Below are 57671 nucleotides of genomic sequence, written 5' to 3'. Positions count from 1 at the left end.
TGTCAATATGGGCAACATGCGCCAGCTAATACTGCGCATGTCAAAGGCATTGCCCTCCTTGTCGTCGATATTGTTTGTCGACGACAAGACTTTCAGGATCACCGATCCGTCCCGCATCGATGTGTGCCGCTTCCTCGAGTTCGACGCGCTTGCTGGCGAGAATTCGCTGCGGCAACTCATGGAAACCTACAGGGGCGACCTGCTGCAGGGCATCGAGGTGCCGACAAACGACGACCCCTTCGCCGTGTCGCGCAGCTATCTGCGTGAGCGCTATTTCGGCTTCGCCCATAGCGCGCTGAAAGAGCTGACGCGATATGGCCGCGCGGACGTGGCTCTGATCCATTCCCTCGAGCGTCATGTGCTGGGCATCGACAGCAGCCGCGAGGAAACCTACAAATCCCTCATTGCGGCGTACGGCGCGCTTGGCAGGGCCGATGATTCCCGGCGCGTCTTTGCTTTGCTCACCGACGTGCTTCGCCTGGACGGGACCAGTGGGCCGAGACCGGACACCCGCGCCCTGCTTACCCGTGCTACGACACGATCGATCGATCTTGGGCCGGTGCCTTCCGATCGTGGCACCCTTGCGGCTCCGCATCGGCCGCGCGTCGCCCTGCTTGCACCGAATTGGGTCTCGCCGTCCCGCGAGGAGAACCTCCAGCGCGCCTTCGTCGAGGACGCGGCGAACGAGCTCGCCCGGCACAGGAGCCTCGTGACGCTGGCTTCGCACAGCTCGTTCCAAGCAAACAGCGACGGCGGGGTCCTCGACGCGAACTCCGCCCTGCGCGCCGACTACGCTGTGAGCACGTTCGTGCGGCCGGGGCAACGGGGAAACGAACTCACGGTGCGCCTGGTGCAGAGCAGCTCGGGCGCAATCATCTGGGCGGGCGACTATCCACTATCGCCGGAGCTGATCGTCAGCTCGAACCGGGCGCTTGTCGGCCGCGTGGCATCCGAGCTGTCGAGCGCCATCGAGCGGCACAGCCTGGCCTCGCCGGATCGAACCAGCGATCCCTCCGCCTATTTCTCCTTCCTCAAGGGACAGGATACGCTGAAGACATGCGACCTGCGTAGCGTGAGGCGCGCCCGGCGCTGCTATGCGCAGGCCATTTCCCAAGACGGCCGGTTTGCCGACGCCTACTCCGGCGCCTCCAGCTCGCTTTACATGGAATGGGTACTGCTCGGCGGCAACGATCCGGCGCTGCTGGCGGAAGCTCGCGACCTTGCCGAGCAGGCCATCGTCTCCGATCCATCCAATTCGGCCGGTTACTGGCGCCGCGCCATGGTCGCCCTTTACCAGCACGACTTCGACGAGTGCCATGAAAGCTTCATGTTGGCCCGCGAGCGCCACCCGAACTCCGCCGACATCCTGCTCGACTATGCCGACGCCCTGGGCTTCGTTGGCGACCCGGACGAGGCGTGGGGCACCTTCGAGCAGGCCATCGACCTCAATCCGACACCGCCCGACCAGTACTGGTGGGTAGGGGCAAGCGTTGCATTCTCGCAGGCAGACTATCGCAAGGCGATCGAGCTGTGCGGCCGTCTTCGCAACGAAGAGCCGGCGCTACGTGTGCTGGCGGCAAGCCACGGCCAACTCGGCAATAGGTGGGAGGCGAACGGCTATGCACACCGCCTCCAGGAAATCTACCCCGGAGAGACGGCCGAAAGTATGACACGGCTGCAGCCACACCGCTCGCCGGTCGACCGACAACGTTTCATCGACGGACTGCGAATTGCTGGAATCAAATAGGAGGTAAGAATGACCGAGAAGAAATCACGTGCATTCATCATCGGAGACAAGGATCACGGACTGACCATCGTGATCACCGATCCGGTCATGGTGGTTCACTATTCGATGGAAGATCTGGCGAATCCAGCCATCAACCAGATGGCGGGCAAGGAACCGATCGTTGCGATGAGCGCCGTGGTGCAGGAACTCCTGCCCTTCCTGCGCGGGGTCAACCTCGATTTGCTGGAACAGCGCGAGCGCGAGTTGCAGCAACAGGGGACCCATCGCAAATTCGATCTCGACTACGAGCGCAAGCTGTTCGAGGAGCTCCATAATGCGGCTGCCGTCGGCCGCGTTATCCGCAACAATGGGACCGTCTGCGACGTCGACTTCTGCGTGGCGCTGGATATCGAGCCCGGGGAAATAGTCTCAAAGCCGAGGAGCGCGGGCCCCGCCGTTGACATCAGGGACTATCTCAAGACGCATCAGGGTGTGAATACAGTGCCTGCCAAAATCGAGCCCTTTGTCATCAGCAACCTGCGTTCCGACAATCTGACAACTCTCGACCCGTGGGAAGAGAAGGCGTGAGGAGATGCGCTCGGCGCATAGCGATATCGAGCAGGCCTTTCACCGGCTCCAGGCATTCCGCACCGGCATGACCGCGGGCGTGGAGCCGGAGCCGCGACGGCTCACGCGCAGCGAACTGGAGCCAGTCCTTGGCAACTTCGGCATCACCCGGGTCGCCGACATTACCGACCTCGACGTAATCGGCATTCCCGTCTGCTCAGGGGTGCGGCCGGCATCACGCTCGCTTTCGGTTTCTTCCGGCAAGGGCATGACGTTCGAGGCCGCCTGGGTCTCGACTGTGATGGAGAGTTGCGAGCAGGCGCTGGCCGAGGATGCGCCTGCGCTGACCGCCATCGTTGACAGTCCGCAGGGTCTCGCGCGCCGCGGCCTTCGCAGTGTACCGCTCGACCGTCAGTCGCGCTGCGCGACCAGGTACCTGCCGCCGGACAAGGAGCTCGCCTGGGTCAGGGGTATGTCCTGGCTGACCGGCGAAGCGGTCTACGCCCCTTACGAACTCGTTGGCATGGACATGGTCACGCTCGCGCCGTGGAACACGCTGGGATTCCGGATGAGTTCGGTTGGCCTAGCGTCCGGCGGCGATATCGCCACGGCATTCGCTCACGCGCTGGGCGAACTCATCGAGGACGATGCCCTGTTCGGCACGGTACTCGCCCCCACGGGACGGCGAGCCGGCTGCGTTGAATTCACCGCCAGCGAGGACGATGAGTTGGTGCGGGCAATGTCACGCCTCGCCTCGGCAGGCATCGAGGCGCGTTTCAGCATAGCGGGCGACGATAGCGCCATGCCGGTGGTGACGGCTGTCCTGCTGCCGCAGGAAGACGGAACGCGCGAGCGCTTGTACTTCAGCGGCTCCGGCTGCCGGCCGCGGCTGGAGGACGCGGCGTTGGCCGGCCTGCTTGAAGCCGTTCAATGCCGGGCCCTGTTCATCTCGGGCGCCAGGGACGACCTCTTCGAGGGAGAATATCGCGGCGTGGCGGGCACAGGCACCGAAAGGCTGTTCGGCGCCTGCCGGTTCCTCCCGCCAGGCGACCAGGCCGACCATCGAATGCCGGCCTTGAACGACGCTGTAGGGGTCGTCGCTGAGGGCGGCCGTGACATCTACGTATTCCCGCTCGGCGGCGGCGGCTTCGGGTTTGAAGCGGTGCGCGTGCTGGCCGACGACCTCGTCAGCATGACCCGACCCGCATCCTACGTGCCTTCCGGACGAGCGGCTCGTAAGCTGCTCCGACAGTGGAGCTTGCCATGAAGGCGCTCGTTTTTGCCGGGCCGAGCTTGCATGGTACCGGTGTTCAGAGCGGGGCCGCTTTTGACATGGTGGCGCCCGCGCGCTGCGGTGACCTCATGCGTGCTGTGCTCGATGGCCGCAAGGTCATCGGCCTGGTCGACGGTGTGTTCGAATCCGGCCCTGCAGTCTGGCACAAGGAGATTCTGTTTGCCCTGGACTCTGGCTGCCAGGTGCTTGGCGCGGCGAGCATGGGTGCGCTGCGGGCCGCCGAATGCTGGCAGTTCGGCATGGTTGGCATCGGCCGCATCTTCGAGGATTACCGCACCGCTCGCCGCAATGCCGATGCCGATGTGGCCATGGTCCATGGGCCGGCCGAAATCGGACATCTGCCGCTGACCGTGCCGCTCGTCGACGTAGCCGACATCGTCGAGCGTATGCTCGCGGCCGGCGTGCTGGACGAGCTCGGAGCCGGCGCTGTCACTGCCGTGGCGAGCAGGACTCATTTCAAGTCGCGCACCTGGAAGCAGGTGCTGGCCGGCGCCGGCTTGCCAGGTGAATTTCAGCAGGCTGCGCTGCACTGGATTGCTGCAAGCGGGCCGGCGCTGAAGGCGCGCGACGCCATGCTGCTACTCAACAGCCTTGGGATGCCATCTCCCCGCCCCCGCGAGCCCGGCATTTTTCTGCACACGCCGTTCTCAGCCAGATTGCTCGAACAGGTGAGGACCTGAAATGGCGCGGCGCTGGAGGATAATTGCAGCCTTGGGGGCTTTACCAGTCGTCGCTGGCATCGCGGGTTTGTTGCTCACGGGCGGCGCATCGGGAGGACCGCCTTCGAATGAACCGTGTAACCTGATCGCCGCCTATGGCGGAATTTTCGAGGTGCCGTCAGGCGTAGAGGTCGAGGTCAGCGACGACAATCGACCCGGGTTGCTGGATCGCGTCCACGCTTGTGTCGAAAGCGAACTGTCCGACGGCGCATCCACCCGATACCGACAGATGGCTGGCACGCTGACGGGACCAGACAGGTCGTCGACCCAGCAGGCGGAAAGGAACTTCGTCGAGATCGAGCTGGCGGCAGCCATTGCCGGGACCGACGCGGCCGAGCAGCAGCGCCAGGTCGCCCGCCGGCTCGCCCGCGGACAGCTGGAGTTTGACGAAATTGTCAAGCGGCAGGGCGCCGGCTCGGTCCTGAAGGACAGTAGCTTGGACCAGGACCGGGTGAAGTACCGCAACAGCGTCGCGGCATACCAGAAGTCATGTGTTGACGCGGGGGTCCCGGTGCCCGGTCCATTGGCAACCGACCCTGCCTGGAATTATGGCGGGGAACTTGATGCCGAAGCCGATCGCTATTTTTTCCGTGCCGACTGGAACGACGCCGAAGTCTGGACATACAGGGGTGCCGCTTCCGGCGGGTTCTGCGTTATGCTCGTCCGGCGCAAAGCCAACAAGGAGGAGCAATATGCCGGCACGATCTGCACCGACAGGCTTCAGACAAATGCCTGCTTCTTCGACAACGTCGTCTACGACGGCTCCGGCACGAAACGCATCGGCTGGGAAGACTTCAAGAAGCGGGATTTCGGCGAATTGGTGCATCCCAAGGATGGTCAAGACTTCTGCAACATGTGCCACCTGGGCAACAATCCGTTCATCGTGCATCCAGGGACGACGCTCGGGAAAGTCGTCAAATCGATGTACGCGGCGGATGTGCCGAATTCGCAGAAGTTCAAATTCGTCGGCCTTGGCGACGAACCTTCGCCCTGGTTCAACTTCGACCCGATCGTTCCCTCTAGCCCCGGTGGATGTTTCACATGCCATGGCCTTCCCAAGATCACGTCTGGCCGCTTCTGCGCCGGCATCGTCGAGATTGCCGCCAACAGGACCATGCCGCCCGGCCACTGGCCTCCCGAACCCCAGATAGGCGCGCCCTGGTTCTGGCCCGACTCCAACGGCTGCTTTTCAGAAGATCTTGCCCCGTTGGCAGACTATTTTCCAAGTCTGGTAAAACTGCAATCGGTCTGTTCGGGCAAGGTTGAGAAAATCTGCCAAGCCCAATAGCTGGGCGTGACAATCTGTTCTTCCAACTCGTCAACGTACGCTACGAGCGCGGCTCAAATGATCCTCACCTCCAACCGGGGATTTGCTGAATGGGGTAACGTTTTCGCGACTCAGTTGTCGCGACGGCGTCGCTCGGCAGGCTACTACATCACGCCGTCGTCGTGCAGACCGAGGGGTCAAGCTACCAACTGAGTCAACATACCGAACTTATGCCGGAGTATGTTCGCGCGAAAGCTCTGATAACACCTCCCTGGATCAATGACGACATCGTCGGCGAAGGACGGTCTTGGAAGATCTTGGATGGGCAGGCAAAGAATGAACGAAAGGCGCCGCCATGTTTGGCGTTCGGGGTGATCAGGCGAGTTTCCGAAAGCAGAAGCTTCGGTGCAGCTTGGCCTTGGGGAACTTCATTCAGGATCTTGGCGGAAAGAAATACCGATTCCGCCGGGCATGGGGAGGCATCACTTCAGTTTCGTAAGGATCGAACAGCTGCCCCACCGTCAACCGAAAAGGAGCTCCATGTCCAAGTGGTTTAGATTTTCGGCTCTTGCTGCAGCACAGGTAGGCAATCGGATCACGGGAACGTTTTGCTCGCGCAAGCGCCGGTTGGACCGTCACCCGATCCGGTAGAGCTCCTTGGTGATGCAGTGGACGCTGCCCAATCCGTATGCCAGTTCTTCAAGCCCATCCATCCGGAGTACGGTGAAACCGAGGCTTTCATATACGGAGGCCGCAGCGTCCTCGAGATCCTGCCGCAATGCGCGATCCGTTCCGAACAAGGCTGCATCTTCCGAGTAAGTGGTCATATAGACGCGCTTGTCGCCCGCCCCGTGCTCTTCGTGTATGACGTTGTTGAAGGTCAGCCAGTAATAGTCCTGCGCGGCGTGCCCACCAAGATCGCCCTGCGTAAGGCAGATCGGCAGGTGGCGGACCTCATAGTGCGCGGAAAGGAGTTGTTCGGTTGGCTCGAAATATCTGTCGATCCGCGCACCATCGACTCCGCTCACTTCGCAATATCGGCCAAGCACCTCCTGCGTCGCGGATGGGCGACCCATGAGCACGATTTCCTTGCCCGAGTCGCCACGAATGCCGGTTGGTGTCACGAACATGTCGATATGGAAGAGCGGCTGGTTGCCATATCCTGAGAAGATGCCCTGGCGGAATAGATCGTAGGCATAGGTGTCTGAGCTCATGTCGGAGCCAAGGGAGAGGACCGATCGTCCAAACACCGCCTCGAACTCGTGCTCGACATCCTGCTGGGTCGCAAGACCAAAGCGGGTGATGTTCTTCCACACATAATCGAGGCCGATAAGGACCTGGTCGCAGCTGGTCAACACATTGCCGCCCTGGAAATAAAGGTAGGACTGAATGAGCGAGATCGCCGTCTGTGCCGAGAGATCGTCGGCGATCGTCATGTCGTCAAAGCGGGGAAAGCAGACCCCCTCGATGAGCAAGCTTTGCCCGGCTTTGCCGCTCAAGGCGACATAGGCATCTTGAGCCCAAATCGAGTAGTCGAAACGGGGTGAATAGGCGAAATTAAGCTGGACATCGGCAATGCTTGCGAACCACGTCCGGATCGCCCCGATATGGCTGGGGCGACAGAGAATCGTGTAGGTTCGGTTGCCGCCCATCAACGAAATCAGGCGGCGATAATGGCGTTCGTTGCGCGCGCTGATCGTTCCCCGCTCGGTCGAGGGTACTGTGATCAAGATGTTGGCGATCCGGCCCTCGCACGAGGACACGGTCTCGAACTGGCTTGTGCGCAACAACTCGTGGGCAAATGCCCGCATATTGAATGTCTTTTGAGCCTTGTTCAACGTGGCCGGATCCGCAGCCTCCCTCAGTGCCTTGATCGAAGCCTTGACATCGCCCGACAGCATCGCATCGGACATAGCCACCACATCGCCGTGGGCGCGTTTGAAGCTTTCCTGGGTCGGAAATAGCTTCGTGAAATCTGGCGCGCGCTTGATAATGTCCATGAAGCGTCCTCTACCGATTTGGTGGTGCGATGATGCCATACGCGATGATGTTCTGCCATCCCGAAAGTCGCCCGCAAATGACGTCGAGATGATACCCACCGCGCATCAAACTCATTAACATCCCGGTCGACCAAGATCCGGGAAGTCATCGGCACGGGCGGCAAGGTCATCCGCGAAATCGTCGAAAAGACCGGCGCCAAGATCCACATCGAAGACGACGGCACGATCAAGATCGCATCCTCGTCCGGCAAGGAGATCGAAGCGACCCGCAAGTGGATCCATTCCATCGTTGCAGAACCGGAAGTCGGCCAGATCTACGAAGGCACTGTTGTCAAGACCGCCGATTTCGGCGCCTTCGTCAACTTCTTCGGCCCGCGTGATGGCCTCGTGCACATCTCGCAGCTAGCCTCCGACCGCGTTGCCAAGACCTCCGACGTCGTCAAGGAAGGCGACAAGGTCTGGGTCAAGCTGATGGGCTTCGACGAGCGCGGCAAGGTTCGCCTCTCCATGAAGGTTGTCGACCCGGGCAACCGGCCGAGAAATTTCTTGGAAGAGGGAATGGGCAGCGGAATAGGCCGATTCTCGAACGAGGTGCAGCCACTCCAATACAAAGCTACGAATCTTTGTAGGTGTGCTACCGCGTGTGAGCCATACAGAGCAGCCGGCCTGACCGCCTTGAAGGGATGCGAACCTGCGACCTGCAAATTTCTGACGGGATCATCACGTTGAATATCCTTGATAATGGCCTCTATCATGGATCTTCCGAGCAGTGGGCAATGACTGTGTTGTGGTTCTGTACCTCGCGGATGATTCAAGTCGTTTGGGGTATGTTTTCGACGTAAACCGTGATGGCGGCTAACTGAGCTTGAGCCTCTATTTTGGTCTGGCCTTCATCAATTGACGGGAACGTGTGCAAAAGACGACCCTATTCCAGCGCCATGCGTAAAACAGGTTGTCAGTGTCCCACACCGCCAACAGGCAAGCGCACTATCCTAATCCACATAATTCGATCATTGCAGATCGACTCTGCGTTGCAGTCTCGGAACATGGCAGCTAGTAAGAAAGAAGGAGATGGGAAAAATTGCTACCAAAGATTCGTTTGCTTCAAATAGGCGATATACATCTCGTCTCAAACGCGAGCAGCGAAGCTTTTGTTGACGACAAAGACTCGACTTTCCCTTTCAACTTGAAAAATATTATCTCACGGAACCCGGTCAAGACTGTCTTTCGACGAATTTATGAAATCATCGAAAATGGTGAAGTCGATTGTGTCCTGATAATGGGGGATCTGACTGACTATGGCAAACTTGACGGCTATGCCGCCTGTGCGAACTACATCGCAAGCGCACTGCAGATTGGCAGCAAGGGTATCTATCAAAATCTTCCCATCGGCATCGTACCGGGAAACCACGATATAGATAGGGGTCTTGCAAAAGACCCAGGTAGGAATACCAAGTTCGTCCCTTTGCTTCAGGCACTTGCCGCGGCCGGACTTCCGCCCTTACCGGTCGGCAAGCCTATAGCAATGACGATTCCGAAAGGGCCCTCCCGCGCCGAGCTCTTTTTGCTGAATAGCTGCTGGGGCTGCGGCGAGGAAGCATTCATCCCGCCGGAATTCCGGACTCAGATCGCGGCCGCCATCGATGCGGTCATCAGTGGACCGGATCCTGAGATTGCCATCAAGGCCTACTACGACCGTCAGTTGGACACGCCGGCGATTGCCGAAGATAGTATTGCGGCAGTCGTCCAAGCGCTCGAAAGCACGGCTGGCTCAACTATCGCGGTGCTCGTCGCGCATCACAACCTCCTGCCACAGCGACGGCCTCGGCTCGCGCCCTACACCGAGCTGGTCAATGGCGGCGCGCTACGTGGGGCTTTGAGCGAACTCGGGCGGCCGGTGATTTACTTACATGGGCATATTCACGAAGATCCGGTAGAAGTTGTGCAACTTCCAAATGGCGCCCCATTGGTATCCATAAGCGCCCCAGATATCCCCAAGGGATTCAATTTAGTTGATATTCTCTTCGGAGAAAATTCGTCGCCGCTCGCTTGCCACGTAACGCCGTTCCGGATGGACAAATCCGGCCTCCTTAAACGCGAGGCGACGGTTTCGATTGCCTTGAATAATGGTCGGCGGCGAAGTTCAGACCGGAATACAGGCTTCGTCTATGCCAAGATCCTTGAGGCAGGCCAGATCTACTGGTCGGAACTGAAGGCGCTGGTGGAAAATGCCTCAAATGCCGTATCCGATGAGCGGCTGATAACCATTGTTGAGGAGCTTTTCGCAGAACGAAGCATTGTGATCGACAACTATGACCTTGAGCAGAAAAACTGGATCCTGAGAGGGGAAATCTGAGTGGCTGTTTTAAATCCCTTCCGTCCCACACGGTGGGAGCACGATAGCTCCGGCTCGCCGCTGATCTGGTTTACACCAATAGCCGCACATCTGTCGGCCGACAAATCCGTGTACGTCTATGGAAGCCGCGGGAGCGGGAAGACCACGCTCTTAAGAAGCATTTGCTGGGAAGATCTTCTCTCAAATCCCTCGCTGCGCATTCAGAAAACCATTTCGGATTTCAATCATATCGGAATCTATATCCGGCTCCCCGATCACGTTTCCGGATCGATGGGCTATATGGGATGGAACGAGATTTTTCCGGGATCGCCAAATCCGGATTATGAGTTTTTCCGCTTTTATTCGCTCGCATTAGAGTTGATCGCTGCAGAAAAAGCCCTGTCCGCAACGCATCAACTACGTATCGAAGGTGTCATGGCGTTATCGGCGGGTGATGAACTTTCGATCGTCACCAACACCTGTGATGAGTTCCCCCAGTTGCTGACGTTCACGGAGAAGCCGCCGAAGACGTTCATAGACCTTGCCAGGGCGCTGCGTACACTCGTGAGGAGAATGAATGAAGCTTGTGGCCGCGGTCATGTGCAAAGTCTTATAGCCATGCTGCCGCCCCGTGAGCCATATGAGTTCTTGGCATACGTCATCGAACAGCTGTCTCAGTCCGTGGGGCATGCAAAAAATCCGAACGGCGCCCGGCTGGGGTTCAAGTTTTGCCTCGACGATTGCGAGGTAATGAGCCCCCTACAGCGAAAATCTGTCAATACGTTGGTCCGCAAAAGCCGGTTTCCGATCTCGTGGGTAGTTTGCTCGGTTGGTGAAGCCATAGAAGCGGGCGACACATTCATTGATGACCAACCTTTGACTGACGCCGATCGGCGCGTTTTATCTTTGGACGATCGAAAAAGTCCAGAGTTTCTTGCGTTGTGCGAGGCGGTTGCGAGTCTCAGGGTCTATTTCTCTATCAAGGAGGACCGTAGACCTCAGATTTCTGGATCCGAAGTTGAGAGCTATTTTTCGCTTAAAAACCGCCTCGGCACTGTCGTCGTAAACGACATAATAGATGCCATGATCGGGCGCTCAACAGCGCCCCTTGCGGACCAGATCAGGAAAGCCGCAGAATTTCTCAATTCACTTGGTTTCGCCCGGAGCCGCGACATGCCACTGAGACGGCAGCGTCCGCGCAGCTGGTAGCCCTATCGTCACATTTGAGGAAACAGGATATCAAACAGGAATTCTGACTCTCTACGATCGAGTTCCCGCAGGTTTCGGGATCGCGCAGTCGAACTCTCATTGGTGGAGCACTATGCGCCTCTATTATTTCACGACGCAGCAATATGGGATCATGGCCCTTCAGAACCGCCGATTGAAAATCGCCAGAATTAAGGATTTGAACGACCCTTTCGAACTGCTCGGCTGGAACCTCCGCGGTCGAGAAACCCGGGAAAGGTTGAAGAAGTGGAAGTCCGAGCGGAATGATGAGTTCGGGATCCTGTGCATGAGCCACAAATGGTCACACCCGCTCTTGTGGGCGCATTATGCGGAAAAGCATAAAGGGATGGCACTGGGCTTCGATGTCCCTGAGAGCGATGTTTTTCTCAAAATCAAATACTGCAGAAGGCGGGTCGCGGCTCCGGCGGGTCGGAACCTCGTTGAGCGGGATCTTGACGGTCTGCTCCTCACCAAATTCACAGCCTGGAAGTATGAGACAGAGTACCGCTGCTTTTGCTCGCTGAAGGGCAGCATTCGAGACGGCGAGCACTTTTTCGAACCCTTCTCCGACACGTTAAAGCTGAAGGAGGTGATTGTCGGCGATCAGGCCACGATCAGTCGCCAAGGACTGGCGGATGCACTTGGCGCCTTCGGCGACGGTATCGTCTCCTTCAAGGCTCGTCCCGCGTTCGGTTCGTTCCGCGTGGTCAGAAACCGCGATTCCAAGCTCTGGAAGTGAAGAACCGACTGGTTATGCCGGTTGGATCACAAATCGACGGCTCGACATGATGCGCTGACAGACATCCTAAAAGTCCGAGAAATCTAGAGACACGAGCACCTTACGAAGATCGATCTTCAGTTCTTCCGCAAATTCAATGATCGAAATGCCAGTATTGAAGTTGTCTCCTGGAAAAAGGATCAGCCAGTAGTAGAGTCCACGGGGCTCATCCGGTTCATCCAGCGTAATGAGCCGCGCCTCCTCCAGCAGGGCGAGATCGCCATCAAGGTCGTCGCCACTATAGATTCTGCGTAGCTTCTTATCGCTGATCCGGTAATGATCGCCGCTCGATAGCTTCTCGTCCCGACGTTCAACAAGAAACCAAAAAACCTCGCGCGTAAGGCGCGGGAGCATGGCAAGCCTGCCGCTGAGAAGCCTGATGACTTTCTCGGCCTCTGCCGGGTCGACTCGATCGTCCATTGCCGCGAGCTTTGAAGCATTGGTGAGCCGCGGCTTGGGCTGACTTTCGATGAGGTGATCGATGTTGGTCGGATACCGGCCCTGCTCATCAGCTACTTCGAGCTCGATGCGAACCCGGCGGGTTTCGCTGGAGACGTATCTTGCCAGGTCAGTGAGCGTATCGATGGGAAGCGACATCAGGCGGGCGCAGATGTCGTCGAAATCCCAGACCATATCGACAGTGAACTTGAACGTATCGAAAGGCTCGCCCTCGAACGTGTAGGAGCCCTGCTTCTTGCCGATCACCAGTATGCGGATATGCTGGTACCTGGCCCTTTGATCGGCATCGATCTTGTCCAGCGTGTCCTTGACCTTTGAACCCCTTTTGTCACCGGTGACCTGAAATGCCCAGCCACTGCCCGGGTCGCCGAGGTCGAGGCCGGGGTTGTTGGAGCGCTCCGCATTGAGGTTCACCAGGGCCAGGCCGAGCACACGATTGAGCACCTCCTTGGCGAAGTCCTCGACGTGGACGTGGAGGTCAAAGAGATGCAGCTGCGCGCGCTGCTGAGCCTGCGCTGCAATGCCGGCCAGATCATCGACGATCTGGCCAATGAGATGGCCGCGTGTGAGCAATTTCGTAACCTATTGAAACTGATTGATGATGTTTTGCCGGATCTGGCGTCTCTAGAATGGCAGGTCACCGTCATCCGGGGGCGTGGCTGTAGGCACCGCTGCGGTTGGCAATGGCAGGTTCGTGACCACATACAGATTCAGGAGATCGTCGCGATCCATGAACAGAATCTGGCTGCGTTTCGAGGCATCGAGCTTGTTTCCAAGCCAGTTTCGCGCGGCCTTCGTGATTTCGCCGCCTGCTACGATGAAGGCATGATCGACCAGGACGCGCTTGCCGATCTCGGGATCAAAAACCTCGTGCCCGAGCATCATCGTGACCTGATTCAGGATCTCGGCGACGTTGGCCGTCTGGGCCTTGCTGACGCCGGCAGCATCAAGCTTCCCCTTCTTCACCTGCATGCCAAAATAGAGGACGTGCTGCGTCGGCAGCGTGTACTTCATCCACACGTCCTTGCCGTATTCCAGTTGCTTGTCCCGGTGCCCCGCCGCGGTGATCCTGTGAAAACCAAGCTGACGGAACAGCGGCAGCAGAACGTCCTCGATGAGCGCATCTTCCGAGACGCTTTCGAGATATGCGGTCAACTGCTCTCGGCGCTTGAGCTCTGTCGCCGAGAATGGGCGATGGGGATTGGGCCCTGCCGTCGCAATCGTATTGGTCGCGACGTGGCGCAGATAGCATTGACGGTCCTCGGCGTAGAAGGCCTCGAAGCCCTCCCGCGCCAGCGCGCCGTTGAGCATCTCCAACGCATTTGGCCGATCAGAATCCTCGTTCTTGGCATCCGATTGGTCCATCAGGGTTTTGATGACACGTCCGAACGTCTCCGGAGGAACGCTTGGCCCCGGATGCGGCTCGGCAAGAATTTGCTTAAGTGTTTCGGCCACCCAATAGTTGCGGGTCGACCCGTCATGGCGATAGTCCGTATCGCAGTCGTAGAAAAACTCGGTGAGATAGGTGCTTGAACGATAACGGAAATAGCTATCCTTGTCTTCGAAATTTCCGCAGATCATATCCGCGATCTGCATTAATGTTCTTTGCTTGAACTGCATTCCCAAACAACCCGCCCGAATTTTCTTCATATTGTTATGCGCGGTGGACGTCCTCCACAAGGTGCATTGCCGCAAGCGAGCCGCGGTCCTCAGCCGCTCAACCGCCCAGTTGATGCTTCAGCTGCTCCTCAATCTGGCGCGCCCGGGTCTCCAGATAAGGAAGTTCGAAGGTCCGGCGCGGCGCGTCGGCGAAATGATCGATCATGGCGTCCGTTTCGCGCCAGTATGGGTCCGTGTCCATTTCAGGGAACGGAGAAAGCGTCATGAAGGCGGAATAGAGCCCTATGCTTGATCGGTGGTCGGGAGAATAGCAGAACGTGCTGGCGAAATTCGCCATGCCTCGATCCTGGGTCACGATCCAGACATCGCTTTCAAGAGACGTACGGTAATGAAGTGCCTGTGCGCTCCGAAGCAAAACGGTGTCGAGAACCTGATTGAGGACCACCGACTGGAGCCTGGGCAGCGTGCTGGCTGATTTGGTGAAATTCTCGCGAATGTCACGGCAGAACTTCGACCAGGCGCCGGCGGGCACGCGCGATCGATCGAAATAGACGAACTGTGCGATCCGTGCCTCCAGCGGGAGAAATTGCCCACTGAGGCGATAGCTGTCGTTGAGATAGGCTAAGAGCATAGTTTGCGGCTCGCCGAGGGCCTTGCGACCTACCCGCAACAAGAGCTGCGCGATATAGAAGCCGATGAGATATTCCCGTTTGGCTTCAGGTAGCGCCCAGAAGGATCGCGGCGCGTCGTCCGCCTGACCAACCGACCATGACAGCTCTGGTGTCCAGGTCGCATCAGGAGTGTTGCGATATGCGGGAGATAGTGAAGACACAAAATGCTCGAACGCCTCCCAATTGCCGAGGAGCTTTTGCGGGTCCATCTCGCGATAGGCGAAGCCGGGATTTAAAATAAGTCCCGGAAGAGCGAGCTCCTGTCGAAGCTCCGGCAGATCATGCATCTCAGCTGACGATGGATTGCCGAATATCTCGCTGATTCGAGCGAGGATGTTGAGATCGAAGCAGACGTTCGTCAGTCGGCCGCCTTCCCAGTTCGATCGCACGTTGCTGTGGAAATCCCCGTTGTCATCGGGATAGCGAACCGGCTTCAAAAAATGGTTTGCCAAATGAATTCTCCAGCATGCAAAAGATAGACGTCATTTAATAGTTCAGGCGCAATAATCTTTTGTTATCAAAGATTGGCCGTTGGATATTGAGGCTCGGGGCATAAACGGAAATGCGGCTCAGTAAACTAGGCATCAGGAATTTCAGAAACTTCAAATTCGTCGATATCCCGCTGCATGGCAATATCGTGCTGCTCGGGGAAAATCGCATCGGAAAGAGCAACCTTCTGTTTGCGATCCGCCTGATCCTGGACCCGGCACTTCCGGATGCAGCGCGGCAACTGCGGCTGTCGGATTTCTGGGACGGATGCCCGGCCGACTTCAGCCAACCGATCGAGGTCCATCTCGATATAGCTGATTTCGCGGGCGACCCGGCCCTCGTTGCGCTCCTGACAGATTTTCGCGTTGCTGACGACCCGAGCGTTGCGAGGCTCAGCTACGTCTTTCGAAAGAAGGCCGAGGTTACCGGCTCAGCGCAGTCCAGCGAGGATTGCGAATTTCTGGTGTATGGCGGGGGTGTCGAGACTCGCACCGTTCCGGGCAAAGTCCGTCGGCGCATAGCGATCGATGTCCTGGATGCCTTGCGGGACGCCGAGGGGCAGCTCGCTACCTGGCGGACGTCGCCGATCCGGCATCTTCTTGAGGAAGCGGTCGCTGGCATCAGCCGCGCCGATCTCGATGCCGTTGCGGCGGAACTCGACAAAGCTACAAAGAGCCTCGAGGCATTTCCTACGATCAAGGCGCTCGAGGATGAACTCCGCGCTGGTATCCTTCACCTTTCAGGCAAGGCGCATGATGTCGATGCGCGACTTCGATTTGCCCCGTCCGACCCGTTGCGGCTCTTTCGGGCGATCGCGATGTTCATCGACGGCGGCAAGCGCGGAATTGCCGAAGCTAGCCTCGGTTCAGCCAACGTCGCGCTACTGGCGCTGAAGCTTGCAGAGTTTGCCTGGCGCAGGCGAAAGAACGAGCGAAACTTCTCGCTACTCTGTATCGAGGAGCCGGAGGCCCATCTGCATCCGCAATTGCAGCGATCCGTCTTCAAGAAGCTGCTGAATGAGGCCAGTGCGGCCCAAACCTTGGTCGTCACGAGCCATTCGCCCACCCTCGCGGCCGTGACACCATTGCGATCGATCATTCAGCTACGAACGCGGGACCGCGCCACGCAGGCCTACTCGCTCGCCAATCTTCCGGTGACGCCGGAGGAACTGGACGATCTGGAAAACTACCTTGATGCGACGCGGGCGGAAATGCTGTTCGCCCGCGGCGTCATTCATGTCGAGGGGGATGCCGAGGAAGCGCTTGTCCCCGTGTTCGCCGCATCGCTCGGATTTAATCTGGACGACCTCGGCATCACGGTCTGCAACGTGGCGGGTACGAATTTCGGCCCCTATGTCAAACTCACAGAGGCGCTCGGGATCCCCTGGTCGGTGATCACCGACTGGGATCCGCTGGACGGCTCGACGCCCCCCAAGCCCCCGCTGGGCCGGAAGCGGGTCATCGACCTCTGGCAGGACATACTGGCGGTGCGAAGGAACGCACCAATGACGGCAGAGGCACGCGCTACCTGGGAGGCGAAGCCGTACGCTGATCTCTCGTCGACAGCTGCGGGATCGGGAATCTTCCTGAACGAGCAGACGTTCGAGGTGTCAGTTGCAGGCACACCGGCGCTTCTCACGCCCCTCCTCGATATCCTGAGCGAGCAAGGCTTCGGATCCATTCGCACAAGGCGCATCGCCAATTGGAGATCGGGTGCTGCGGTCGATCCGGCGCAACTGCTGGCGATGGTCGCGGACATCGGCAAAGGTCGATTGAGCTCGCGACTGGCAAAGAAATCGGCCGGTCTGGCGCCGCCACCGTACATCGAAAACGCAATTCGGAACGTGGTCGGCCGTGTCCAGTAGCGAGGTCCTGCTCCGAGCCATCGAGGAGCTTAAGGCGAATCCTGAGCAATTGAAGGCTGTTTTGGAGACTGGGCATTGTGTCGTCCTCGCGGGGCCGGGCAGCGGGAAGACCAAGACTCTGACGACAGCCATGGCGCGTACCCTCTCGCACGATGTCGTCGATCCGCGTGGTGTCGCCTGCATCACCTACAATAATGAGTGCGCAATCGAGCTTGAAACGCGGCTCGCCGGACTGGGCATCGTGCCTGGCGACAGGGCGTTCATCGGGACCGTTCACAGCTTCGCGCTGAGCCAGGTCATCGCGCCCTACGCGCGCTGTGTCTCGATCGGCCTTCCCGCGGAGCTGAAAATCGCGACGAAGGCACAGGCTCGGGCGGCGGTGGAAGCCGCGTATGAGTCCGCCATAAACGGGGGCGAGAATCCCCATGACCGATGGGGCTTCGCATCCGAGAAGCGAAAGCGAGATGTCGACCGGACACGTCCCGAGTGGCTGGGCCAAAATCCGGAGCTTGTGACCTTCATCGAACATTATGAGAGGGAACTTCGTCGTCAGGGATTGATCGATTTTGACGACATGCCGCTCCTCGCGTACCGCATGATCAAGGAAAACACCTGGATCCGCGAGGCGATCTGGGCCCGTTTCCCGGTGTTGTTTGTCGATGAGTATCAGGATCTCGGATATGCCCTGCATGAGCTGGTGCTCCTGCTTTGCTTTCGCGGCGGGATACGGCTCTTTGCGGTCGGTGACGCCGATCAGTCGATCTACACCTTCGCCGGTGCTAATCCGGAGCTCCTCGAAAGCCTGACGCAAAGAGCGGACGTCGAGACGATCAAGTTACGGTTCAACTATCGGTCGGGCGGAAAACTTATAAAGGCGTCGCTGGGTGCACTCGGAGAGGAGAGAGACTATCGGGAAGTGGATGGAGCGCCCGAAGGAGAAATCTCCTTCTGGGCAGCTTCAATGGGGCTCGACACACAGGCCGACATGATCGCCACGACCATCATTCCGCATCTTGTCTCTAGGGGAACTGCTCACGGCAAGATTGCGGTGCTCTACCGAGCTGCCTGGCTTGGGGACAAGATTGCGGAATCTCTGAAACAGGCAGGCATCCCCTTCGTCCGAACAGACACGAACGCGTTGGTGCGAAGAAGCTCGCGGCTAGCACGCTTTATCGAAGATTGTGCCAGGTGGGCGACTGGTGGGTGGCATGATGCAGATCCGCCTTTCTCTCGCCTCCTATCTCAGTCCACGACTCTGGTGTTTGGTAGTTTCGCGAGCGAAGCAGAAAAGGACGCTTTATCGCGGCAGCTCGTCCTATTTCTTGAAAGCTGTATCGGCGTACCAGTGACCACGCACGCGTGGCTTCGGCGGTTCGATCGTGAACTGATCACTCCCTGGCGGGCATTGGCACGGAATGCTGAGCAGGAATGGGAAATCTGCGCCGAAATGATCTCGGCTACGGAGCCGACGAAGAGCGGTGATCTACCCCTTACCCAATTTGCGGGGCGCGCGCATACCGACGGCCGCGTTACGCTGAGCACCCTGCATAGCGCCAAGGGACGCGAATTCGACGCCGTAATCATGTACGGCGTCAACAATAGCGACTTTCCCAACAAGCGAGACCGCAGGACGGAAGCGGGGATACGTGAGGCTCGCCGATCGTTCTACGTTGGCGTCACTCGACCACGGAAGGAGCTATGTCTCGTGTTTCAGGAGCACCATCATTCGCCGTGGGTCCAAGAGTTGTTCGACCGGACCCAACGAGAATAGCGATACGCAGTTGCACCGGGAATGTTATATTGCGCCGGCGAACCCAAGCGGAGAGAAGGAGCACAATCCCATCGGGCCTCCGATCCGATGCGAAATCAGCTTCCTTGGGCAACGCATTATGTCGGTCGAAAAAGAACCTTGGCAGCTTCGACCTCAGCATGGCACTTCAAGACACTCGCTTCCCGCGGCTTGTTGACCGTACTTAAGCCCGCGTCCCTCTTCCAATCCTACCCGTGTCGATCAGCGCTTTTTGACGCGCCCTAATTACAAAATGTCAGACGGACGCATCGAAACCGTCATTGGTAAATCTCAGGTTGATGCATATATGCGGCGTGGGCCACCGATTGGAGCGCTGCTGGGAGGCAAATTTGGTAAATTTTGAAGACTTGCTGGACGACGACGAAGCACCGGTCATCGACCCTCGCGACATTTTTCTGACGCTCAACCGAGATAAACGCTTTGCATTCCCCCGCGATATCCAAACGGAGGTCATGAAGGCCTGGGTCAAACTGCGTGAGCAGCGCGACACGGTCATCAAGCTCAATGTCGGCAGCGGCAAGACGCTCGTCGGGCTTCTCCTGCTGCAAAGCTCGCTCAACGAGAGTGTTGGCCCTGCGCTTTATATTTGCCCTGATCATCAATTGGTCTCCCAAGTCACCGAAGAAGCAAACGCACTTGGACTAGAAGTGGTGGAGGATCCCCGCGACGCGGCATTCGCCGCTGGTCAGAAGATCTGTGTCACGACCGTCCACAAGCTCTTCAACGGCCGATCGGTTTTCGGTGTCGAGAACGTCAAACTGAATATCGGCGCGGTTATCGTCGACGACGCCCATGCTTCGATCGCGACGATTTCCGATCAATTCCGGATCAAGCTTCCGCACACCCACGAAGCCTACGGTAAAATTCTGAAGATCGTCTCCGGCGATCTCAAGAAACAAAGCCATTCACGCTTCCTCTCGCTAGAGGCAAGCGATCCCCGCGCCATCATGGAAGTGCCGTTCTGGGCCTGGAAGGACAAGCAGGACAAGATCCTCAAGGTTCTGCATGAGAGCAAGGACGACGACGAGCTGATGTTCAGCTACCCGCTGCTTCACGAGATCCTTCCCTATTGCCGTTGCTTCATTGGCGGCCAGTCGCTCGAAATCGAGCCGATCTGCCCGCCCACCGATCTGCTTCGATCCTTCTCGAAGGCAAAGCGCCGGATTTACATGACGGCGACGCTCTCCGACGATACGGTGCTGATCACCCATTTCGGCGCGAACTCCAAAAAGCTTCCTGACCCGATCATTCCGGTATCGTCCCAGTTCATGGGCGAGCGGATGATCCTGATGCCGCAAGAGCTCAACCCCGACATCGAGATACCGGACATTCGCAAGATGCTTGTTAGCATCGCGAAAAAAGAGAACGTCGTGGTGATCGTTCCTTCGAAGGCTGCTTCAGAGGATTGGGCTGATGTCGCCGACCAGATATTGATCGGCGACAAGGTGACGGTCGGCATCGACAAATTGCGGGCGGGACATGTCGGCCTGACTGTCCTGATCAACCGGTACGACGGCATCGATCTGCCCGGAGATGCTTGCCGCGTTCTCGCGCTTGTCGATCTTCCGGAGGTGTCCTCGTTTCGTGAGGCGTCCGACATGAACATTCTGGCGGATTCGAAGGCTGGACTTCGCCGCCAAATGCAACGCATCGAGCAAGGCATGGGGCGGGGTGTTCGCTCGAACGACGACTATTGCGTCGTCCTCCTGTGTGGAGCGAAGCTCACGAGCCGGATCAAGTCTCCGGAAGGCCGCAAGATGCTGACCGGCGCGACGCAGGCGCAGCTCGAACTCTCGACGAGCTTGGCCAAACAGCTCGACGGCACAGACATGGCAGGCCTGAAAAAGGTCATCCAGCAATGCCTCGATCGCGATCCCCAATGGGTCAAGGTTGCCAAGAAAGCGCTCCTCAAGGCCAAGGTTGAACCGGGCCTCTCGCTCGACCCGGTCGGGGTCGGGATTCGCGAAGCCTTCGACCTGGCAAGGATCAACGATCACCCCGGTGCTGTTGGGGTCCTGAAGGCCCTCGGGAACACCCTCGATGATGACGACGCGAAAGCATTCGCGCTCGTCAGGCAAGCGGAAATCGCTCACCATATCGATCCGGGAAATGCGCAGAAGGTACTACTGGCGGCGCACAAGCTCAATCAGCAGGTTTTGAAGCCCATCGAGGGCATTGCCTATCAGAAACTGGCGCCGGTTGCCGGCAAGCAGGCTGCCGCGGTTCAAGAATATCACCGGAATCGCTTCCTGGAAGCAACCGATCGGATTCTCCATTTCAAGAGTCTCGTCGAGGACTTGCAGTTTGCGCCCGACACCAACAACGAGTTCGAGGGCGCCATCATGGCCATGGGACGCTTGCTCGGGATGGGGTCGCAGCGGCCGGAGATCTCTTTCGAAAAGGGACCGGACAACCTTTTGGCCTTTTCCAATGGCGAGCTTGTCGTCATCGAATGCAAGAACGGTGCGAAATCCGAAAAGGGAATATCCAAGGATGATCTTGGGCAGTTGGGCCAAGCGATCGACTGGTTCGAGGAGAAATATACAAAGACCGTGCCGAAACACGTGCTGATCATTCACCCGTTGAAACATGTCGGTCCGGGAGCGGCGGTGATCGAGGGCGCCCGGGTCATGACCGAAAAGCAACTTGAGAAGCTGCGCAACGCATTGCTTGATTTCGCAAAAGCTCTCGGAGACGCCAATGTCCTCAACGACGTCCAGCGCATCGGTCAGCTTCTGACGACCCACAGCTTCACGCCGACAACTTTCCTGCAGCAATATTCCGTTCCGATGAAACATAATAAGGAAGGATAGGACCGGCACGCGATCGCGCGGGGTTGCAGCGCAGCCGGCGCAATTTTGGGCGGCTGTCAACTGGCCGCCCGGCCAGCGGATTCTCCTCCTATGCGTGCCAAAATGAGGATGGTCCCGTCATGGTGCCAAGCGGGCCGGGCGTGCCACTCTGGCGTTTTAGCTCCTGTGCGACGCCAAGCCTGGCTCGTCATGGTTTGACCGATTAGGGTTGATCCGGCGGGGCGGAACGCTTGTCAGCGTCGTCGGACCAACGGATATTTGACCGGTGGACGCCTCGACGATCGACTTCGCGGTCGAGGCTGTTCAAGCAGTTCTGTGGCTGCTGGAAACAATTTCCACGGCTTTTCGAGACCCAGGGCTCGCGGCTGGGTCGATCCAACAGTCATATTTCAACAATATTATTCGCGAGCTCAAGGAACGGGAATCAACCGACGGGCATCAAGACCAGAGTCTGTCGTTACTGCTTAGCCTGCATGGCTATCTTTCATCACCCAAAGGAGGCCAGATTAGACACGGTACCGATATGCTGGAGGGAAAGCCCCTCAATCTCGACGAGGCCAGGCTTTTCTGCAATCTTACACGAAGTTACTTGATCTACCTGATTGCGGAGCACGAAAGGCTCAGCCGTCGACGTTAGACGGTCTGTACCACTGTCTTTGGCAGTGAGTGCGGACCGTTTTTCTGTGCGCTTTGTTCTTGGGAACGCACAAATTACTGGCGCGAGATTGCTGTTCAAGAAAAAATGGTTAAGCTCAACCCTAGGGGGATTAGCTTGGCCATTGCATCTACGAACTTCAGCGCAGCTCCATCCGCATCAGGTTATCTTTATCAGGCCCGATTGGCTCTAGCGCTGTGTCTGAGGCACGTGAATGCCGATGCGGGCGTAGAGGTAGGCATCGAAAGGCTGGACGATGTTTCATTCGAGAGAGATGGAACACCGCTGGAGCTTCTTCAGGCCAAGCACCACATCGATCGTATCGCAAGTCTCACGGACAAAAGCGTCGACCTTTGGAAGACACTTCGCGTCTGGAGTGAGGCTACTGCGAAAGATCCGACACTTCCCGCGCGTACCCGCCTGGCTTTGGTGACAACCGGTCGCGCGCCAAGCGATAGCGCAGCTGCCATGCTCCTTCCGCCTGGCGCCTACTCCGAAGGAAAAACACGCGATCCCAAGGCTGCTGCTGCGCTGCTGGTTGCCGTCGCTGAGGCGGGGGGAAATCAAGAATTGAAGGCAGCTTACGCCGCTTTCATGGCTCTCAGCCCAACAATGCGTGCCTCCCTACTGAGCTCGGTCGAAATCCTTGACAATCAACCTCTCGTCACTGATCTGGACAAGACCATCGAGAACGACTTGCGAATGCTTGCGCCTCGGGGTCAGGCAGGTGTTGCCCGCGAGCGACTGGAGGGCTGGTGGTGGCCACGCGTTTGCAGAGCACTTATGGCGAGCCCTGTGGAATCAATCTCCGTGTTGGAGCTAGAAACAAAGCTCGACGACATACGCGATGGCTTGAAACGGGATGCTTTGGTCGCAGACCAGGAGCATGTTGATCCCACAACGGACGAGATCGCCGACTACGAAAGGCGCGCATTTGTCCGCCAATTGAAGGCGATCGGCGTTGGTGGAAATCGAATCGAATATGCTAAGCGCGACTACTACCGCGCGTTTACCCAGAGATCCAAATGGGTTCGCGAGCATCTGGTCTTCGATGGCGAGATCGCGCGATACGAGATGACTCTCATCGAGGAATGGCAACCGCGCTTTCAGCAGATGCGCGATAAAATCGGAGATGGCGGAATGACCGATTTGGGATACCGCCAAGCTGGGCAGGAACTGTATAGCTGGGTGGAAGCTGACGCCCGTTTCCCGTTCCGGACCATCACTCACCGCTTTTTGACGGTCGGCTCTTATCACATTCTGGCCAACGAGCTGCGTGTCGGCTGGCACCCGGACTACGAGACGGCCTGCGCAACCGAGGAGGTCTAGCAGTGGCGTCACGATGGAGCCTCGCGTGGCGCGATCGTCCCTCCGAGGAAGCAGCACTTCTCAACCCGGCATTTTGCGGCGAACTGATTGCTCGTGCCGTCAAGGATTATGAGCGAATTCGAGCTTCAGCATTTCCCCTTCCGCTTGCCTTTGTCGTTCTGCCGTTACTACTACACCCTCCAACCCTTGCAGTTCTGCCCGGCAGGGCCAATACGACTTTTGCGACCTGGTCGGCAGAAAATGAAGCGGTTATCGCCGAGCTACCGGACCGCACTTTGCGCCTCCGTCCGATCAGCCGGGAGGCTTTGCTGTTCCTTGCTCAGCACAAGGCACTGGTAGTGGGCGCCGAAGGATTGCGGACAGGGCAAAAACCGATGAAGCTCTCGGCACAAACACCAACCTCGACATCTGACGTCGACGACATCCGTCGCGCAGCCGCGCTGTTGGGCCGATGGTTCGCCAATCAGGGCGCGCCGGTTCAGATTCTTCAAACCATGGGTGTGACGCCATGACATTGCAGTTGCGCGCCGTCGCAATTTATTCCCATAGCGGTGAGCGCCGCGACGTCGACTTTGTTCTCGGTCGTCTGAACATTGTCACCGGTGCTTCAAAGACGGGAAAGTCGGCGTTACTCGATATCGTTGACTACTGTTGGGGACGGGGCGAATGTACTATCCCCGAGGGCGAAATTCGGCGCAGCGTCTCCTGGTTCTCGATCCTCCTCGATCGCGACGGCGAAGGAATCCTCATAGCGCGCAAAAATCCGGGACCAGCCGGAAAAGCCAGCGACGAAATCTTTTTCGAGCGGGGTGTTGAGGGATTTCCAGACACGCCGCAGCCCTTCGTAAAGAACGTCACCGCCGATGGCTTGCGTGCCCAGCTTTCAATGGTACTGGGCATAGCGGAAAACAAGCACGTGCCGGAGCCCGGATCGACGCGGGCACCGCTGGAAGCCTCGGCTAGCCAGGCAATCTTCTTTTGCCTACAAGCCCAAGACGAGATAGCAAGTCGCCGCCTTCTTTTTCATCGGCAGGGCGAACAATTTATCCCTTCGCACATCAAGGATACGTTGCCTTACTTCGTCGGCGCGATGGGTGAGGATCACTACCTTCAACGCATGCGCTACGATGAAGCTCGAGCGCGATTGCGCAGGCTCGAGCGTGAATATGCCGAAGCTCGGGCCCTGGCAAATGAAGCATCTGGCACTGCCCAGTCACTGCTGCAGGAAGCCAAACGCGTTGGCCTTCTAGCCCCGGACGTACTGGCTGACTCTACAGCTGACCTTCGCGCCCTACTGGCAAGCGCTGCCGCACCCCGAGAGCTTGCCTACGCCCGCAACGACGATCCCGCCGCGGACCTGACCGATCTGGAGAACCGCCGGCGGCGGCTGCGTGGCGAACTGCAAGAGGTGCGCGAAGAGATTGCAGACGTTCAGCGGCTTGAACGCGAGGCTTCAGAATTTCAGGTCGAGGCCAGAGAGCAACAAGCGCGGCTGGCGTCAATTGGCTTGCTCGCCGACGACAGCGGCGATGCCGCGACGTGTCCCCTTTGCGACAGTCATCTGGCCACACCCATTCCGTCTGTTAGCGATGTGCGTAAGTCGCTCACTGCACTTGAGGGGCAACTGCAATCGGTGCGTCGGGACAATCCGCGCCTGCAGGCAAGGCAGGCGGACCTTGAGTCACGTCGGAACACACTCGAAGATCAGTTAAAGACCGTCCAGGCCGACATCCTCACTCGAATATCCGAAAACGAGCGACTTCGGATCGAGCAAGACCAGTTCACCGAGCAGGCTCGAACCGCCGGCCGAATTGGATATTATCTCGAGAATGCAAGAACTGTCGCCTCCGACGAGGGTATCCGGCTTGCGATCGCGCGGGCCCGAGCCGAAGTGTCCGAGCTTGAGCAACTGCTTGATCAAGAGGCGCTCGAGGAGAGGCTCACAACTGCATTGGGCATCGTCGGGCGCGACCTCACCCGGTACGCAAGATTGCTGGAACTCGAACATGGCGACAACCCTCTACGCCTCGACCGCAAGAACCTTACGGTCGTCGCCGACACTATAGACGGCCCCCTGGCATTGCCTCAAATTGGAAGTGGCGAAAACTGGGTCGGATACCATGTCGCTGCACATCTCGCGATGCACGGCTTGTTCCGTGCTCGGAATCGACCGGTCCCGGCATTCCTGATGCTCGATCAGCCGTCTCAAGCGCATTACCCGCCCGAACGAGACGTTGGCGAAATCGATGGCAAGGGAGACGAAGATCAGGCGGCCGTCGCGAGGCTCTATCGGCTACTCTTCGAGTATTGCGCAGAGCACTACCCCAACATGCAAATCATCGTTATGGACCACGTCGAACTTTTGGAAGACTGGTTCCGGGATTCTACCGTCCAACGGTGGCGAGATAATATTAAACTCGTTCCCCTCAGTTGGCTTCGCTCAACCTAACTCAACCGGTGGGGATAGTATTGTCACCCACACGCAAACCCAATGAGCCAAATTTCCGCGGCTTTTTCAAAAAAATAGAGACCGACTCTCGCGGAGAGCTGCGCTGCGGCCGAGGCGGAGATCGATCGCCAGATAGATGAATACCGATCACGCCGTCGCAGAGATTGATCCTTCGATGCTGAAATTCGGCATCTGCTATCGCGGACGGACTACACGAATTGGTCATGGTGGCTTTCCCTGATGTCGCCGCCGTGATGTTCAAAGCTTTTAGCCTAACAGGGTAAGCCCTGACGCGGCGCCCGTGCCGAAGGCCACGATAGTCTGCAAGGTTGCATTCCAAAGTTGGTTGGTTCCGGTCGTTAGCGTTGTCGTCTCTGTGGTCATAGGCGTACCCTTTCTCTCTAGATTCATGAACAGGTAGAATTGCACCCCGATGAGGGGCAGAAGAAGGAAGAGGCCAACGGCACAGAGCGCCGCTGCGGGAACGGCCCCCGCACCTGTTAAGCCTGTTAGGCTAAACGCTCCTTTGCTTTACATAGGATTGCGCTAGGGTCTTCGCAATACGACCGAGTTGACAGAGCGATTATATGTTATTCAAGTCCGAACAAGGCTTCCGTGAGTATATCCGTCTCGCTCAGGAAAATGTCGCCGAGGCTATGGCGGAGCCTTCGCCACTCGTGGTCGGCGTCGAGCGCTACTGCGATTTTCTTCAGAAGGAACTGCTGTCAGGCGAGCAGGACCTGACGGCGACGGCCGGATTCCTGCTCCTGAACAGCTACATGCTTTATCAAAGCAGCGTCGCAACGGCCCTGACGGGTCATGCTGTTGCCATCTATCCGCTGCTAAGGACGGCTTTGGAATCGGCGTGCTATGGTTATCTGATGAGATCGGACACAGCGGTCGAGCGCTTGTGGCTGGACCGCGAGAAGACGGAAGCCGACATGAAAGCTGCGCGCAAGAGGTTCACGTCGGCGGTGAAAGATGTAGCCGCCGCGATAGACAAAGCAGATCCTGGAAAAGGGGCTGTCATCAATCAAGCCTACCAGCAGGCAATCGACTGGGGAGCCCATCCCAATCCGCGATCGATCCATAAGCACATACAGACCCCGAGAGATATTGGCACGCATATTCAGGTGGACTTGACGGGTCTCCATGGTCAGGGCGCGCTCGAATACGATAGGTCGCTGTTAGCGTGTCTCGATTTCGGCATGCTGCTTGGCATCGTGATCGCCCACAGCCTGAGCACCGTCAGCAAGGACACGATACGCACGCTGCAAGGCCTCATCGAAATGAAAGAGGCATTGCTGGAAAGCGAATTTCCTGAAGTCTATGCTGCGATGGGTCCCCTGAAACGCTGAGGCTCAATAGTCGTTCGCGCTGCCCACTTCGGCCCAGAGCATACGTTCCTGTTCGGCTTCCAGTGCCGTCCGTTCCACCGCTTTGGCTTTCATGTCGAGCGCATAGAGTGGCATCTGCCAACGTTGATAGAGACTTGTCACATGATCGTTCGTAGCTTCATCGGAGGCCAGTCTCCGCGCGACCAGCTGGTCCAGGGTCGCCTCGATCAGGCGGTCACTTTCGTGACAGCTTGTATCGTCCTGGAAATCCACCTCGTTCCAGACCGCCGAGAGGATGTTCAGCCCATCGACTGTGAATGCGCCGAAAGCGGCCAGAGCCTCCGCGACGACCAATGCATTCGGCTTGAAATCGAACATACTGGTATAGCCACCAGGTGCGACCCACTGCAAGGTGCCGTCATCTAGGCCTTCGATGTCGGCATAGAGGCGGGTTTCCCGCTGGTAGATTAGATCGTTCGGTGCGATGAATTCGCCCATGCCGCCTTCGAGGTAGTGCGTCACGCGCCGACGATCGATGATCCCGCGCAATTCTTTTAAATCGATTGGCCGCCATTGACAGGCCTCTGCATATAGAAGCCGCGAAAGATGGTCATAGTACCAGCCCATCAGCGTCCCGATCCTGCCGGCGATGCGCTTTTTGGGGCAGCGGACGATGTCCATGAGGATGAGGATCTTGGCCGCCTCCTCTTCCGCATGGCCCTTCAGTACACTGGACTCACGGGACATGTCCGAGACTCTCTGCGACGCGGCATAGAGGCCGCGTGCGCTTTCCAGCAGTATAGGCAGGCCTTCGGCTATGAACGCCGTGCGCTTGTCGGGCGTCATATTGGCAATTCTGTGCGCCTGCCGCAGTCCGATATCCGCTTTGCCATATGTCCGCCATTCCGTTCCGATGATCCATAGCAATCGGCGGGGAGGAAATCATCATAGCACCATCGGTGCATAGGTTGTCATGCGCAGTTTGGACGGGGCGGCGTCGCTTCGCGAACGAGGGTACTCGCTGCCGGGATCCGGCCCGCTCGAGAGCCAGACCCCTTCATTGGAGACGATGGTCGGATCACATCACTTGCTTAATGTCGCTATAGGCGCCGTCCGTCCTAATCGTTACCGTCACCGGAGCGCTCGAGCGGTTGCGCGAGAACCAGCCGTGGTTTCCATCAAAGGCGGCCTCGATGACGCCGCTGTCCTCGGCGACGCCGCTGTCCTCGGCGACGCCGCGCGCCTTCTCGTAGGTGATGCTCTCGCCGCCGCCGTCTCCGTGGGTGTAGAGGTTCACCTTGCCGCCGTTGGTCGTCCAGACGTAGTTCGCCTTCGCCCCCTTCCTCGTCTTGGCAAATATGAGCGGCGGCGGAGGAACCACCGTGAAGATAGAAGCAACCATTCGACAAGGATCTTGCACAAACGATCATCTTATGATTGCATCTTCATGTGGGTTGAGGGGCCTTTCATGTTACGTCGTGATTTTCTGACGCATGCGTCGCTGTCGGCTGTCGCTCTGGCTACAGGATGCACACCGGAGAGTCCGTCCACCATAGGTGGGAATGTCACGATCATCGACGCCCACTGCCATGTGTTCAACGCTTCTGACCTCCCAGCTGTTCGATTTCTACGGCAAGTCGTTTTCGAGGATTACCCTAAGCAAGCTTATCGAATGCTGGCTATTCCAGACCCTGATGTCACGGACTGGACACTTCAATTGTTTCTTCATTTGCTGGGAGCGGACAGGGCGCCCACTGCCGACGAAGAAATTGCCTACCTGAAAGATGGCACGGGTGAGGAAAAAAATGCCCTATCACCCGAAAAGGCTCGAGCTGCTGCGAGTGAGGATACAGCGCAGTTCTTGCTCATGGTTGATCGGCGACGTCGAGAACGGCTTAGCCTGATGTCCGCCGAAGAGCAGGAAAAGCGCCAGCCAGCTTCCGAAGATAAATTCCTGAACTACATACTGGGGGACCAGGTTCGACAGCTCCGCGCCGACACTACGGTCACGCTCACTGTGGCTCGAAGTGCCAGCCAACGCGCCTTCTCAAGTCTTGGTCCGGTCAGTCGATACCTGAACTGGTTCAGTCTCTTTCGACTTTACCGCCACGTCCTGGTCGAAAGGCTGATTTCGGATACGACGCAGCAGGGGTTTAACCCCATCATGCTGACACCGGCGCTGGTCGATTACGACATGTGGCTTTACGAAACGGTCGATAATTCTCCCCTGCGTCGCCAAATGGTCGTTATGGACGTCATTGCACAGAGGATGGCAAGGAAGAAAGCCGGGCCAGTCGTTCATGGCTATATGGGCTTCGATCCACTTAGGGAGGTCGCCTTTCGGGCCAATAAGACCAAACTGAGCTCACTCACCACTGCGAGAGAGGCCCTTGAGGATCATGGGTTCATCGGCGTTAAGCTTTACCCACCGATGGGTTTCCGCCCCTCGGGGAACAAGCCGCCTTACCCGAAGCGAACCGTGGATGCGCTTGGATTCTATCCCGACAAGGAATTGGATGGTGTCTTAAAGGATCTCTACAAGCTTTGCGTCGATCTTGATGCGCCGATCCTTGCACACGGTTACTCGTCGAATGGCTCTGGCCCCAATTATGAAAAGCGAGGAGATCCAGCTTTTTGGATCCCGGTTTTCAGAGAGTTTCCGAGCCTAAGGGTCTGCATCGCGCATTTTGGTAGGTTTGATGCTCGCTCATCTGGTCGGGAAGACCTGCAGCTTCCTGAAGGCAGCTGGGAGTGGCGGCTTGGCGAATACATCAAGGCCAACACGCAGCGCAATGTTGTTGCGGATATAAGCTATTTGTCAGAAGTCCTGACCGCCAAGCCGAAGCAGAGAGCGTTCATTGCTACCTCCTTCAAGAGGTGGATTTCAGAGTTCGATCCGGGTTGTGATCATATCCTCTACGGAAGTGATTGGATTATGCTGGGTAAGGAAGCTGGCTACGATTATTACATCGCGAGCATTAACGCGTTTTTGAGAAACGACTGCGGGCTTTCGGACGACACGTGCGACAAGATCTTCCGTCGCAACGCGTTGCGTTTCCTTCCCTTAGAGCGAGGAAGTCGGGGGCGGAACCGTCTCCTTTCTTACTATCGAAAGAATGGCCTTGACGCATCTCGACTGCCCTCCGCATCACCGCGGCTACTAGCAGAAATTTGGGGGCGGTAATGTAGATCGCTCCAAAGCAATTCTGGGCCGCGTGATCAACTTGGATTATCGCGTTCACTACAGCGACTTGGACGCTCGTCAATAATGGTTTTGCGATTGAGCCAGTGCATGCCGGACGATGAACGCAAATGGTCCAGCTCGATCACATTACTCCCCACGCCCGAAACCTCCCCCTCCCCGTCATCTCGCGCAGGCCCAGTTCCAAAACAATCCGCCGCGCCGCCTGCGGCGTGACGCCCAGCGTCTTCGCCACCATCCCGGCCGATACCAGCGGTGTCGCCATCACCAGTTCAACCAGTTCCGGCAGCTTTGAAGATGTCCGGCGCCCCTCGAGTTTTCGGTCCATCATCGTTTTCGCCAGCGTGAGCCGGTCATGTTCTTTCATGCCGATCTCGGCGGCCACCAAAAATCCATTGGCAATCGCGAGCAACCGGGTCTCCCGATCATGATGGCGGCGCCGATCGACGGGAATGGTTTTGAGACCCAGATTGATCGCCGGGACATGCGCGCCGGTGGTGATGCCGGCTTGGCGCAGGAGTGAGGCGGATAGCAGCCGGCCCAGCCAGGGCGCATGCTGCAGCACGGACAATTCGTTCCAGGCATCAAGAGCGACGATGGCCTGCAGCACTGCCGGCAAGTTTTCGGCCTGGCGCAGCACGCCGCGCCATTCGTCGAGACGGGCATCCTCGTCCCAGTCGAGATCGTAGACGAATGGATCTTTTTCCGGAGCGCTTCTCGCGCGGCCCGAATTCTTCGCGTGCTCAATGGCTGCCTCCGACCGGGCCAGCACCGCGTCGATGGCGGCATAGTCCACGCCGGGGAGATTTTCGACGTGGTCGGCGTCGTCCCCCTCCCCTTCCGGATCGTTCGCAACTGAGCGTTGGATGGCGCCGGTCGCCCGCGCCTCATCAGTGCCTGCCGACGTGATCTCCGCGGTCTTTCGCAGCGCCCGAACGCCGTCGGCCGACAGGGCCCAGCCGGGGAGTTGAGCAGCGATACGCCGACGGGTGCGCAGGACGTCGCGGGCGATTGTCAGCTCATGGGTGGGTGTGCGAATATCGCGGGTGGCGTCATGGAGGACGAGGTCTTCCAGGTGGACGAGTTCGCCGTCGATCCACAGCGAGGCACAGGCGTCGGCGAAATGGGTGCGCTCGATCCATCCCTGCCCGACTGGAGAACGGGCGAGGCGCTCGTCCAGACGCGTCAGGGCAATAGCCGCGTCGAAAGCCGGTCGCATCAGGGCTGTCATGCTGATTTTCGCGAGATCATAAGCCATTGAAATCATGGTAAATGATTTTCTAAACGAACTCTAGTGGGAAGGTACTGTTCTTCACATGGTACGATCATCAGTTAGATTATCTACCATCGATAACAAACGTTTATCGATGGTAGTTGATCTGGAGTCGCAAATCACCCAGAATCGTCTCAAAGGACGGCTACAAGGCCGCCGATACCCGCCATTTTGGAGCGTCCGTGGCCAAATCCAAGACATCACTGACCGCCGTGGAGCGCCGGGCCGAGGAGCTCGACACCATTGCTGCCGTGCTGCCGATCGAGCGCCGCGACGAACTGGCCGAGCTGCTCACCGACCAGGACGTCGAGACGCTGCGTCATCTCGTCAACCAGGGCATGGGCGACAATACGCTGCGGGCGCTGACCTCGGATCTGGCCTATCTCGAAGCCTGGGGATTGGCCGCCACCGGACGATCCCTGCCCTGGCCGGCGCCCGAAGCGCTGCTTTTGAAATTCGTCGCCCATCACCTCTGGGACCCGCAACGCCGCGAGACGGATGCCGATCATGGGATGCCCACCACCGTCGACGAAAAGCTTCGGCAACAGTTTCTCAAGTCCATCGGACCTCACGCGCCATCGACGGTGCGCCGGCGGCTGGCGAACTGGTCGACGCTGACGAAGTGGCGGGGCGTCGATGGCGCCTTCGCCTCCCCTGCCCTCAAATCAGCCATTCGCCTCGCCGTTCGCGCCGTCCCCCGGACGCGGCGTCGCAAGAGCACCAAGGCGGTTACCGGCGACGTGCTGGCAACACTGCTGGCGACCTGCGCGACAGACAGTCTGCGCGATGTCCGCGACCGTGCGATCCTGATGGTCGCCTTCGCATCAGGCGGACGCCGACGTAGCGAGATCGCGGGGCTGCGCCGCGAACAGCTAGCTGTCGAGCCCCCGATCGAGATGCCGGATGGCTCTCCCCTCCCCTCTCTTGCCATCCATCTCGGCCGCACCAAAACCACCTCCGGCGAGCAGGACGAGGTCGTCTACCTGACCGGCCGGCCGGTGGAGGCGTTGAACGCCTGGCTGGCAGCCGCAAAGATCGAGAGCGGCAGCGTGTTTCGGGCGATCGGGCGTTGGGGGACTGTTTCGCGGCGAGCACTCGATCCGCAGTCGGTCAATGCCATCCTGAAGCAGCGGGCGGAGATGGCTGGGCTGGATCCTGGGGAGTTTTCGGCGCATGGGCTGCGGTCGGGCTACCTGACGGAGGCCGCCAACCGCGGAGTTCCTCTGCCTGAAGCTATGGAGCAGTCTCGCCATCGATCCGTGCAGCAGGCGTCAAGCTATTATAACAGCGCGACCCGACGGACCGGGCGCGCCGCGCGATTGTTGTCATAGTCATTTTTGTTTTCTCACTTCCTGTCCGCGGCGCCTTTGAAGTCGAATAATGGTGGCGTCTGAACACTCGCCTTCACTGAGTCGCTTTGGCCACCGGCCGAAAGTAAGCAGCGACGAGTGAGAACGAGCCATGCGTCTGTATTCTCAACTATTTTTTTGAGGGGATTTTCGTATGTGCGTTCAAATACGTCAAACGCTTGTTTCGCTTGGTATTTGTGGGTGAAGAGAGCCGATTTGCCTTTAAGACCAGCAGGTTCGTTAAGAATTCATTTACCATATATAGCTTGCCCACTCGCCAGAATCGGGGCCTATTGCAACAGCGGTACAAATCGGTTTTGACCGCCTCAAAGCGCTGTTGTGAAATATCGGGCTCAAAATGAAGCGAACGGCTGAAAAGAAATTAGCGGCACAGGAGACGTTGGTCGAGCTCATCGAACGGCACTCCTCAGCGCTTGCGACGCAGCTTCAAGCACATCACCTGAGCACATTCCCACCGGTTGCCGAGAAAGGGATTCGGCATTTCCAGCCATCAGAAGCTGCGAAGCTCGTGGGTGTCAAGGAAGTCTACCTTCGTCAGGTGTCGAACGACATCGAGGATCTTGAGGTGAGCACGACGGCGGGCGGCCGCCGCTCGTATTCGGTCGAAGACATCGACAAGATCCGCAGGCATCTCGATCGTGTCGGCCGCGCTGACAGGCGGTATCTTCCGCACCGGCGCGATGGTGAAGCCCTGCAAGTCATATCGGTTATGAATTTCAAGGGTGGCTCCGGCAAAACCACAACGGCCGCGCACCTGGCGCAGTATCTGGGACTGCGGGGGTACCGGGTCCTTGCTCTCGATCTGGACCCTCAAGCGAGCCTTTCGGCGCTCTTTGGCAACCAGCCCGAACTGGATGTCGGTTCCAACGAAACCATGTACGGCGCTATTCGCTATGATGACGAGCGCAGGCCCATCCAAGAGATCATCCGCTCGACATACATTCCCGATCTCCACCTGATCCCGGGAAATCTGGAGCTTATGGAGTTTGAGCACGATACCCCGCGAGCGTTGATGAAGCGCCAAGTGGGCGATGTGATGTTTTTCGACCGGGTTCGCCAGGTTTTGGACGAGGTCGAAAGCAACTACGATGTGGTCGTCATCGACTGCCCGCCGCAACTTGGCTATCTCACGCTGTCCGCCCTCACCGCGGCCACGTCGGTGATCGTGACGGTTCATCCCCAGATGCTGGACGTTATGTCGATGAACCAGTTCCTGGCGATGGTGGCCGAGCTTCTTCGGGAGGTCGCCACAGCGGGGGGAAACGTCGACTTTTCATGGATGCGCTACCTGATTACGCGCTTTGAGCCTGCCGATGGACCGCAGAACCAGATGGTGGGCTATTTGCGGTCGATCTTTGGTTCCCACGTCTTAAATTTCCCAATGCTCAAGACCACGGCCGTTTCTGATGCCGGACTGACCAACCAGACGCTTTACGAGATCGAGAGAGGTCAGTTTACGCGCAGCACATACGATCGTGCCCTCGAGGCGATGAACAACGTCAACGAGGAAATCGAAACCCTGATCAAGAAATCCTGGGGGAGAACCGCATGAGCCGGAAGAACCTTCTGAACCTCGTACAGGTCGATGCAGCGCGTCCGGCAAAGACACAGGGTCGGCCGCTGCTTTCGCCGTCTGTGCAGTCTGACGAATCCACGGCGGACAACAAGCTTGTCAAGCAGGTCGGGTCCACGATCCGCGAGGAGAAGGCCCGTCAGGCCCGTGCAGACGAGATCGAACGGCGACTTGCCGAGGGCCAGACTGTGATCGAGATCGACCCAGCCGAGGTCGAGCCTTCCTTTGTGCAAGACCGCATGTCCGGCGATATCGACGGGCTGATTAGTTCGATAAAGGAGCAAGGTCAGCAGGTACCGATTCTTGTCCGCCCTCACCCGGACCAGGCCGGCCGCTATCAAGTGGCATTTGGTCACCGTCGGCTTCGCGCCGTTCAGGCGCTTGAACGGCCGGTCAAGGCGATCGTTCGCGATTTGACGGACGAGCAACTCGTTGTGGCGCAGGGACAGGAGAACAACGAGCGCGAGGATCTTACCTATATCGAGAAAGCCCTCTTCGCCGACAATCTGCAACAGCGCTTTTCCAGGGACGTCATCATGTCAGCCCTGTCTGTCTATAAGAGCGATCTGTCCTACATGCTGTCTGTCGTGGTCAGGATCCCCCGGGATCTGATCAATGCAATCGGTGCTGCCCCAGGTGTGGGGCGACGGAGCTGGGTTGAGCTCGCAGACCTGCTTGCCAAGGACGGATCGCTCGACTTGGCCAAGCTGTTTCTCGAATCGGCGCAGGTTAAGTCCCTCCCCTCGGAGGCACGCTTCAAGGCTGTTGTCGCGCACTTGAAACCGCGGGCAGCTCCGGTGGCTGTTGACGTGTGGACCGCCGACGACGGAAAGCGCCTTGCGAAAGTGCTGAACACGGACGGGAAACTGGAAATCGCCATCGACCGGAAAGAAGCGCCTGAGTTTGCCGCGCTCGTCCTGGAGAAGCTTGAGGAACTGTATCGCGAGCACCGCTCAGCAAATAGCACGCTGGATAAACGAACCACGGAGTGAAACCCGCAAAAGAAAAGAGCCCCCTCAACGTCGCCGTCGTGGAAGCCCTTATCTGTTCTGTAGCAAGACAGAGAATCGCATTTCCATGAATCTTCGTCAAGAGTCTTGGCGCCGTTTTGGTGAGCGGATTTCTTTTGCCTTCTGAAAGGTGAAAGACGATGCATACGGGAAGTGTGACGACGCCGTTTGGGCGGCGGTCGATGACGCTTGCCCTCGTGAAGCGGCAGGTGGCCGCGAACGAGATCAAGCCTGGTAAGTCTGTCGAGAAATGGAAGGTCTTCCGAGATGTTGCTGAAGCCCGGGAGATGCTTGGCCTTCAGGATCGCAGCGTCGCCATCCTGGATGCGCTCTTAACGTTCCTTCCGACCAATGAACTTCGTCAGGACGGGCAGATGATTGTCTTCCCTTCGAATGCCCAGTTGACACTCCGCGCCCACGGCATTGCGGGGGCCACGCTTCGGCGCCATCTTGCAATCCTCGTCGACGCCGGTCTGATTGTGCGAAAAGACAGCGCCAACGGAAAGAGATTTGCGCGGAAGGATCGTGATGGCGATATCGAGACCGCCTTCGGCTTCGACCTGTCCCCGCTTCTAGCGCGGGCTGAGGAACTTGCTCTGATGGCGCAGGAGGTCGTGGCTGCCCGCATTGCATTCAGAAGGGCCAAGGAGACGCTAACAATATGCCGGAGGGACGTCCGCAAGTTGATCAGCGCTGCCATCGAGGAAGGCGCGGAGAGCGACTGGCAAGCGATTGAAGACATCTACATCAATCTGACGGCGCGCCTCCCCCGCACACCATCGCGCGCCGACGTGGACAGCCTGCTCGACGAGATGCAGTTGCTTTATGCTGAAGTGCTCAGCCGTCTGAATATTCACGAAGAAACCGAGATTATTTGCACCAATGATGCTCATAATGAGCGCCACATACAGAATTCAAAACCCGAATCCATCCGTGAACTTGAACCTAGCTCTGAAAAAGAGCAGGGGGCGAAGTCGGGTAGAACTGATTTGACGCCGCGTCTGGCGAGCACATCCTTCCCGTTGGCTGTTGTGCTGAAGGCTTGCCCGCAGATTTGCGACTATGGACAAGGCGGTGCGGTGGGAGGCTGGCGTGATCTGATGTCGGCTGCGGTTGTGGTCAGATCTATGCTGGGTGTCAGCCCATCGGCTTATCAAGATGCTTGCGATGGGATGGGACCGGAAAATGCGGCAATCGCGATCGCCTGTATTCTGGAGAGGGCCAACTTTATCACCTCGCCTGGCGGCTATCTGCGCGACTTGACGCGGCGCTGGGAACGAGGAGAGTTTTCACTCGGGCCGATGGTCATGGCGCAGCTGAAGGCGAACAGTGGGGGGGCAGTTAGGCGCGCCTAACCACAGGGTCCCCATTGTGCCGGGAGCCGCCTCACCAATTCTCCCAGGTGCGTTGTGTTTCAAAAGTGCAGCGCGCGAGATGTCGAACCGGGGCCAATATAGAAATGCGGAGTTTCCCGTGCTTCAAGTGTTCGGTCGGCGCACCCCAACGAAGCGTCGAGGTTGCTTCGTTCGAGTAATAAGGACTTCGCAAAGAGCTGAGAACATTGGATCCAGCGCGGCGATCATGGCAACTCAGGAGCGGCGCCAGTATTGGCGTCGGCGAACGGCCTGGGATCCTTGCGAATGAGTTCCGCTAGCGAGACGGAAGATTTCATCAGCCCATCGGGGTCGGCACCTCCGATGGGAGACAAGGTGGCCGGGTATGCGGGTCACCTGAATAGTGCGCAGGTTGAGCTGCAGGCGGGGTCACCTGCTCTATCGTGCGAAGTTAGGCGCGCTAACTCGTCTGTCTTCGTTGCGAGCACAGCATGGGATCCGACGCTTATTTGCGTTTAAGATGCGGCTTGATCATTGCCATTCGACGCCACGAAATGACGCGAGAGATGCAAGAAGCGCGCATTTGGGCGCACACATGATGAGTGTCTGTGAGTTAGGCGCGCCTAACTTCAAACATGTCGACGCGCGTAGGATGCGAGAGAGTAGTTAGTAAGGAGCCGCCCCCGGATCTCTTTTGCGTGAAAGTAGGGCGGCGCGGATCATTTCATTTTTGCTTGGTATTGCCGCCGCGACATTGTCCGCAACGGCAGCAGGTGAGGGTGGTTCTTTGTCTCGCTTCAAGGTCATGAAGCGCTCCTGCGCCAGCATTCGATCTGCCGCCGAGACCGGCTCAACCACCTCACCGTCAAAATCATGCCGCATGGCGGCCGGCTGGGCGCTCGCGAAATAGTATCGCTTTGAATGAACATAGGCAGCGACTGCGCGCCTCAGGACGGTCGCCCCAACGTCGGGCTTCAAACGGCTTTTCAGCACTTCGAACAAGCCGATCGAAAACGGAAGTATCGGGTCGCCGGCCTTTTTGGGGAATATTGCGGCCGGGGATGTCATCAGCGCATTGATCACGCTTGCCTTTTGCGACATCGGTTTCCGTTGCTGCGATAGGGCCACGGCCGGCCGTCCAGGGCTTCATAACAGTCCTCTCGGGTAACGCTTCCCACAAAAAGATGGAGCTGGACCTCTCGGTTCCGTCGACGCGTTTTGGGTCTCGTCGTGGTGAGTAATTGCATCCAAGCACGCGCATTGGCAAGGCAGGTTGTATGAAAGTTTTCGGCGGCAACTCGACTATCGAGGGGAGGGTGCGCCGTTCTGACCAAATATCGCGTGCGGACTAATAGCACGGGCGTGCCACTTCTTGGGTCGGCTTCGTCGGTCCCATAGACGTCCCCGAGAAGTTTTCGCCCGGAAGAAAGTTTGGGACCACCGCCGTCTCCTTCGATGCAAGCGGAATTCGCGCAACGTTTCGACGGCGCCTGCGTGAGAGGTGTCGGAGCGGAACTCAATTGATTCTGAGATTCACCTGGCCGGCCGACCAATCGGAACGATTGTGCTCCTGCAAACTATGCCTTGGTCGCTTATCCAACTGTCACGTAATACGCGGGGCATCTCAATTCGGCGGGTGGTTATCTGCGGGATCTGACGGCCAAGGCGCGCCGGGGTGAATTTTCCCTCGGACCGATGCTGATGGCCCTGGCGCGGACTCATGCATTTGGAGCGAAGCGAGCATAGTGATGGCTGACAGGCCAGTCGACCCGAAACTGATGAGGTGGAACGGCCCTTCTCAAACGGCATCAAGTGCCTAACGTGGTCGTGTTGAAACGCCACAAAGAAGAAGGACCGCTCCATGAAGAAGATTACCACAGTCGGGCTCGATCTGGCCAAATCCGTTTTTCAGGTTCATGGCATAGCCGAAGAAGGAGACGTGATCATACGTCGCGCACTGCGTCGATCGCAGGTGCTGGACTTCTTTCGCACACTGCGGCCTTGCCTCGTAGGGATGGAAGCCTGTGGCAGTGCGCATTTTTGGGCTCGGGAAATTCAGGCCCTGGGGCATACGGTTCGGATGATGCCGCCCGCATACGTGAAGGCCTACGTCAAACGCAATAAAACTGACGCCGCAGACGCCGAAGCTATTTGCGAGGCAGTCACCCGGCCGACCATGCGTTACGTACCGGCAAAAACGCAGGACGAGCAGGCTGCCGGAATGGTGCTCAAAGCGCGAGATTTGCTCATCCGTCAGCGCACTCAAGCAATCAATGCCTTGAGAGCTCATCTTGCCGAACTGGGCATTGTCAGGTCGACCGGTCTGGTCGGAATCATCAGCCTTGCCGCCATAGTGCGCGACGATAGTGATCTGAGATTGCCGGGTGCAGCGCGAATGGCTTTGGAAGAGCTCGTCGAGCAAATCGAGACCGTGACGGGACGCATTGAAAGGCTCGATCGGAAAATCCTTGAAGCGGTGAGGAAGGACGACTGCGCTCGGCGCCTGACAGCGATTCCCGGCGTGGGGCCGATCATTGCGGCGACCGTTCGAGCAGTTGTGCCGGATCCCGCTGGTTTCCGAACCGGTCGAGATTTCGCTGCCTGGATTGGGTTGACCCCACGCGCGCGCTCCAGCGGAGGAAAGGAACGGATAGGTTCCATCTCAAAGCGCGGAAACCAGCAACTGCGAACGCTGCTTGTCGCTGGAGCGACGTCGGTTCTCAAGGTCGCTCGTCGTGGCCTCCAGCTATCACCCTGGATAGCGGCCATGATGTTGCGCCGCCCGTTCAAGGTTATTGCCGTCGCACTCGCAAACAAGATCGCGCGCATCATCTGGGCTCTTCTCGTTCGAGGCGATAGCTATCGGGAAACGAAAATGATCGCCCAAGCCTAAACATACGAGCTTTCCGACCGATCTGTCGGAGAGGCAGGCAAGGTGCCAATTGTGATGACCCAACGGGACGACATCCCGAAGCAAATCAGACCGCAAAATCGCTAGCGCGTTGCAGCGCGAGAAGCTGATTAGGCGATTTGCTCCGCGGATCTCATCGTGGCCATGGCTGAAAGGCCAGAAAACAGGCCGGACATATGACCGCACCGTCCTTATCGGGGAAACACATGAGGAAATATCTTGCCAAGCGGGCCGTTCCACATATGCAGGATGCAGATGGCAAGGTCTCCACCGCATACGAGACGCTATACGAGCAGCTCATAGATTTTGGCGCCCATCCGAACGAAAAAGGATTCTCGATGTCGTCGACGATCCGTCGGGAGAACGGCGAAGTTCATATTGAAGCCGTCTATCTTCACGGTGACGGGCTGCCGCTACGGTCGGCGCTGCGCACGACGGCGCAAGTCGGGATCTGTGTCCTGCGTATCGGGCAGACCCTTTACCCGCAGCGCTTCAACGACCTGGACCTCGACACCGAACTACAGGCCATCATGAAGCGGTTCTAAAGGATCGGACGATCCTTGCTGATTCCGTACCTGTTGCCAACGATCCCGCCGACCAGCGCCAGGATAACGGCTGCCGGCACACCTGCAGCGCCGCCCATGGCCGCGATCCCAACACCTCCGACGAGCAGACCAAGGACTGCGCCAACCGCGGCTCCAATCAACGACCACCTCGTCTCTGCAGGACGAGCCTTGGCTGCTGCAGCGACCTTCTGGGCACCAGATGACAATTTTTGTTTCACGGGATCACCTTGAGATAAGGACGATGAAGATGGCCGTGAGACCAATTGCCGTGACCGTGGCGAGGTTCTTGAGGTGCTTTTCGATCTTCTTGACGATGGCGGCGGACACAGGTTCAAACGGCGTGGGTGGCTGGTAGATCCCGTCTTCGTCTATCTTCGCTTCCGGCGGTGGCGGGACGACATTCGGCTGGTAGGTCACCTGCAGCGTTTCCACGCGAGCGCGGGTAGTCCCCCAGTTGTCCTTGCTGCGCATCAGAAAGCCGTAGTCCTGCCGGAACGACGGCTCGGAAAGGCTTGCCTCGACTTCGTACTGGAAGAGTTCCAGCAGCACGCGCATCTCCGCCTTCTGGATTGGCGCGTGTGTCATCGACAGGCGCTGCATCAAGCTGTTGAACTCCGCCTCGTCGATGTAGCCTTCTAGGCACAGATGTGGATCCTTGGTCCTTGACGGCCATTTGTCTTCACGGGGATCGACGTAGAGGAGAGTGCCCGGTTCCTCCACCATCAGGCCTTCCTCGGGAACGTCATGCGACGACATCCCGGAGAAGCCGATCCCATCAGAAGACGTAGCGCGTTTCGTCCCGCCGACATGCCCCTTCGGCAGCGGCTTGATGATCACGTCCGCGATCTCTCTGAAGGTGCCGATCGGGCCGTCCATTCTGAATACGGTGATGCTATCCTTCATCTCTCCCCGCGCCCAGATAGTCGAACGCATCCGAAAGTTGGGATCGTTAGGATCCTTGACATTGTCCTTCCACTCGGCGCCGTGACTGATGCGCACATCGAAGAGATCCAGGTAGACGGCCTGCGGCACGCATGTCGACATAAACGGCCGACCGCCCGTGAGCTTGTCCTTGTGATGAATAGTGAATTGATTGACGAGCGTTGCGCCGCCGAGATCGGAGAAGTGCGACATCGAAAAAGAATTCCCCCAGGAGTTTCAGAGACTAATCAGAGACTACTTTCCCGGCAAGTCGATTTCTGCCGGCGTTTGCGCCCTGCCCCGCCAGCGCGCACCATTCTTGTTAGGCACCGAAACGAGGAGGTTGTGATGCCGGAAGTGGGGCCCTTGCGACCAAAATAACTTCCGCTGAACAGGATGAAATTCGTTCAGCAAGAGCATGCCACCATCCGCCGCTCCAGTCCTGAAACTCCGCTCTGAACCGGAATATCGGCGACTCGGGATGGAGATCGTCTGGAGTAAAAGGTTGGCAGTCTCTGCCATCTAAATCAGGGAAGGCGAGGAGCCGCGCGATAGGGAGATTGATGCTTCGTACCCTTAGTGACGGATGAGACCGAAACGATGGGCCTCGTCCAAGAGATGGCGAACGGACGATGGTTGCCATTTGCGTCCGCCCCGAGCGGGCCGTTCTCCCATTTTATCAAGCTGAGTAGCAATGTCACGAAGCGACAATCCGGGATCCGCGATGGCAATCGCCGCCACCAGCTTCATCAGGTGGTCCTCCGGTGCGCGGCGAGGGGACCGGGTAAGAAGCTCTTTGTCCGCTAGTTTTTCGCGGACCAGACGATGGACGGCGCGGCGAAGGCGCTCCACCGTCCAATCATGGCCGCGGCGATTGAGCACACGAACCACATTGTCCCAGCTGTGTTGAGGCCGGAGCTGCCGCACCATAGGCAGCCATGTCTGCGCAGATGAGATGAGCTCATCGAGGTAGAGTTTGTCGCGTGCTTGCGACACGGCCTTGATCGCTTCCGGCCGCCTTTCCCGTAAGCCAGGATTTCCAGGAAGTTTGCCACGCGCCTTCGCCGCTTTGATGCCTGCCTTTGTTCGTTCCGCAATCAGCGCTCTTTCGAGTTGCGCGACCGCACCCAGGACTTGGAGCGAAAACATCCCCTGCGGCGTTGAGGTATCGATCGGATCGCGGATCGAGCGGAAATGAACGCCGCGTCCCTCAAGATCCTCGATCACCGCCAAGAGGTGACTCACGGAGCGGGCAAGCCGATCGAGGCGGACAACGACGAGGACGTCACCGGCGACGAGTTCGCCGAGTAGTCGGGTCAGGACCGGACGCGCGCGTGAAACACCCGAGCCGTGCTCCTGAAAAATTCGATCGCAGCCGGCGGCATGGAGCTCGTCCATCTGGGCGTCGTGGACCTGGTCATCTGTCGAGACACGGGCGTAGCCAATGAGGCGCTTCGGAGGTTGGGGGACTTTAACTGTTTGTCTCTTTGCCATCCGGCTTCAGCGGCCCATTTCAAGGTGGTTTGTACAGATAAAACATGTATGAGAAAATGTTCCTTTGCAAGCGTGTTTTATGCATGAAATGGAAGGCCGCTGAGCGTGCTTTCTGCTCGAAGATGGGCAACGAGCCATCCCGGGTGCGTGATGCCCGTCAGTGGCCTTCCACAGGCGAAATGCCGCAAAACTGGCTCTTTTGAGAGGGCGCAGCACCGGACTGTCGCTTTTAGCAGGCGTTGACGCCAGGAGGAGGGAAGGGGAGGGGCTTCAATTCAGCGGATCGAGCGAGCGATGTTCCACTTGATCAAGCAAAAGAATCCGCCGAATCTGGGCGAAAAGTGGCAACAAAGCCCGGATTTCGGGGGAATCCACCGATCTAGAACGGCCGACATGCTGATTTGCGACTCCAGATCAACTAACCATCGATAACCTATACTTATCGATGGTTATGATGCCAACCCGCAATCATACCATGTGGCGAACCAGAATATTTAGATAGAGTTCGTGTAGCAAATCATTTACCATGATTTCAATGGCTTACGATCTCGCGAAAATCAGCATGGCAGCGCTTTGGGAGCCGGCATTCCGCGCCGCTATCGCACTCACGCGTCTGGACGAGCGCATTGCCCGTTCCCAAGTCGGAGCCGGCTGGATCGAGCGCAGCCACTTCACCGATGCCTGCGCATCGCTCTGGATCGACGGCGAACTCGTCCATCTCGAAGATCTCGTCCTCCACGACGCCACCCGCGATATTCGCACACCCACCCATGAGCTGACAATCGCCCGCGATGTGCTGCGTACCCGTCGGCGCATTGTCGGCCAATCGCCCGACTGGGCGCTGTCGGCCGAAGGCTTGAGGACCCTCCGCCGGACTTCGGAGATCACATTGATCGGCGTGGACGCGGTCGAGGCGGCTGGCGTCATCCGACCCGCGGCCCCGATGGATCCGGAAGGGGAGGGGGATGATGATGACGCGAAAAATCTATCTGGCGTCGACTATGCCGCCATCGATGCGGTGCTGGCACGATCCGAGGCGGCGATCGAGAACGCAACTAAGCCCGGCCGTGGCGGCGGCCAAGAGAAAGATCCGATGATCTACGATCTCGACTGGGACGAGGACGCGCGGCTGGGGGAATGGCGCGCTGCGTTGCGGCAGGCCGAACACCTGCCGGCGGTGCTGCAGGCGATAATCGCCCTTGATGCTTGGAACGAGTTGGCGGTGCTGCAGCACGCGCCCTGGCTCGGCCGGCTTTTTGCCGCTTCGATCCTACGCCAGGCCGGCGTCACCACCGGCGCCCATCTCGCCGCCGTGAATCTCGGCCTCAAAACCATTCCCGTTGATCGGCGCCGGCATCGCGACCGGGAAACCAGGCTACTTGCTATCGCCCAGGGTTTGATCTCGGCCGCCGAGATCGGCATGAAAGAACATGACCGGTTGACGCTGGCGAAAACGATGATGGACCGAAAGCTGGACGGGCGCCGGACGTCTTCAAAACTGCCGGAACTGGTCGAACTGGTGATGGCAAAGCCGCTGGTGTCGGCCGGGATGGTGGCGAAGACGCTCGAGGTGACGCCGCAGGCGGCGCGGCGGATTGTTTTGGAACTGGGCCTCAGGGAGATGACGGGGAGGGGGAGGTTTCGGGCGTGGGGGATCTTGTAGGCACCAGCTCTCCTTCTACCGCTGGCAATAGCCTGGTGACGCACAATTTCGCCAAGCTCGTATGAGAGGCGTATAGTCTGGAACCTTGCTTGATGGCCACCGTTAGCGGTAGCTCTGACCTCAGCAACCAGATGCTGGCGCGAGGAAATTTATTTTTCCGTGTGGCGTTCGCGTAATTGATAAACATGCAACTATATGGAAGGTATTTTTAGTGGCCTGTCCGAGCGAATCTGGGAGGCGTAGATGAGTAGGGACGAACAAGTGTATCGGCTTGCACGGCCTCAAAGCCGCGGAAATCGTGCGGATATCGCGGAAACGATGAGCGCTCTCATTGAGGAGGCTCATACTCAGCAGAGGCACGGCTACGCTTCCCGCCACAAGCCCGTCATTGATGATCGGCGAGACGAACCAATGCAGGCGAAGGCGTCGCCGATGTTGCCGGACGTATTGCAGACCCTTTTGCGCGAGGAAACTCCTTCCCGTCGGTTGTCCGACCTCGTCCTGCCACGGCATATCACTGCGGACCTCAAGGAGTTTTTAAGCGAATATTCGCAGGCGAGCCTGCTCCGCTCGCATTCGCTCGAGCCGCGTCACACGATGTTGGTCGTCGGCCCCCCCGGAACAGGCAAGACAACGCTTGCGTCAGCGCTCGCCGTCGAGCTCGGTCTCCCGTTCCTGACCGTTCGCTACGATGGTTTGGTCGGCAGTTTTCTTGGGGAAACGGCTGCCAGGCTACAGCAGGTGATCGACTATGTCAGCCGGACGCCCTGTGTGCTCTTTTTCGATGAATTCGAAAGTATTGGAAAAGAGCGAGCCGACAGCAACGAAACCGGTGAAATAAAGCGCGTCGTCAGTTCTTTGCTATTGCATATGGATGCGATTCCTTCCAGTTGTGTAGTCGTTTGCGCCACAAACCATCCAGAGTTGCTGGATCGTGCGGTTTGGCGTCGATTTGAACTGCGCATGGAAATACCGTTGCCGGGAACGGCCGAACTGAAAGAGTGGTTCATGAAGACCGAGAAGGCGTTGGGGCCACTTGGTATTTCGGCGGCCGATTTTGTGAATTTGTTGAAGGGCGAGTCTTTTTCGGAAATCGAGGCAATCACACTCGACGCCCGGCGCAAACTCATACTCTCAAAGGGCAGATCGACTGCGGCAAGTGCTCTCAGCCAGGCTTTCGACGCGTGGGAAAGAAGGCGCGCTGTCGGAGGAGTGAAGCTGAGTGGCAACGAAACCAATCGTGCGAATAAGTCGGGAGCCGGCAAACGCGCAACGACTTCCCGGAAGAAAGCCGTTCTTCCCACAACCGAACTCCTTCCAGGAACAGAGCAACCGTCTCGGAAATAAGTTCAACACGATCCGCTCTGGAATAGATGCGCTTTTGTCGAACGCCGATGTCTCCGCGCAACCGGCATATGCAACGCCGGATCGCGCACTTGTTTTTGAGCTAAAAGCCCCCGTCAACGATTTCATCAGGGCTGCTCAACGCCTTGGGCTCGAATGGCTCACCGAAGACGTCCCCGACGCCCCTACTGAAGACGAGGATTCCGAGTACGCGGGTGAGGACGACAACGGCGCCGTGCTCTACGTCACGATGCCATCGATGGAGGGACTGCAGCGGCTGATGGCCCTGTGGAACCGGTACACCGCCGGGGAGGCGCGGCCGGCAGAAGCCAGGGAATGGTGGCAACTTTTCGGATATCTGCGCGATGTTCGGACCTGGTCCGCACAGGACCGGATCGATCCAAATCTTGCTGCCTACATAAGCCGAACCATGGAGCGGCAACCCGAACGACCGGTCCGCGTGGAGCTCGACCTATGGTACCGGCAGAATGCTGATTTGCGGCTCGTTGCCCGAGAATACCTGGAAGCCTTGCTAACCGTCATCAACGGGCGCATGCTCGATTTCGTAACCATCGATCCCATTCAATACCAGGCTGCTTTGGTCGAGATTCCCGCCGGCGAAGCGCGCGCCCTTCAAGCAATGTCCGGCCGCGTTGCCAATGCTGACGCGGTCATGCGGGTTCGTCCCCAGTCTCTCTATCAGGCGTCCTTTGGCGACGAGATTGAAACTGAGGCCGCGGCGGCCAATGCACCAGCGGCGCTCGATGATAGGCCTGCGGTCGTGGCACTGCTGGATGGCTATCCGGTTCAAAATCACGCCCTCCTCGCAAACCGGGTGGATATTGAAGAGATTGATGTAACCGGCGCGCAGGTTCCGGTGAACCGGCGGTTCCACGGTACCGCGATGGCGTCGCTTATTCTACATGGCGATCTGTCGGTTGGAGACGAACCGCTTACCCGCGCATTGAAGATCATCCCTATTTTGGCTGCTCCGCAAGGCGTTCGGGCCGAAACGACACCATTGGAGCGGCTGCCGATCGGTTTGGTGTTCCGGGCGGTAACGGCGTTGGCGACCGGGCTCGATGGGTCCGCGCCATTGGGTAACCGTGTGGTTCTGATCAACCACTCGGTCTGTGATCTGGAAGCTCCCTTTGCCAAGCGTCCGTCGCCTTGGGCCAGGCTGCTTGACTTCCTATCGCATCGATATGGCGTGTTGTTCATCGTCAGCGCCGGCAACATCCGGGAGCCGTTCCAGCTGGATACCTATGCTTCCGACGAGGAGTTGCATGCTGCCGATCAGATTCAGCGTCAGGTCGTGCTTTTGCGTAGCTTGGAGCGATCCAAGGGCGGCCGCTCTATCCTCTCGCCGGCTGAATCGGTCAATGCACTGACTGTCGGCGCCCTCCACGCGGACGGCGCTGGCGAAGGGCCTGTTGGTATAATTGATCCGTTCTCTCCGATCGGCGTGACAAATCTGAACTCCGCAACAGGTCTCGGCGTCAATCGAGGGATCAAACCTGACCTCGTAGAAGCCGGAGGCAGGCAGGTCCTGCGAAGCGAACACAATAACGGTGTCGTGTCTGCCTGGGGAGAAGAAATCCCGCAGTTCGGGCAACTTGTCGCCACCGCCGATCCATTCGGTTTGACAGCAACCAAGATCGTTCGGTCCACCGGGACCAGCAACGCGGCGGCCTTGGTGACAAGGACCGGGGTAAAAATAGCTGATGTCCTCGAGTCTCTTTTCGCAGAAGAAGGTCAGGATTGGTCCTTGCAGCCGACCCGGGCGGTGACGCTGAAGGCACTTCTTGCTCACGGCTGCGCCTGGAGCGATGTTTTCCCTCTCCTCGACAAGATCTATCCGCCACAGGATGCGAGTCGCTGGGCACGGCGAAGAGAGTCCATCGCAAGGTTCTTGGGGTACGGATCAATCAACGTCGACCGTATTGTTTCTGCAGAAGGCAGTCGGATTACCCTGCTAGCAGATGACATTATTCGGCACGATCAAAGGCATGAGTACAAGATCCCCATCCCTCGCGCGATGATCGGAAACCGCGAACTGAGACGGGTTGTCACGACACTTGCATACAGCTCGCCTGTCGATCCTCAATCGAACCGCTATCGAGCGCTCGCTCTCGAAATCGTCGATCAAAACGGGCGGAGAAATTTCTGGGCTGGCGTCAAATCCATACCCCAACCCCATCCAGAAGCGACGCGTCGGGGAACGCTGCAACATCTGGTTCTGGAAGGGACGAAGCTTGTCAGTTCGACCGCGACAGGCGATTTTATCCTCTGCGTTCAAGCGAGAGCGACAATCAAGGCCTTCGAGCCTGTGCCAGCGCCCTACGCTCTTGCCGTGACGTTGGAGCTTGGCCAGCCGGTTCGTCAGGATCTGAATGTCGATGTCGCCACACGTATCCGACCCAAGGTTCAAGTTGGCGCACCGATTCCAATCCGGCCACGCGTTAGGAGCTAATCATGAACTCGTTCAATCCAAAGGATTCTCTTGCTTCCAAGAGCAACAGGACAATCGCTGAGTATCTTCGGCTGATCGGCGACGATGATGCTGCTCTGCGTTTTTCCGATACGGGTGTCGCCGGACAGGGACTGAGTCGCTTTCTGGGCGGCCAGGATCAGTACGCCTACAGTGGTATCTTGATGGGTTTCATTCCATCGGGAAGCAAAGGTAAGGCGCTTCAGATTCAAAGCGCCTTCGAGCTTGATCCGGATATGGACCTCAAGGGCGCGCGGATAAAAATCACCCTCGACAAGTTTTATGTCGCGAATTTTCCAGGGACGGGAACCCATTCAATTCTGTGCGAGTTCACCGGAAAGAACCAACTTTCCGAAGCCGCCGAAGAGATGCGGTTTGCTGTCAGCACGACCGCCAACGACAGAAGTAGCGCGGCGATCAGCGGGGCGCCCATTTTCTTGGGGGTATCCGTTGGGCAGGACGGCATAGCGTTCGAGGGAAGGACTGTGAATGTTGCAAGTTCCGATGACACCCTTTTGATGGACGCACTCGGCTCTGACGCCTTTCGTAATGGTCTGGCTTTGCTGACGAGTGCACAGCCTGCTCTAAAACCCTTCGTCGGCCTCGCCGGAAGTGTGGTCAAGGCAATTGCCGGGCGAAACAAGAACAGGCAGATTTACGCGTTCAAACTCGGCCTCGATTTTGCGGGAGGCGCCACGTCTGCCCGGCTTCGCGAGGGCTCATATATCGTTGTGCAGGCTGACGATGGCGTATTCGATTGGTCGGCGCATACCTGGAACTCGGACGCCCGATCGGTCGTCGAGACCGCGACCGGGGAGCCAATCGACTTCAACTATATGGTTTTCGGCGTCAGTCGCTTCAGCACCTGAGGTCGCAGTCGTACGCGCAAAGTGTAGGATATCCGCGTTCTAATTCGGAATAAGCTGCCGGCGGGCGGGCGGCTCAGCCAGCTGCGGAAATACTCTAGCCATGTAAAATCTTAGACCCAGACAAGGCTCGGTGTCCTCGTAGGAGGTCGTAGGACGACGCACGGGGTGTGGCGATACGGACCCGTTGTGCTTATTCGCGTCCGGTGGAAAAAGCGAAACGGCGTCTACCTTGAGGACGTTACCCATGATAATTTCATCTTATGGGGGAAGCTACTTCAACAGTGAGAGCTGCATTGGTGGACGCTGTCGTTGCAGCTCTGCCCGTAGCCGTCGTGTACTTTAGCGGATGGGCTTACCTGTCTAGCTATCTCGGCGAGTTCGGAATTGACGCTACACAGGTTGAGATCGCGTTTTCGACGGTCCTCGTTTACGCATTCATTCCTTTGCAGGATTGGAAGGTAGTTGCATACGTCATGGTGTTGGCGGCGCTCGTCTATGCTCTGACGTTAGTTCCGGAGATGCCTGCTTGGCGGAAGAATCTCCTGAGCGTTGTCACTGGCTTCTTCGCATTAGGGCTGCTCTTTGTGGTTAGCTGGGCTGCTAAGGGGGATGCATATCAGATGGCGACCTATGTTTGGAACGGCGAGAAATCGCAGACAGTCCCTGTCTTAAGTCCAACCGATCAGAGCAAGCCGCCATATCCGCAGTTCAAGGCGTGCATCGACAGGCGGCAAGTCCGCCAAATCATCGGGTTGCCAGAACAATTATTTTTGCTCTGTCGAAGCCCGGAATCACCGTGTGTCTACGGAACGATGTTCGTTGTCGGGAAAGATGGAAACATCATCTACACCGCCAACAGGGTTAGGAAGCCAGAAAATGACAATGAGAATTGCCCGAAATAGCATTGCAGCGGTGGCGATAGGTCTGATGGGCGCGGGGGCGGCGTTCGCGCAAGAAGAATTTGCTAAGTTGGTCGTCGGCGATGGACCATTCGAAGTCGCCGGAAACAATGGTATATTTGGCTTTGTGATAGCTCGGAAAACTGCCACCGTGACGTTCAAACCATGCCACGGGCCGACGTTCGAGATCGAGACGAACAAATTGAAGCGGACAACGCTCAAATGTGAGGATGGAGCGGCGCCTAATCCGCATCCGCTCAACGTGAGCTGTGCCTATGCGAGCAACATACTGCTGGCTCAAATTCCAAAAATCGAGAGCAATAATTTTGTCGCAATAGGAACGGTCTACGAGGAAAACGATAAGAACGTCACTGTTGTCGATAAGCCGTCTTCCAAGCTCATTTTCGATACTTTTTCAAAGGTAGCGCAGTTTAAGGCGTGCGGTGACATCACTATCGGATTTGGAACGACCGGTGCCCCGGTCGTGAATGTGGTAACGGTTCCGATAGCCAACCAAATCAAGATGGAAGAGCTTTATAAAGAGATGAAGTAGTCGACTTGGCCCTAAGTCATGAAATTCGCATTCTCCGGTAAGTCGTGCGATACCGCTAATCGGACACTCCGGCCTCACTGTGAAGCTCGCAATGTATTCGCGGCCGAACGTGCCCAAGTCCCGTAGAACCAATTTCGACGCTATGAAGCGCTTGGCCAGAGCCATTGCCTGGTCCTGCTCTTGGATGCGAGCCTTCGACTTCGTGCGTCAAGTCGGCATCTTCGTCGAACTGGTCGGCGGCGATACTGAAATAGACTGTGTTTCTGCGTGGGATATCGGCCCCTCTGTGGAGTGATCCCCTTGGATTGGACCAGAGCGCTTCGAACTAAGCTGCGTCAGAACCAAGAGCCTTCTTTTTGAAATCGCTTCAATAGCCGCGTCATGAAGCCGGCGGTGACAACGCGCCGCATCACGATAGTTCCGGCCGTGTTCAGTGCGGCTTCGGCATTCCTGTTCGTCCAGTAGTGTCCAGACAACTCGCCCGTCTTTGCGATATACTCGACGATGCCAGCGCCAAAATGTTGACGTGTGTCTGTTGGAGCTAGGTGATTCGGGTCCGTTTGCTCATAAACGTAGCTGAGTTCAGGTCGGTCGGGCTTTGACCAGCGTGGGCGGACGAAACGGGTGCGACTGGTCTTGTCTGTCCCGTGAGGCGTGATTTCGATCGATATGTCGAAAAGGCCTGTTTCGATCGTCACTGAGGCCGTCGTCACCAATTCGTCGTCGCTCGTAAATGGCCCCGCAAGTGAATCGAACTTCGGAATTTCACGCTTTGCCGCCGAGTACATACGCTCGACCTTCGGCCAGTTAGACCGGATTTCAGCGCGCCATTCCCCATCAAGCCATGGGAACCACCAATATTTTGCGAAGGAAAGCCAGTGCAGCACGCGGAACACTGGTCTTATGCCTAGCAACACCAATGTAACGCTGATCAGCAATGTAATTTTAGACGACCATTCGAGGAGACCGTGCGGATTGGCAACGTATCCGTAACCGAGAAGCCCAACGCAAATAGCGACAACGAGCATCACTAATGCGCTTAGGACAAGGCTCCGACTTAAGGCAAAGATCATTCAGGATCATCCTGAGATTTGGATTTGCTTTCGATTGCCGGACGATAAAACTTTTCGTCCCCCTGTTGGAAAACCGCCAAACCGAAATCGCGGCTCACGATCCCAGTAGCGACAACGCTTGGGAGCATTGAGCCGAAAAGAGCAGCGAGATAACGTCCTCCAAAGCGTTTCTGACGATCGATGTTAAGTAAAGGAACGATCGGTGGCGAGAAGTATTGCGCGATTTTCTTTATCTTGAGGTCGGGCGTTAAAACATGAAAGCCGTCGTGGTGCTCATGCCGATGTTGCGAGATACGCGCCAACACGGTCGCAGTTGCAGCATCGTCAATTGGGTTGCTGGTCGGTCGTAACGCAACGATTGGCAAAGATTCAGGATTCGCCGACACGATCACGCCGACTCCGGAAAATTCTCTACCAGCAATGGCATCGACCTCCTCTAGAAGTGTTACTACTTGCTCAATAAGTTTTCGAGGATCAGCTACCGTCATTGTACATTGATTGCACGTCGGATTAGGCCAATGCAAGGCACGGCGTGCTATAGGTTTATGGCTTGATTTTATTTCCGGAAGCGCAGGTAATATACAGCCTGCTTTTCGTCATCGATGTTACCGTTAATGCAACGGTCAGGAACGACGAGGCTGTTATATCATGAAAGCAACGCTCGAGTATGTCTCTCCGGATTCTACTCGCCCGAAAAGGTGATCGGCTCAGGACGATGGTTCAGGAAGTCGCGCAACTGAGGTGACGCGGCGATGTTTTGGTAAGAGGCGTCCGCGAGTGCAAGAAGTGTTTCACGACGGCTTTCGGTGGCGATGTCCAGCCCGAGATCGGAGGTTTGTTCCGCTGACGGCTTATGGTCGATCCGGAGGTATCTCTCTTTCAACTGGTGGGTAATCATGAAGTGAACCAGCTGTTGCTGGGTGGTCATCACGGTCGAGAGTATACGGTCATTCTTTAGCCAACCGATCGCTCCGATGTCCTGTCCGATGGAGTTCGGAAGCGAGAATTCGGAAGACGTAGTCCCGATGCTGAGAACGTGAACATCATCAATTTTCTGCCCGCAGAAATAAATGGCTTCATGGACGGCGCAGAGATCAGGCGAGTTTGCCACGATGCCGCCGTCAACGTAGTTGGAATTCTGGACCTTAGCCATCGGAAAGAACAGCGGAGCCGCCGACGTCGCCATGGCGACATCCGCCGCGAGGAGATGGCGATCCCTCACCAAGTTCGGGTTGTGCGGAGTCTTGAACATCTGCATCTGTCCTTTGCTCATGTTCACCGCCGGGACAAGAAGCCTCGTTCTGGCGTGTCCGATCAGTGCTTCATCCCCGATCACGGCCTCGACAGCCTGCCGTAGTTCTATGTTTCGATACTTCGCGCCAAAGGGTTTTCTCAGCCTGGCGAGGAGTCTGCCCAGCTTCCAGTCGCTCCGAGGAAAGATGTCCATTCCACGTTCGAGAAAGCTCAACGATCCGGCTTGGCCGCCCGAGCAGCAGATGGATCTTGATGACGGCTGCTATCTGCCGCTGTCGTTCGTAAAAGGCGCAAGACCATCCCAGGCGTCGGCAATGTTCTTTGAGTTTGTCGATTCTGTGCTCACGCAACTCGGGGAAGAGGAGGGTTGGACCTTTAAGGAAAAAGATACTTGCTGCCGGCTCGTGATCAGCCACAACGCGCACATCGACATCCCGTTGTATGCCATTCCAGACGTCGAGTTCTTGCTTCTTGAGAAATCCGTTTCGGCGCACGCAACTTTCGCCGAAGACGTGCGCCGCGACACCTGGGAAGCGCTCCCTTCGGACAGCGTTCTGCTGGCCCACCGGGCCGAGGACTGGAAAGTGTCCGATCCACGCAAGATCAAGACATGGTTTCTTGGAGCGGTCGAAATCTACGGCGAAAAACTGCGCCGTATATGCCGATACCTAAAGGCTTGGCGGGACCATCACAAACCCGAGCTAGACGGCGTGTCATCTGTTCTCCTCATGGTGTGCGCCTGGAGAGCATTCGAAGAAAAGAGTCGGCCACTGGTTCCCGATCGCGAGGACCTTACTCTACTCATGGTGCTCGAGCGACTACCCGGCTACCTAGAGGGCAAAGTCGCCAACCCGACGGACCCCGGCGAAAACATCAACCGCCTTACCGAAGACGGCCGCAAGGTAGCGGCTCGTCATGCAAAGGAGTTCGCGGACAAACTGCGCAACACGACCGCGACGGTTTCGGATCGCCAGGAAGCGGTCAACGAGATGCAGTCGCTTCTTGGACTGCGTCTGCCAGACAGACCCGATCTGGTCAGCATCGCTGAAGCAGCGAAGATCACGATCCTTGCTCAACCGCGCAACGAAGTGCCGGCTCCGGTGGTTGGACGATCGCAGAGTGGATGAACGCGATGCAATATCAAGGCGGCAGGTCCATGACGCGCTGACGCAGCGCTGTTTCACGCGGGACTGGTCGGTCGAGCGGGTTGTGTATCTAGGCACACTCGACCCGACCGCCTTGGCGGTCCCTGTCCGAATAGACGTGACGGATTTGGATTTCGTCTCTGCCCCGCCGATCTATCTTGGAGAAGAGTACCGGGTTACGGGCAGGCGTCTGCCGCATCTACTTGGTGAAACCAGATCCCTTTGTTACTACGCAAAGGGATCTGTCATTCTCGACCGATACGACCCTAGCGGGACGGTTCTTCAATGCCTCGAACAGGCCGACATCGTCATACGCAAGGCGGTACGTGGCTCTTCCGATATCGATTTCGCAAACGAATTCCAAGCTTATTGGTCGTCCTCGTTTCTTTTGGTGGATCTGCCAGCGAACTTCGCAGGGCGAATCAAGGCGCGGTTCTTGAATCTACGCGCGGGGCTCGAGCCGACTGGTGTCATATGCGCCGGAGAATCCTGGCTCATCGAAGCCCACCTCGCCAATCGTGCTTCGTTGCCGCCCGGTGAGGATTGCGTCGTCATATCCACCGATGCGGCGCTGTCCGTAAATCCGAATGCGGACTGGCCTCCCGAAAACCTCCGGGACCTCAACGCGTGGCTTGGCTGGATCGACCCGGGCCTTGTAGGCATTCTCGAGAAGAGCTTCGCTACAGGCGAGCATCCGACACGATGGATCGCAATCCGGGCCGCCAATGGCACGTTCATACTCAGCGCCACGCTGCCCCCGATGCTTCGCACGGACGAATTTCAGAAATCTCGGCGTACGAAACTCCCTTCCATAATCGCGCGGATGCCCGAGAAAATTCCAATTCAGCCGACCCTCGGCCTGCCTGCGGACGTAGACTACATCTTCAGCCGAAACATGGGAAACATGGCGAACCTAAACGGAAAACGGATTCTGCTAATCGGAGCGGGGACGATCGGAGGGTTCCTCTCTCACCAACTCGCCCAATCGGGAGCGGGAGCAATGGACGGTCGACTTACGATCGTCGATAAGGACGAACTTAGGACCGCCAACCTTGGACGCCACCTTCTCGGAATACCGTATATCCACCGGAACAAAGCGGAGGGGTGCTGTGAGTTCATCAAGCAGCAACTCCCCATGCTGACGGTGGACTTCCATTCCGGAGATGCCCTGGATATCCTTGATGCATCGAACCTTCCATATGATCTAATAATCGATGCCACGGGGGAGGAGGCCTTCTCGCTCGCCGTCAACGACAGGTCAGTTCGACACAGGGAGACTTGGCCGCCGGTGCTGTTCGGCTACCTGGTCGGAAACGGCGCGATGGCGCAATCTCTATTCACGGGAGAAAGCGGACGTGCATGCCTCAAATGTCTCAAACCACGACTGTCCGGTCCGTCCCGTTTTCCCACCATGCGCGCTGGTATCGAGGTTACTACTGCGGAAAACATGGAATGCGCCGACCCTCGGTACATACCATACCCGGTGACCAGATCGGTCGTGGCGGCGTCATTGATCTGTGAAACGGCACTAGCTTGGGCGAGGGGCTCGATCGGCCACCGCTTTCGCTCTCATCTGTTCGATCCTTCGCAAGCCCTGAGCGTGAAGGACGGCAATCCCGCCGTTTCCCGAGATTGTCCGGCATGCAGCCCGACATGATATATGCGATGGGACCTAAGGCGTATGTCCTGTTGCCCGCACGTGTCCTCGCTATCATGCAGAGCTTCGTCGTCGGGGACGAGGGGCAAAGGGAAGCTGGTGGAATATTGATCGGGAGCCACCGCGGAGATCACATCGAGATCAAGGACTGCACCGTGCCGCTAAGATCCGATGTCCGGAAGCGGTTCCTCTTCGATCGGAAGGATCGTGGACACCAGAAGGCTGCGATGACGGCATGGAATAGCAGCGGTGGTACAGAGACTTTTGTTGGAGAATGGCATAGCCATCCTGAGGACTACCCCAGGCCGTCAAGCCTCGATCGCTCGACCTGGCGGGACATCACGATGCGTGAGAACCGCAAAGTGATTTTCATGATCGTTGGACGGAAGGAGCTGTGGGCCGGGTGGGGTAAAACTGGCGTCATCGAGCCGATTTATCCAGTGATTTGAGCTGGATCAATTAACTACCTACCTAAAACGGATTCGTTATGGAGACCGCGGGCGATCTTCGCAATCAAGTCGAGGATCGCTTTGAATGTCTGCTCCATCATGTCCTCCAGCCAAACGGGAAGCTGGCAGAGGTTTGCGGTTCCCGCAACACGTGCGGGGGGACGAGGTGGTGGTTAGCCACAGCTTCAGAACATATAGGAAACCATGGGGCTAGCCGAGGAAGTAGCCCGTTGAAATCGGCGGGCTTCAAGGTGTCCCATGCGATGTAAATAGCTGACGTCGCCCACGGCTTGAACCAGGCTACGGCCTGTGCTTTGCGTAATATTGTACGATCCGCTATCGCGTGCAGGGAGCACGGATCGGCCGCTCAGAAGAGGCGGCCCCCGACGAAACGCCTACGTTAGAGGCTCTCAATCGAACGCTTTCGTCGCTAAAAGCGGCAGGTTTTGAGGGCACAAGCTCCGCAAATTGCATATGGGCGAAAGGGTTATTTTTCAGGCGCTTAGGTTTTTTGTTTAGGGCGTCGGCGGTTCGTATCCCTTCAAGGCGAGTATGGCCCACTTTCGCAAGGGCGCCCGATTGGAGATGAAGATTAGATCGGTGAACGTCGGCCTCGCGCCCCCATCTTGGCCGTTCCTTGCGAGTTTCGCCGATCTAGGAAGCAGAAGTTCGTTCAGCGAGCGCCGAAGCCTCCATACCAGACGCGTCTGGGACATTTCAGCCTTATGAACTAGCTGTTGCGAAAAGACAACTCCGGCAAAGAGCAAGCATTCCGGATGACGTCGATGCAACGCTGGTCACTGTCATCGAGAGCGCACGATAGGCCGACCGGCCCGGCCGGAGCAGCAGCACGCCGCCTATGACCTCGACAGCTCCCGTGGCGACGAGGAGAGTGCGATTTAGGGTTCTGTCACATTGATTGAGCGGTAAGGAAATTGAGGTAGCAGCGCACCCATGACCGTGGGTGCACCGACCTACAAGAACCACCGCTATCCGATCGAAATCGTAGCCCGTGCTGTCTGGCTCTACTTTCGCTTTAATCTGAGCCTGCGCGATGTCGAGGAAATGCTGCTCGATCGCGGGATCGTCGTTTCCTACGAGACCATCCGCCGATGGTGCCGAAAGCATGGCCTTGATTATGCGCGCCGCATACGCCGCAAGGCGCCGACGAAAGGCGATGTCTGGCACCTCGATGAAGGTGTGCCGCGAGG

45 protein-coding genes and 5 pseudogenes are annotated in these 57671 nt (G+C 57.7%); 36 read left to right on the top strand and 14 right to left on the bottom strand.

The window, feature by feature from the left end; all coding sequences use genetic code 11:
* Positions 1-70: 70 nt before the first annotated feature.
* The 6 genes and pseudogenes from A3C3_RS0131305 to A3C3_RS44150 all read left to right on the top strand — a co-directional run.
* Positions 71-1747, top strand: a complete 1677-nt coding sequence (locus A3C3_RS0131305) for a BTAD domain-containing putative transcriptional regulator (protein ID WP_167521877.1) — start codon at positions 71-73, stop codon at positions 1745-1747.
* A gap of 9 nt (positions 1748-1756) precedes the next feature.
* Positions 1757-2314 (top strand): hypothetical protein, encoded by a 558-nt coding sequence (locus A3C3_RS0131300; protein WP_022718504.1) that lies wholly within the window; start codon positions 1757-1759, stop codon positions 2312-2314.
* A gap of 4 nt (positions 2315-2318) precedes the next feature.
* Positions 2319-3560 (top strand): YcaO-like family protein, encoded by a 1242-nt coding sequence (locus A3C3_RS39690; protein WP_022718503.1) that lies wholly within the window; start codon positions 2319-2321, stop codon positions 3558-3560.
* Positions 3557-4267, top strand: coding sequence for a TfuA-like protein (locus A3C3_RS0131290; protein WP_022718502.1), 711 nt, complete (start codon positions 3557-3559; stop codon positions 4265-4267). Before A3C3_RS39690 ends, A3C3_RS0131290 begins: the two co-directional genes overlap by 4 nt.
* A 31-nt stretch (positions 4268-4298) precedes the next feature.
* Complete coding sequence (locus tag A3C3_RS0131285) at positions 4299-5594, top strand: hypothetical protein (protein WP_145611431.1); 1296 nt, start codon at positions 4299-4301, stop codon at positions 5592-5594.
* Positions 5591-5845, top strand: a pseudogene (locus tag A3C3_RS44150) (ATP-binding protein); the annotation flags it as partial. The gene A3C3_RS0131285 and the pseudogene A3C3_RS44150, both read left to right, overlap by 4 nt.
* A gap of 363 nt (positions 5846-6208) precedes the next feature.
* Here A3C3_RS44150 and A3C3_RS0131280 read toward each other — a convergent pair.
* Positions 6209-7573, bottom strand: a complete 1365-nt coding sequence (locus tag A3C3_RS0131280; protein WP_022718500.1) for a hypothetical protein — start codon at positions 7571-7573, stop codon at positions 6209-6211.
* A 92-nt stretch (positions 7574-7665) separates the two neighbouring features.
* On the opposite strand from A3C3_RS0131280, the pseudogene A3C3_RS44145 reads away from it, so the two are divergent.
* The 4 genes and pseudogenes from A3C3_RS44145 to A3C3_RS0131255 form a co-directional block, all read left to right on the top strand.
* A pseudogene (locus A3C3_RS44145) lies at positions 7666-8147 on the top strand (S1 RNA-binding domain-containing protein); the annotation flags it as partial.
* Between the two features lie 507 nt (positions 8148-8654).
* Positions 8655-9929, top strand: a complete 1275-nt coding sequence (locus A3C3_RS0131265; protein WP_084797076.1) for a metallophosphoesterase family protein — start codon at positions 8655-8657, stop codon at positions 9927-9929.
* On the top strand, positions 9930-11117 hold the full coding sequence (locus A3C3_RS0131260) for an ORC-CDC6 family AAA ATPase (RefSeq protein ID WP_022718496.1): 1188 nt from the start codon (positions 9930-9932) through the stop codon (positions 11115-11117).
* Positions 11118-11268: 151 nt separating this feature from the next.
* Positions 11269-11874, top strand: a complete 606-nt coding sequence (locus A3C3_RS0131255; protein ID WP_145611429.1) for a DUF2971 domain-containing protein — start codon at positions 11269-11271, stop codon at positions 11872-11874.
* Positions 11875-11940: 66 nt separating this feature from the next.
* Here A3C3_RS0131255 and A3C3_RS0131250 read toward each other — a convergent pair whose 3' ends face one another.
* From A3C3_RS0131250 to A3C3_RS0131240, 3 genes are all read right to left on the bottom strand, one after another.
* Complete coding sequence (locus A3C3_RS0131250) at positions 11941-12945, bottom strand: SMEK domain-containing protein (protein ID WP_022718494.1); 1005 nt, start codon at positions 12943-12945, stop codon at positions 11941-11943.
* 51 nt (positions 12946-12996) lie between these two features.
* Positions 12997-14022, bottom strand: a complete 1026-nt coding sequence (locus A3C3_RS0131245) for a hypothetical protein (RefSeq protein WP_022718493.1) — start codon at positions 14020-14022, stop codon at positions 12997-12999.
* A gap of 67 nt (positions 14023-14089) precedes the next feature.
* Entirely contained in the window at positions 14090-15115 is a 1026-nt protein-coding gene (locus A3C3_RS0131240) for a hypothetical protein (RefSeq protein ID WP_022718492.1), read from the bottom strand.
* Between the two features lie 110 nt (positions 15116-15225).
* Between A3C3_RS0131240 and A3C3_RS0131235 the strand changes: the two genes are divergently transcribed.
* From A3C3_RS0131235 to A3C3_RS0131200, 8 genes are all read left to right on the top strand, one after another.
* Entirely contained in the window at positions 15226-17016 is a 1791-nt protein-coding gene (locus A3C3_RS0131235; RefSeq protein WP_022718491.1) for an ATP-dependent nuclease, read from the top strand.
* On the top strand, positions 17006-18787 hold the full coding sequence (locus tag A3C3_RS0131230) for an ATP-dependent helicase (protein WP_022718490.1): 1782 nt from the start codon (positions 17006-17008) through the stop codon (positions 18785-18787). The genes A3C3_RS0131235 and A3C3_RS0131230 overlap by 11 nt, the downstream gene beginning before the upstream one ends.
* Before the next feature lie 368 nt (positions 18788-19155).
* A complete protein-coding gene (locus A3C3_RS0131225) occupies positions 19156-21639 on the top strand; it encodes a DEAD/DEAH box helicase family protein (protein WP_022718489.1) in 2484 nt (827 codons plus the stop codon).
* Between the two features lie 265 nt (positions 21640-21904).
* Positions 21905-22276, top strand: a complete 372-nt coding sequence (locus A3C3_RS0131220; RefSeq protein ID WP_028740159.1) for a hypothetical protein — start codon at positions 21905-21907, stop codon at positions 22274-22276.
* A 105-nt stretch (positions 22277-22381) separates the two neighbouring features.
* Positions 22382-23623, top strand: coding sequence for an ABC-three component system protein (locus tag A3C3_RS0131215; protein WP_022718488.1), 1242 nt, complete (start codon positions 22382-22384; stop codon positions 23621-23623).
* Between the two features lie 2 nt (positions 23624-23625).
* On the top strand, positions 23626-24135 hold the full coding sequence (locus A3C3_RS0131210) for a three component ABC system middle component (protein WP_007539562.1): 510 nt from the start codon (positions 23626-23628) through the stop codon (positions 24133-24135).
* A 356-nt stretch (positions 24136-24491) separates the two neighbouring features.
* Positions 24492-26072, top strand: a complete 1581-nt coding sequence (locus tag A3C3_RS0131205) for a DUF3732 domain-containing protein (protein ID WP_245278816.1) — start codon at positions 24492-24494, stop codon at positions 26070-26072.
* A 677-nt stretch (positions 26073-26749) separates the two neighbouring features.
* Complete coding sequence (locus tag A3C3_RS0131200; protein ID WP_145611426.1) at positions 26750-27430, top strand: hypothetical protein; 681 nt, start codon at positions 26750-26752, stop codon at positions 27428-27430.
* Between the two features lie 3 nt (positions 27431-27433).
* Here A3C3_RS0131200 and A3C3_RS0131195 read toward each other — a convergent pair whose 3' ends face one another.
* Complete coding sequence (locus tag A3C3_RS0131195; RefSeq protein WP_145611425.1) at positions 27434-28255, bottom strand: hypothetical protein; 822 nt, start codon at positions 28253-28255, stop codon at positions 27434-27436.
* Positions 28256-28487: 232 nt separating this feature from the next.
* Positions 28488-28811, bottom strand: coding sequence for a hypothetical protein (locus tag A3C3_RS0131190; protein WP_022718484.1), 324 nt, complete (start codon positions 28809-28811; stop codon positions 28488-28490).
* Positions 28812-28877: 66 nt separating this feature from the next.
* Here A3C3_RS0131190 and A3C3_RS0131185 point away from each other — a divergent pair, with 66 nt between their 5' ends.
* Positions 28878-30593 (top strand): amidohydrolase family protein, encoded by a 1716-nt coding sequence (locus A3C3_RS0131185; protein WP_022718483.1) that lies wholly within the window; start codon positions 28878-28880, stop codon positions 30591-30593.
* Positions 30594-30735: 142 nt separating this feature from the next.
* On the opposite strand, the gene A3C3_RS0131180 is transcribed toward A3C3_RS0131185, so the two are convergent.
* Positions 30736-31878 (bottom strand): RHE_PE00001 family protein, encoded by a 1143-nt coding sequence (locus A3C3_RS0131180; RefSeq protein WP_022718482.1) that lies wholly within the window; start codon positions 31876-31878, stop codon positions 30736-30738.
* A 188-nt stretch (positions 31879-32066) separates the two neighbouring features.
* Here A3C3_RS0131180 and A3C3_RS0131175 point away from each other — a divergent pair, with 188 nt between their 5' ends.
* The 4 genes from A3C3_RS0131175 to repC (A3C3_RS0131160) all read left to right on the top strand — a co-directional run bounded on the left by A3C3_RS0131175 (position 32067) and on the right by repC (A3C3_RS0131160) (position 37192).
* Positions 32067-33215: a tyrosine-type recombinase/integrase gene (locus A3C3_RS0131175; protein ID WP_028740156.1), complete on the top strand. Its 1149-nt coding sequence runs from the start codon at positions 32067-32069 to the stop codon at positions 33213-33215.
* A 376-nt stretch (positions 33216-33591) separates the two neighbouring features.
* Positions 33592-34806: a plasmid partitioning protein RepA gene (gene repA / locus A3C3_RS0131170; RefSeq protein WP_022718480.1), complete on the top strand. Its 1215-nt coding sequence runs from the start codon at positions 33592-33594 to the stop codon at positions 34804-34806.
* On the top strand, positions 34803-35819 hold the full coding sequence (repB, locus tag A3C3_RS0131165) for a plasmid partitioning protein RepB (protein ID WP_022718479.1): 1017 nt from the start codon (positions 34803-34805) through the stop codon (positions 35817-35819). Before repA ends, repB begins: the two co-directional genes overlap by 4 nt.
* 158 nt (positions 35820-35977) lie before the next feature.
* Positions 35978-37192, top strand: coding sequence for a plasmid replication protein RepC (gene repC / locus A3C3_RS0131160; RefSeq protein WP_022718478.1), 1215 nt, complete (start codon positions 35978-35980; stop codon positions 37190-37192).
* 645 nt (positions 37193-37837) lie between these two features.
* On the opposite strand, the pseudogene A3C3_RS41855 reads toward repC (A3C3_RS0131160), so the two are convergent.
* Positions 37838-38321, bottom strand: a pseudogene (locus tag A3C3_RS41855) (ProQ/FINO family protein).
* A 464-nt stretch (positions 38322-38785) separates the two neighbouring features.
* On the opposite strand from A3C3_RS41855, the pseudogene repC (A3C3_RS44140) reads away from it, so the two are divergent.
* From repC (A3C3_RS44140) to A3C3_RS0131145, 3 genes and pseudogenes are all read left to right on the top strand, one after another.
* Positions 38786-38917: pseudogene (gene repC, locus A3C3_RS44140) on the top strand (replication initiation protein RepC); the annotation flags it as partial.
* 115 nt (positions 38918-39032) lie between these two features.
* Positions 39033-40064 carry an IS110 family RNA-guided transposase gene (locus A3C3_RS0131150; protein ID WP_022718477.1) on the top strand — a complete coding sequence of 344 codons (1032 nt, stop codon included), beginning with the start codon at positions 39033-39035 and terminating at the stop codon, positions 40062-40064.
* A gap of 224 nt (positions 40065-40288) precedes the next feature.
* Positions 40289-40627, top strand: coding sequence for a hypothetical protein (locus A3C3_RS0131145; RefSeq protein WP_022718476.1), 339 nt, complete (start codon positions 40289-40291; stop codon positions 40625-40627).
* On the opposite strand, the gene A3C3_RS39680 is transcribed toward A3C3_RS0131145, so the two are convergent.
* From A3C3_RS39680 to A3C3_RS0131130, 3 genes are all read right to left on the bottom strand, one after another.
* Positions 40624-40866, bottom strand: a complete 243-nt coding sequence (locus A3C3_RS39680; protein ID WP_145611423.1) for a hypothetical protein — start codon at positions 40864-40866, stop codon at positions 40624-40626. The genes A3C3_RS0131145 and A3C3_RS39680 overlap by 4 nt on opposite strands.
* Positions 40867-40870: 4 nt before the next feature.
* Positions 40871-41782, bottom strand: coding sequence for a hypothetical protein (locus A3C3_RS0131135; RefSeq protein WP_022718474.1), 912 nt, complete (start codon positions 41780-41782; stop codon positions 40871-40873).
* 363 nt (positions 41783-42145) lie between these two features.
* A complete protein-coding gene (locus A3C3_RS0131130; RefSeq protein ID WP_022718473.1) occupies positions 42146-43063 on the bottom strand; it encodes a recombinase family protein in 918 nt (305 codons plus the stop codon).
* A gap of 526 nt (positions 43064-43589) precedes the next feature.
* Here A3C3_RS0131130 and A3C3_RS0131125 point away from each other — a divergent pair.
* The 6 genes from A3C3_RS0131125 (at position 43590) to A3C3_RS0131100 (ending at position 50882) form a co-directional block, all read left to right on the top strand.
* Positions 43590-44726, top strand: coding sequence for an RHE_PE00001 family protein (locus A3C3_RS0131125; RefSeq protein ID WP_022718472.1), 1137 nt, complete (start codon positions 43590-43592; stop codon positions 44724-44726).
* Between the two features lie 411 nt (positions 44727-45137).
* Positions 45138-46073, top strand: coding sequence for an AAA family ATPase (locus tag A3C3_RS0131120; protein WP_245278815.1), 936 nt, complete (start codon positions 45138-45140; stop codon positions 46071-46073).
* A 34-nt stretch (positions 46074-46107) separates the two neighbouring features.
* Positions 46108-48543 (top strand): S8 family peptidase, encoded by a 2436-nt coding sequence (locus A3C3_RS0131115; protein WP_022718470.1) that lies wholly within the window; start codon positions 46108-46110, stop codon positions 48541-48543.
* A 2-nt stretch (positions 48544-48545) separates the two neighbouring features.
* Positions 48546-49430 carry a hypothetical protein gene (locus A3C3_RS0131110; protein ID WP_022718469.1) on the top strand — a complete coding sequence of 295 codons (885 nt, stop codon included), beginning with the start codon at positions 48546-48548 and terminating at the stop codon, positions 49428-49430.
* A gap of 293 nt (positions 49431-49723) precedes the next feature.
* Positions 49724-50332, top strand: coding sequence for a hypothetical protein (locus A3C3_RS0131105; protein ID WP_210163488.1), 609 nt, complete (start codon positions 49724-49726; stop codon positions 50330-50332).
* Positions 50307-50882, top strand: a complete 576-nt coding sequence (locus A3C3_RS0131100; protein WP_022718467.1) for a hypothetical protein — start codon at positions 50307-50309, stop codon at positions 50880-50882. Before A3C3_RS0131105 ends, A3C3_RS0131100 begins: the two co-directional genes overlap by 26 nt.
* 335 nt (positions 50883-51217) lie before the next feature.
* On the opposite strand, the gene A3C3_RS42780 is transcribed toward A3C3_RS0131100, so the two are convergent.
* The 3 genes from A3C3_RS42780 to A3C3_RS39670 all read right to left on the bottom strand — a co-directional run bounded on the left by A3C3_RS42780 (position 51218) and on the right by A3C3_RS39670 (position 53402).
* The gene (locus tag A3C3_RS42780) at positions 51218-51955 is read right to left on the bottom strand and encodes a hypothetical protein (RefSeq protein ID WP_022718465.1); all 738 of its coding nucleotides are present in this window, start codon (positions 51953-51955) and stop codon (positions 51218-51220) included.
* Entirely contained in the window at positions 51952-52443 is a 492-nt protein-coding gene (locus A3C3_RS0131085) for a diadenylate cyclase (RefSeq protein ID WP_022718464.1), read from the bottom strand. Before A3C3_RS0131085 ends, A3C3_RS42780 begins: the two co-directional genes overlap by 4 nt.
* A gap of 194 nt (positions 52444-52637) precedes the next feature.
* Positions 52638-53402, bottom strand: coding sequence for a CBASS cGAMP-activated phospholipase (locus tag A3C3_RS39670; RefSeq protein ID WP_051154537.1), 765 nt, complete (start codon positions 53400-53402; stop codon positions 52638-52640).
* Here A3C3_RS39670 and A3C3_RS46280 point away from each other — a divergent pair.
* From A3C3_RS46280 to A3C3_RS0131055, 4 genes and pseudogenes are all read left to right on the top strand, one after another.
* Positions 53395-54336, top strand: a complete 942-nt coding sequence (locus A3C3_RS46280; RefSeq protein WP_022718462.1) for a CBASS cGAMP synthase — start codon at positions 53395-53397, stop codon at positions 54334-54336. The genes A3C3_RS39670 and A3C3_RS46280 overlap by 8 nt on opposite strands.
* Positions 54329-56011: a ThiF family adenylyltransferase gene (locus A3C3_RS0131070; RefSeq protein WP_022718461.1), complete on the top strand. Its 1683-nt coding sequence runs from the start codon at positions 54329-54331 to the stop codon at positions 56009-56011. Before A3C3_RS46280 ends, A3C3_RS0131070 begins: the two co-directional genes overlap by 8 nt.
* Positions 55996-56460: a Mov34/MPN/PAD-1 family protein gene (locus tag A3C3_RS39660; protein WP_022718460.1), complete on the top strand. Its 465-nt coding sequence runs from the start codon at positions 55996-55998 to the stop codon at positions 56458-56460. The genes A3C3_RS0131070 and A3C3_RS39660 overlap by 16 nt, the downstream gene beginning before the upstream one ends.
* A 954-nt stretch (positions 56461-57414) precedes the next feature.
* Positions 57415-57671: pseudogene (locus tag A3C3_RS0131055) on the top strand (IS6 family transposase); the annotation flags it as partial.

This window comes from Rhizobium mongolense USDA 1844 (assembly GCF_000419765.1).
GTDB lineage: Bacteria > Pseudomonadota > Alphaproteobacteria > Rhizobiales > Rhizobiaceae > Rhizobium > Rhizobium mongolense.
The sequence above is the reverse complement of the archived record's forward strand: the minus strand, read 5'-3'. Positions and strand labels throughout refer to the sequence as shown.

Bases quoted from the DNA above. Each gene is read 5' to 3' on its own strand.
- A3C3_RS0131300 (WP_022718504.1), top strand. From the start codon at position 1,757: ATGACCGAGAAGAAATCACGTGCATTCATCATCGGAGACAAGGATCAC.
- A3C3_RS39690 (WP_022718503.1), top strand. From the start codon at position 2,319: ATGCGCTCGGCGCATAGCGATATCGAGCAGGCCTTTCACCGGCTCCAG.
- A3C3_RS0131290 (WP_022718502.1), top strand. From the start codon at position 3,557: ATGAAGGCGCTCGTTTTTGCCGGGCCGAGCTTGCATGGTACCGGTGTT.
- A3C3_RS0131280 (WP_022718500.1), bottom strand. From the start codon at position 7,573: ATGGACATTATCAAGCGCGCGCCAGATTTCACGAAGCTATTTCCGACC.
- A3C3_RS0131255 (WP_145611429.1), top strand. From the start codon at position 11,269: ATGGCCCTTCAGAACCGCCGATTGAAAATCGCCAGAATTAAGGATTTG.
- A3C3_RS0131245 (WP_022718493.1), bottom strand. From the start codon at position 14,022: ATGAAGAAAATTCGGGCGGGTTGTTTGGGAATGCAGTTCAAGCAAAGA.
- A3C3_RS0131235 (WP_022718491.1), top strand. From the start codon at position 15,226: ATGCGGCTCAGTAAACTAGGCATCAGGAATTTCAGAAACTTCAAATTC.
- A3C3_RS0131215 (WP_022718488.1), top strand. From the start codon at position 22,382: ATGGTTAAGCTCAACCCTAGGGGGATTAGCTTGGCCATTGCATCTACG.
- A3C3_RS0131195 (WP_145611425.1), bottom strand. From the start codon at position 28,255: ATGACGCCCGACAAGCGCACGGCGTTCATAGCCGAAGGCCTGCCTATA.
- A3C3_RS0131190 (WP_022718484.1), bottom strand. From the start codon at position 28,811: ATGGTTGCTTCTATCTTCACGGTGGTTCCTCCGCCGCCGCTCATATTT.
- A3C3_RS0131185 (WP_022718483.1), top strand. From the start codon at position 28,878: ATGTTACGTCGTGATTTTCTGACGCATGCGTCGCTGTCGGCTGTCGCT.
- A3C3_RS0131180 (WP_022718482.1), bottom strand. From the start codon at position 31,878: ATGATTTCAATGGCTTATGATCTCGCGAAAATCAGCATGACAGCCCTG.
- repA (WP_022718480.1), top strand. From the start codon at position 33,592: ATGAAGCGAACGGCTGAAAAGAAATTAGCGGCACAGGAGACGTTGGTC.
- repB (WP_022718479.1), top strand. From the start codon at position 34,803: ATGAGCCGGAAGAACCTTCTGAACCTCGTACAGGTCGATGCAGCGCGT.
- repC (WP_022718478.1), top strand. From the start codon at position 35,978: ATGCATACGGGAAGTGTGACGACGCCGTTTGGGCGGCGGTCGATGACG.
- A3C3_RS0131150 (WP_022718477.1), top strand. From the start codon at position 39,033: ATGAAGAAGATTACCACAGTCGGGCTCGATCTGGCCAAATCCGTTTTT.
- A3C3_RS0131145 (WP_022718476.1), top strand. From the start codon at position 40,289: ATGAGGAAATATCTTGCCAAGCGGGCCGTTCCACATATGCAGGATGCA.
- A3C3_RS0131135 (WP_022718474.1), bottom strand. From the start codon at position 41,782: ATGTCGCACTTCTCCGATCTCGGCGGCGCAACGCTCGTCAATCAATTC.
- A3C3_RS0131130 (WP_022718473.1), bottom strand. From the start codon at position 43,063: ATGGCAAAGAGACAAACAGTTAAAGTCCCCCAACCTCCGAAGCGCCTC.
- A3C3_RS0131125 (WP_022718472.1), top strand. From the start codon at position 43,590: ATGATTTCAATGGCTTACGATCTCGCGAAAATCAGCATGGCAGCGCTT.
- A3C3_RS0131120 (WP_245278815.1), top strand. From the start codon at position 45,138: ATGCAGGCGAAGGCGTCGCCGATGTTGCCGGACGTATTGCAGACCCTT.
- A3C3_RS0131110 (WP_022718469.1), top strand. From the start codon at position 48,546: ATGAACTCGTTCAATCCAAAGGATTCTCTTGCTTCCAAGAGCAACAGG.
- A3C3_RS0131100 (WP_022718467.1), top strand. From the start codon at position 50,307: ATGACAATGAGAATTGCCCGAAATAGCATTGCAGCGGTGGCGATAGGT.
- A3C3_RS42780 (WP_022718465.1), bottom strand. From the start codon at position 51,955: ATGATCTTTGCCTTAAGTCGGAGCCTTGTCCTAAGCGCATTAGTGATG.
- A3C3_RS0131085 (WP_022718464.1), bottom strand. From the start codon at position 52,443: ATGACGGTAGCTGATCCTCGAAAACTTATTGAGCAAGTAGTAACACTT.
- A3C3_RS46280 (WP_022718462.1), top strand. From the start codon at position 53,395: ATGTCCATTCCACGTTCGAGAAAGCTCAACGATCCGGCTTGGCCGCCC.
- A3C3_RS39670 (WP_051154537.1), bottom strand. From the start codon at position 53,402: ATGGACATCTTTCCTCGGAGCGACTGGAAGCTGGGCAGACTCCTCGCC.
- A3C3_RS39660 (WP_022718460.1), top strand. From the start codon at position 55,996: ATGCAGCCCGACATGATATATGCGATGGGACCTAAGGCGTATGTCCTG.